Raw genomic sequence first — 50,707 nt, 5'->3', positions numbered from 1 at the left:
GCGCCGGTCAGCGCGCCCAGCCACAGCGGCGCGACCGTCGCGAACCGGTACGTCAGCGACCGCCCCTGGTGCACGGGAGCGCCGTCGGCGGCGAAGAAGTGCTGGTACTGCTCAAGGAAAAGGCGCAGGCGGCCGGCGTAGCGCTCGGCGCGGGCGGTGTCGCCCGCCATCCGCGCCCACAGGGACGGGTAGAGGTGCAGCGCCCAGCCGCAGTAGTAGTCGAAGTTCTTGCCCTTGCCGTCGGTGTACCAGCCGTCGCCGGCGTACCACTCCTCGATGCGCTCCAGGCCGCCGGTGATCTCGCCCGGCTCGTACGGCCCGCCCACCTCGGCCAGGAACTGCTCGACGATCACCCGGAACAGCACCCAGTTGTTGTCGGGCGTTCTCCTGCCGATGAACCCGGCAAGCCAGCTCACCACCCGCTCCCGCTGCTCCGGTGAGAGCCGGTCGAAGATCCACGGCCGGGTCTCGTGCAGCGCCAGCGCGATCGAGGCGGCCTCGACCAGCGGCTGCGCCATGTCGGTCAGCGGCGGCCAGGCGTAGGGGTGGCGGGGGTCGGTGCCGGCGATCAGGCCGCTCGCGTACCGCTCGATCAGTTCCGGCTCCACGTCGCCTTGAGCGCCGGCGATCCTGAAGGCGGCCAGCAGGAACGTGCGGGCGTAGCCCTCCAGCCCGTCGCTGACCGTGCCGGAGATGCTGGGCTCGCCGGGCAGCCGGTACTGCGAGAAGCCCTCGGTGGCGTACGGCGCCACCGACGCCAGCAGGTGGTCGGCCAGCGCCTCCCAGTGGGCCCGGGTGTAGCCGGTGTGTCCGGACAGCCGGTCGTCGGGCGGAGGGAGGTGCAGCGGCATGAACGGCATCCTAAGCGGATCAACCACTCAGCTTCGAGAGCGGGGCCGGATCGGGAGGGGGTGGACGGCGGTGATCAGCGGCCAGGTCAGGGCGGCCATCTCGGCCGGGGTGCGGGGGCAGCCGCGGTGCAGCCAGTCGGAGGCGACCCCGATGAGGGCTCCCGCGGTGAACGCGGCGCTCACGTCGTGCGGGTCGCCGTCCTGCGCGGATGGCTCCTCGCTGAGGCGGGCGTGGATGGCGGCGGCGGTGCGGCGGCGGATGTGGTCGGCGACGCGGGCGCTGCCCTGGGGCCCGAGCAGCGCGCGGTAGAGCCCCGCGTGCTCGGCGAGGCTGGCGAAGAACGCCTCCAGGGACGCGGCGGCCTCGGCCAGCGGGTCTTCGGCGTCGACGGCCGGCATGGGCAGGGATTCGACAAGCCGGTCGATCATCGCGGTGCAGGCGGCCTCGGCCAGCTCGTGCACGTCGCGGTAGTGGTCGTAGAAGGTCGAGCGGCTGACTCCGGCGAGCTCGGCGACGTCGGCGACGGCGATGCGGGACAGGTCGCGTTCTTCGACGAGCCGCAGCAGTGCTCGGGCCAGGGCGGCCTGGGTGCGGCGGACGCGCCGGTCACCCGACGGCGTGTTGCTTGCTCGTGTGGTCGCCACACGCTTCACCCTACCTTCTGACTACAGGTGAAGGTTTTCCTACATGTGTAGGGTAATGTTCAGGGCGAGATGCCGGAAAGGACCAGGACATATGCGCATACACGCAGCCGGGCACGGGAGGAAGGCGGAGTGACACCGCCAGAGAGCATCCTGATCGTCGGCGCCTCCGCCGCGGGCCTGAGCACCGCCGAGGCGCTGCGCCGCCAGGGCTACACCGGCCGCCTGACGCTGCTCGACGCCGAGCCGCACCTGCCCTACGACCGGCCGCCGCTGTCGAAGCAGGTGCTGGCCGGGGCGTGGGAGCCGGCCCGTGCGCAACTGCGTACGCAGGAGCAGCTCGACGCGCTGGGCGCCGCCTTCGTCCGCGGCGAGCCCGCCACGGCACTGGACGCGCGGGAGCGGGCGGTCACCACGGCGTCGGGCCGCGTGGTGCGGGCCGACGCCGTCGTCATCGCGACGGGCCTGGTCCCGTGCCGGCTGCCGGGACAGGACGGCCTGGCGGGCGTCCACGTGCTGCGCGGCCTGGACGACTCGCTCGCCCTGCGCCTCGGCCTGACCGCGGCCCGGCGGCTGGTGGTCGTCGGCGAGGGCGTGCTGGGCGCGGAGATCGCGGCGACGGCCAGGGGCATGGGCCTCGGCGTGACGCTCGTGGGCATGGGCCGGGCGATCCTGGCCGACCAGCTCGGCGACGTCATCGCCGGGCACCTCACCCGTACGCACGAGGAACGCGGCGTGCGACTGCGGCTCGGCGTCACCGTCGAGGCGCTGACCGGCGCGGCGGGCAGGGTCAGGGGCGTGCGCCTGGCCACCGGCGAGACCCTGGACGCCGACGCCGTCGTGGTGGCCATCGGCTCCCGCCCGGCGACCGGCTGGCTGGCGGGCAGCGGGCTGCGGCTGGGCGACGGAGTGGAGTGCGACGCGCGCTGCCGGGCGGGCGGCGGCGTCTACGCGGTCGGCGACGTGGCGTCCTTCCACCACGAGGTCATGGGCCGCAGGCTGCGGCTGGAGAACCGGACGAACGCCACCGAGCAGGCCCAGGTCGTGGCGGCGAACCTGCTGGGCGCGGACCGGCCGTACACGCCCATCCCCTACTTCTGGACCGACCAGTACGACGTCAAGATCCAGGCGCACGGCCTGCCGTCGCAGGAGGCCGTGGCGAGCGTCACCGACGGCGACCCCGAGCAGCACCGCTTCGCCGCCGTCTACCGCGAGGAAGGCCGGGTCACCGGCGTGCTCGGCTGGAACATGGCCAAGCAGGCCCGCGTGCTCCGCCAGCAGCACCTCACCCGGGCATAGAAGCCGATCCGTTCACGAGAAGAGGCCGCATGAGTGTCAATGAGCAGGTCCTGACCTACCCGATCCCCAACGACGCGGCGCTGGACCCGCCCGCGGAGTGGGCGCGGCTGCGCGGCGAGTGCCCGGTGGCGCACGTGAAGCTGCCGAGCGGCGACGGCGCGCGGCTCATCACCCGGTACGAGGACGTCAAAGCGGTGCTCGCCGACCCGCGCTTCACCCGCCAGCTCACCGCCCCCGACGCGGCGCGGCTGTCGGCGGACGGCGGCGGGGTGTTCAACAGCGAGGTCGCCCAGATCATCCCTGATGGCGGCGAGGGCCATCAGCACTGGCGGCGGCTGGTCGGCCGGTGGTTCACCGCCAAGCGGATGGCGGCGCTGCGGCCCGCGATGGCGCAGATCGCCGACGACCTCATCGACGACATGGTCGAACGGGGTGCGCCCGCCGACCTCAAGGCGTCGCTCGGCTTCCCGCTGCCGGTGTACGTGATCTGCGACATGCTCGGGGTGCCCGCCGAGGACCGGGACCGGTTCTCGTACTGGTCGGACACGTTCCTCAACCTGACCCGCTACACCAAGGAGGAGATCGACGCCGCGCAGGCGGAGTTCTTCCAGTACATGTCCGACCATGTCGAGGCCAGGCGCGCGCAGCCGGGCGACGACCTGCTCAGCGAGCTGCTGGCGGCCGGCGGCCCCGAGCAGGGCGGGCTGTCGGACCTGCAGATCCTGGTGACCGGCATGGGGCTGCTGGTGGCCGGGCACGAGACCACCGCCAACATGATCGGCAAGATGGTCGCGATGCTGCTGGCCGACCGGGGCCGGTGGGAGCGGCTGCTGGACGAGCCCGCGCTGATCCGTACGACGGTCGAGGAGTCGCTGCGCATGGACGCGAACTCCGGCTTCGGCCTGCCCCGCTACCTGCCCGTCGAGAGCGAGGTCGGCGGGGAGGTGCTGCCCAAGGGCACCACGGTGATCTGCAGCATGGCCGCGGCCAACCGGGACGAGAGCGCGTTCGAACGCGCCGGCGAGATGGACCTGACCCGCAGCCCCAACCCGCACCTCGCCTTCGGCTCCGGCGCGCACTCGTGCCTGGGGCAGTCGCTGGCGCGCACCGAGCTGCAGGTCGTGCTGGAGGTGCTGCTGCGCAGGCTGCCCTCGCTCGAACTGGCGGTGCCGGTGGCGGAGCTGGAGCGGGTGGAGGGGCTGGCGGTCGGCGGCCTGCGTACGCTTCCCGTCCGCTGGTGACCCCGCTGATCTGAGAAGGAGACGACATCGTGAAAGTCATCGTCGACGAGGACAAGTGCTGCGGCGCGGGGCAGTGCGTGCTGCTCGCGCCCGAGGTGTTCGACCAGCGTGAGGACGACGGCATCGTGATCCTGCTGGACGACTCGCCCGGCCCCGGCCAGCACGCCGTGGTGCGCGAGGCGGCCGCGGTGTGCCCGGGGGCCGCCATCGAGCTCGCGGACTGAGGCGGACTGGATACCGGGCCCGCCCGGCGGTCGTGGCGACCGGGCGGGCTCCCGCACGACGGGGCGCCCAGCTGACCGACGTCAGCGGGGCGCCCTCGGCGTTCCCGCGATGATCGACCGGGTGCGCGCCGGGATGGTGTCGGGCAGGCCGGCGAGGATGTCGGCCAGCGTGACCCCCGCCAGGCTGCGCCGCCACGCCTCGTGGGCCTCGTACATCTTGGCCGCGAGCACGCACGTCTCCTGGCAGTCCTCCTCCGGCAGCGCGCCGCGCCCCCGCATGCGGATCTCGCGGCACTCGTACGGCGACGCCGCCCCATCGACCGCCTCCACGATCTGCAGCAGCGTGACCTCCCCCGGCGGCCGCCCGAGCCTGAACCCTCCCCTCGGCCCCGTCGTGGCGGCCAGCACCCCGGCTCTGACCAGCGCCTGAAGCTGCTTGGCCAGGTAAGGAGCGGGAAGGTCGTAGTAGTCGGCGAGCTGTGCGGCCGACGCGGTCGCTCCGGGGTCGAGTTGCGCCAGCGTCGACGCGCAGTGCAACAACCATTCGGTGCTCACAGGCAGCTTCACGCCGACCATCATATCGGGGAGATTGAGGATCCATTTAGTCCGAGATATGGTGACGCCGTAGCACGAGGAGAGGAAAGTCATCATGCGTATCGCAGTCGCCGGGGCCACCGGCAACATCGGCTCCCGTACGGTCGCCTTCCTGGAGGGCGACGGGCACGAGGTCGTCCGCGTCAGCCGGTCGCTGGGCGTGGACCTGGTGACGGGCGAGGGCCTCGACCAGGCGCTGACCGGCGTGGACGCGGTCGTCGACGCCATCAGCGCCCCGCCGGTCAGCAGGGAGCAGACCGTCGAGCTCTTCGGCACCACCACGGCCAACCTGCTGGCCGCCGAGCAGCGCGCCGGCGTGCGGCACCACGTGCTGCTGTCGATCGTCGGCGTGCACCGCGTGCCGGGCAACGCGCACTACGCGGGCAAGCGGGAGCAGGAGCGGCTGGTGGAGGCCGGTCCCGTGCCATGGACGATCGTGCCGGCCACGCAGTTCCACGACTTCGCCGAGATGGTCGCGAGCTGGACCGAGCAGGACGGCGTCGCCACCCTCGCGCCGCTGCTCGTCCAGCCGATCGCGCCGTCCGACATAGCGGCCGTGCTGGCCGAGGTCGCGGCCGGCGAGCCGCAGGGCCGCCACGCCGACGTCGCGGGCCCCGACCCGCAGGACCTCGTGGACATGGCCAGGCGCACGCACCAGGCGCGGGGGCGCGAGGTGAAGCTGGTGCCGACGTGGCACGGGGTCTTCGACGCGTCCATGGCGGGCGACGTGATGCTGCCGGGCGAGCGTGTGCGCATCGCGCCGACCACGTTCGAGCAGTGGCTGGCCGAGCAGGCTCAGAAATACTGACGGATGCGGAAGGGACGGACGAACAGCGACGCGGACGCGCGGCTGATCAGCTTGACTTTCCTGATCCTCGTCTTCTTGTCGATGCGCACCTTGACGCACTTCATATACACGTCGTGATGGCCGGGCGGCGCGTAGCGGGAGATGATGACCCCGCGCCGGCCGAAGTTCCGCCCGGTCAGGCCCACGCCCACCTCCCGGAAGGTGCGCCACGAGCCCTTCAGGGGGAAGGCGGTGGAGCCGGCGATCGCGTGGTTGGCGGCGTCCGGGCAGTGCAGGAGGACGCGGATGACGTCGTTCTGGTGGGGCGACTCGGGCGAGACGAAGAAGGACGTGAGCTTGCGCCACTTGGGCGTCTTGTCATCGTTGTCGTCGTTGTCGTCGTCCTTGCCTGCCTGCGCAGGGGTGGCGGTGAGCACGACCGTCACCACCATCGCCGCGATCGCCCGCATCCGTCCCCCTCACTTCCTGTGACTCCCCCCATGCTGACGAACGCCTCCATCACACCGGAAGCGCCACGCCGAACCGGCGGTGCACGTGCCGCATAAGCTGCCGGTCATGCGGCGTTTGAGCAGTACGGTGGTCATGGTGACCGGAGACGGGGCCGCGCGGCCTGCCCCAAGGTGGTGCCTGATCAGCTGCTCACGGGCTCGACACCGTCGTAGTCGACGAGCAGGTGGCGCGGGCCGCGCAGGATCGGGCTCGGCCGGTACGGCGGCGGATCGGCGACCAGCCGGGGCGCGCGCAGCCTGCGGATGAGCTCGGTCAGCACGATCTGCGCCTCCAGCCTGGCCAGCGGCGCACCGAAGCAGTAGTGCACGCCGCCGCCGAAGCCCAGGTGCTCGTTGCCGGACCTGCAGGGGTCGAAGGTCTGCGGGTCAGGCACGTGAGCGGGGTCGCGGCTGCCCGCCGCCAGCGCGAGCACGATCGGTGACCCGGCCGGGATGGTGACGCCGGCCACCTCGATGTCCTCCAGCGCCACCCGCGACGAGATGAGCTGCACCGGCGGCTCGTACCGCAGCAGCTCCTCCACCGCTGGCACGATCAGGCCAGGATCGGTGCGCAGGCGTTCGAGCAGGGCCGGGTCGCGCAGGAACGTCAGCATGCCGTTGGCGATGAGGTTGATCGTCGTCTCGTGCCCGGCGATCAGCAGCAGCACCGCGGTGGCGACCACCTCGCGCTGCTCCATGCCGCCTTGGGTGATCAGCCCGGACAGCAGGTCGTCCCCCGGTTGCGCGCGGCGCTCCTCGACCAGCTCCCCGAGATAGCCACGGAGCTGATCGGCGACCGCCTGCCGCTCGCGCTCCCGCTCGGCCCTGTCATGCTCGCCAGGGCCCAGCGTGTCGATGATCCGGTCGGCCCAGGCGTGGAAGCGCGGCTCGTCCGCCTCCGGCACGCCCAGGATCCGGCAGATCATCGCGACCGGCAGCGGATAGGCCACCTCGTCCACGAGGTCCGCCTGCCGCCGGTCCGCCAGGCCGTCGATCAGCCGGGTCGTCACCTCCAGCATGGCGGGCCGCAGCCCGTCGATGAGCCGCGGCGAATGCGGCGGCCCGAAGTGGCGCATGGTCAGGGCACGCAGCCGGTCGTGCTCGGGCGGGTCCAGCCCGATGAACGACGGCGCCGGGTCCGGCGACGCGTCGGGGACGCGCAGGTTGCGGCGGTCGGAGCTGACCCGCGGGTCGTGCAGCAGCTCGACGATCTCCCGGTACGTGCTCACCACGTACGTGCCGTCCTCCTGCCGCGCCACCGGAGTCCTGCGCAGCTCGTCGAAGAGCGGGTAGGGGTCGGCCCTGTTCGCCGGGTCGAGAATGCGGTCGAAGACGCTCATGACGCTCCCTGGGGTGGATGCAGCAGCGTGGCGCGGCGTTCCGCCGGGTCGTGCCCGGTCACCACGACGGTCGCGCCCGCCGTGGCCACCACCCGGTCGGGCACCCCCGCCGGCACGGGCCCCGCCTCCTCCCGCCGGTCCACGTGCCGGAAGTCCGGCGGGAACGGCGCGGCCCGCTCGATCAACCGCTGGTAGAACTCCAGCCAGATCCCCTGGTCGAAGGTGACGGCGGCGGTGACGCGGCCCTGGTAGCCGTACACGGCGGCGAAGCGCCGCCCGGCCGTCGAGCCCTGCGTGATGACGACCTGGTCGGCGAACGTGGGCACGCCGACCGACTTGATGTTGACGCCGAACTGGCTCGACCAGAACACCGGCACCGACAGGTGCGGCCAGCGGTGCGCCTGGTCGCTGACCATGTTGTGGGCGGCGATCTCGGCCTGGGCGACCGCGTTGCCCCAGTGCTCCAGCGTCATGAACTGGTACTGGTAGAGCGGGTGCGGGAAGCGCGCGATGTCGCCGGCCACGAAGACGTCGTCCATGACCAGGCCGTTGGTGTCCACCGCGCGGCAGCCCGCGTCGCAGGTCACGCCCCACACGCCGGCGGCCAGCCCGGAGTCGTGCAGCCACTCGACGTTGCGGATCGAGCCGAGCGCGACGACCGCCACCTCGGCCGCCACCGTGGTGCCGTCCGACAGCCGGGCGCCGCGCAGCCGGCCGTTCCCGTCGTCCTCCAGGGCGGTGACGGTCGTGTCGCAACGCAGGTCCACGCCGTGGTCGCGGTGCAGCCGCGCCGCCACGTCGCCGATCACCCGGCCCAGCGCGTTGACCAGGGGGGCGGGGCCGCGTTCGACGACCGTCACCGGTAGATCCAGCTCGCGGCAGACCGAGGCGATCTCGCTGCCGGTGAACCCGGCGCCGAGGATCAGCACCCGGTTCGGGCGGGCGGCCAGCGCCTGGCGCAGGCCGGCCGCGTCCTGCTGGGTGCGCAGGGTGTGGACGCCCTGGAGGGCGGCCTCCCTCTCATTGGGCCAGGGCCTGGCGCGGGTGCCGGTGGCCAGCAGGACCCGGTCGAACGGCAGCTCACGGCCATCGGCCAGGCGTACCCGCTTGGCCGCGATGTCGAGGCCGGTCGCCTCCGTGCCCCACAACCACTCGGCCTCCACCTCGCGCACGCTGGGCAGCAGCGTGTGACCTGGCGGGATCTGGCCGGTCAGCACCTGCTTCGACAGCGGCGGCCGGTCATAGGGGGCGTCGCGTTCCGCGCCGACCACGGTCAGCTCGCCCGCGAAGCCGTCGCGCCGCAGCACACCCGCCGCCCGCGCGCCGGCCAATGAGGCGCCCACGATGACGATGCGCTCGCCGTGGCCCTTCGGCTGGGCGCTCTGGCGGGGGACGTACGGGCTCTCGGCCGCGTCGAGGTGGATGGCCTGCACCGGGCAGGCCGCGGCGGCCCGCAGCACCTGCTCGCGCTGCTCGTCGGCCGGGTCGAGGTCGTACAGGAGCGCCTCGTCGCGGATGGTGAAGACGTCGGGCGCGAGGAACGCGCACTGCCCGTATCCCTGGCAGCGCGTCAGGTCGACGACGACTTTCACGAAGGCCACTCCCCCGTCGAGCGAGCACGCGCCTGGCTCGCTCGGCGGTGGCGGGCCCGGCCCGCGGTGACCTACCCGGGGCGGGCGCGCCGTAGCCTGCCCGAGCTGATCCTGCCCGGGTTTTTGCCCAGGTCGAAGGGCCCTCTGCGGATGGCTCTCCTGCTGCAAGCTCTCCTGCGGATGGCTCTCCTGCTGCAAGCTCTCCTGCGGATGGCTCTCCTGCCGAAGGCGGCGAAGCGGACGCCTCCGGCACGCGGGATCAGCCCACCGGCTCTGCCGGACCGACTCTGGCCGGACCGGCGGGAAACGCGCCCCCCTGCCGGTCGGTCAGGTGGTGCTCAGTGAGCGGCCTCGTACTGCTCGACGACGGAGGAGGCGATGCGGCCCCGCTCGCTCACCGGCAGACCCTGTGCCTTGGCCCACTTGCGGATCTCGGTGGCCTTCTCGCGGCTCACCGCGCGCGAAGAACCGCCGCGGCGGCCGCGGGCGCCCCTGTCGGCGCGGACGGCGCGGGCTTTGGTGATAAACGGCGCCAGCGCCTTCTCCAGCTTGTCTCTGTTGGCTCCGGAGAGGTCGATCTCGTAGTTCGTGCCGTCGAGCGCGAACCTCGTGGTGCCCTCGGCGTCACTGCCGTCGATGTCATCGATAAAGGATTCAACAATGCGCTTCGCCATTAGGGTGCTCCAAATACGTTCACGTTGCAGGTACTGTAACGCTCTTCAGCAGGAAGTGCATCTTAGGGGCGTGGCGTGGCTCCGGCCGCCCGTCACTCCGGCGCTTGCCCTGGTCATCCCCCTTCACTCCGCCCACCTCCCGATTCCGGGCCCGGCACGGCACCGCCGCCCTGACGGCCTTCAATGGCGCGGAATCGGCGGTGTTGAAGAGCAATTCAAAGGATACGGTTCGGCCTCGCACATAGGCGAACTCGTCACATCGGCCCGTAGCCGGCGGCGCGGACTCAACCGTTCCTCAAGACCTGCGGGCGCCGGACGGCGCCATTGACGGGCGCCGGACTTGGGAGCGTTCCACCTTTCGGGGGATGTCCGAAGCGCTTGCGCCTGAATGATCACTCCCCTAACTTATGGTCCATAACTTTCGGGGGTGATCAGGTGCGCACGGGCGGCCGCCCGGCCAGCTTCACCGTCGCCGACGTGATCGCGGCCGGGAAGCGGATCGGGCTCAACGAGCTGACCATGCAGCGCGTCGCCGACGCGCTCGGCGTCACCACGGCCGCGATCTACCGCCACGTGCCCAGCAGGTCGGCCCTGGAGACGCTGGTCGGCGAGGCCATACTCGACGAGCTGCGGCTGACCGACGACCCCGCGCAGCCGCTCGTCCCCCACCTGGTGAGCTTCGCCGGGCAACTGCGCCGCTTCACGCTCGACCATCCCGGCACCGCCGGCTACATGCTGCGCCTGTTCCCGCGCGGAGCCTCCGGCATCCGGCTCATGGAGCAGGAGCTCCATGCCCTGGGCGAGCGCGGCTACGACCCCGCCGCCGCAACCGTGGTCGCCTCCGGCATCGCCACCATCGCGCTCGGCGTCAGCGTGGCCGAGCAGGAGCAGGCCGCCGTCGCCGGGTCGGAGGTCGTCGAGCACGCGCTCACCGCGATCGCCGGCTCGACCCTGCTGCGGCAGGCCCAGGCCGGCATCCCCGAGCACACCTTCGAGGACTACTTCCTGCTGCTGCTCACCTCCGCCGCCGAGGGGCTGGTCGCCCGGCTCCCGCCCGGCGCGCCCATCCCGGCGCCCGAACCCGCCGTGAGCCCCACGACGACCCCGATCACGGAGAAGACGCCCTGAACACCGACGACCACCTCTTCCCCGACGACCCCGCCACAGTCGGGCCGTACCGGATCGAGAAGCGGCTCGGCAGCGGGGGTCAGGGCGTCGTCTACGCGGGCCGGGCTCACGACGGGCCGCTCGTCGCCATCAAACTGCTGCATCCGCACCTGGTCGCCGACGGCCTCGCCCGCGAGCGGTTCCTGCGCGAGGTGGAGACGGCCAAGCGGGTGGCGCCGTTCTGCACGGCACAACTGCTCGACTCCGGGTTCGCCTGGACGCGGCCGTACATCGTCAGCGAGTACGTGCCGGGGCCGTCGCTGCAGAGTTCCGTACGCGACGACGGGCCGCGCGGCGCGGCGGCGCTGCACCGGCTGGCCATCAACACCGCGACGGCCCTGGCCGCCATCCACGCCGCCGGGGTGGTGCACCGCGACTTCAAGCCGGCCAACGTGCTGCTCGGGCCCGACGGTCCCGTGGTGATCGACTTCGGCATCGCCAAGGCGCTCGACCAGAGCCAGTCGGTGATCTCCAGCCAGCCGTTCGGCAGCCCGGCGTACATGGCGCCCGAGCAGATCTCCAACGGGGACGTGGGGCCGCCCGCCGACTTGTTCGCCTGGGCCGCCACCATGTACTACGCGGCCACCGGCCGGCGCGCCTTCCTCGGCGACGGGATCCCCGCGACGCTGCACGCGGTGCTGTCGAGCGAGCCCGACCTGTCGCCGGTGGACGAGCGGCTGCGGTGGCTGCTGCGGGACTGCCTGGCCAAGGACCCGTCCCGCCGGCCGACGTCGGGGCAGGTGGTCGATCGCTTGAGAGCTTTGACGGGCGTGACGGACCGCCCCTCCCCCACCACACCGCCACCGGCCCCGGCAACATCCGCCGGCCCCCTGACCCCGCCCCAGGGCTTCCTAGCGACCTCACCTCCGAGCGGCCCCCCGACCCCAGCCCACGGCTTCCCGGCGACCTCGTCTCCGAGCGGCCCACTGACACCACCCCACGGCTTACCGGCGGCTTCACCCCCGAACGGCCCGCTGACCCCGCCTCACGGGTTCCCCGCCACCTCTTCGGGGCCGGGCGTTGTGCCTGGCGCGCGGTCCGATGACACCGCGCCGCGCGCGGAGGCGCGGGGGGCCGCGCTCGGCACCGGGCCCGTCACGGGTGGAGGCCGGATGCGGGTGCTCAAGGTGGGGGTGCCGGTCGGAGCGGTGGCGCTGATCGCGGCGGCCGGGATCGGCTGGCACACCTTGTCGCCCGCCGTCTCCCGGCCGGAGGCGGTGGCCCGCGTCCCCGTCCCGGCCGCCACCGAGCGTACGCCAGAACCCACCCCCACCACTTCCCAGCAGGCCCAGGAGGCGAAGGACCTGGCCAGCGCCACCTCCCGGCCGAAGACGGCCACGCCCACCACCTCCCGCCGCCGGCCCACGTCCACCTCGCCGTCCACCTCGCCGTCCACCGTGCCGGCCACCACCGCCGAGCGCACCCCCTCGCCATCCGCGACGACCACCACCCGCAGGCCCGCGACCCGTACGCCCAAGCCCACCCCCAAACCCACCAGGTCGCCCACCGCGAAGCGTTCGACCAGCGCGCCCGCCCCCGAGCCCAGCACGGGCACGATCACGTGGACGGACGTCAACGCCTACTGCAAGGCCAAGGGGTACAAGCCGTCGTACAGCGCGGGCTGGGGCTACACGCGGTGCAACGGCTCCGACTCGGCGGTGGACCCGGCCTCGGTGTGCCGGTGGAAGTACCCGGACTACCCCAACGCGACCGCCGAGACCCCGGCCAACCCGTGGATGCCGACGGCCACGTGCCAGTTGTCCTGACATCCCCTAAGCGGGTCTCGGGGGCGAATCCAGGGATGACCCCGAAGCCGGGCACGAGGGGGTTCGCCGACAATTGCCACATGACGATGAGGAAAGTGGCACTGATCGCAGGTCTCGCCGGGGTCGCGGCGTTGACGACGGCCTGCGGCGTGGCGGACGCACTGAACGAGGACTCGGCCGCGTACGACGTGACCGGCCAGGTGGCGGCGCTGCAGGTCACGACCGACGCGGGCACGATCGAGGTGATCGGGTCCGACCGCCGGGACATCCGCGTGACCGAGCTGCTGAGCTGGCGCAAGAGCAAGCCGACCACCAAGCACCAGGTACGCGGCGACACGCTCGAACTGTCCTTCACCTGCCCCACGACCTGGGGGTTCGGCTCGATCGGCGTCAACTGCGACGTCGCCTACCGGGTCGAGGTGCCCAAGGCGACCCGCGTCCGGCTGGCCTCCGACTCGGGCGACATGACGCTGACCGGCCTGTCGGGCGACGTGGAGGCGACCAGCGACTCCGGCGTGATCAAGGGCGACGGGCTCACGGGCAAGCGGGTCGTCACGAAGACCGACTCGGGCGACATGAACCTGGCCTTCGCCGGCCCGCCGGACGTGCTCACCACCGACACCGACTCGGGCGACACCGTCGTGCGGGTCCCTGAGGGGCCGTACCGGGTGAAGACCACGTCGGACTCCGGCGACGAGAACATCAAGACCGCCCACGACCCCGCGGCCCAGCGTTCGATCAACCTGTCCACCGACTCGGGCAGGCTCGAGCTGGCGCCCGCCTGACCGCCAGGACGTAGGGTCGGGATCACCACCACACCGGTCCTTCCGTGGAGCGCCCATGACCGTCACTCCCGCGCAGCTGCGGGCCCTCGCGAGCCGGGCGGAGGCACTCGCCGCCGAGGTCCGCGCCGCGTGCGCCATCACCCCCGACGTGCACCCGGGCGAAGCCGACCCCTTCGTGGCGGCCCGCCAGGCCGCCGACTGGCTGACCAGGGCCACCGACGACCTGCGCCACGCGGCGACGGACCTGGCCCGCACCCAGGTGGAGCCCTGCGCCATGGCCTGGGCGGTCTGCCCGGAACACGGCAACACCCTGACCTCCATGGCCGGCGTCTCAACCTGCCGGGTCTGCGGCCACAGCACACCGACCCCGAGACCGGGCGAGCCCTGCGGCGCACCGGTGACCTGGAAGGTCATCGACCCCGCGGGCACCGAGACCAGGATGTGCGCCGGCCACGTCCTGGGCGCCCGCGCCGTCTCCCAGGGCGCCACCTTCATCCACCTCGACCAGGCCCTCACCTGAAGCGCTCACCCTCACCCACCCTCTAGCTAGGAAACGGCCTCGATGTCGGTCATCGCCGTGATCTGGTACCAGTCGAAGCCCATCCAGGTCTCCTGATAGCCGTGGACGGCAAAATAGCCGCGCATGTACCACATACCGACCCGTTCGGCGAAGGGCCTGGCCTCCTTGGAGCTGTGCTTCACAGTGACGCGGACAATCGTGCAATCGGTCACGGTGATCCTGGTGAATGGCTTCTTCGGACACCGCGCGGAAGGTAGAGAGAAGCCGTCCTCCCCAGGACCGCGGGGGCCTTCGCCGACGAAGAGGCCGTCCCCGGAATCTGGTAGGTGAGTGCCGAAGTAGTCGGCGTCGAAGTACGCCAGGATGCGGATCTTCATTCCCTCGTGTTCTTCGAGGAACTGCAGCAGCCTGAGCGAGCTGTCCAAATCGTGAATGGTGACGTACTCATCTGCGTTGCCGTCCTTGTCGCTGTCTTCGGCGAACGTCGGAATGTTCCGCGGGTCGGGCGGATACGGCTTTCTCCAGGCCTTATCGGCCAGGTCAAGGGCTTGTTGCGACACCTGCAACGCCTGCCGTGACAGGTCCAGAGCGACGATGGCGACCACGAGGGATGCGGCGGATAACAAAGCCGCGATCACGTCGATGACGGAGGCCCTGCCGGTCTTCCGCTCTCTTTGCATAAGCTCTCCCTGGTCAGCGGGCATTCGGCGGACACCTCCCTTCGTACGGCACGCGCCGCCGCATGGGGAGAAATACTTCCGTTCTCCTTCGCATGGCAGATGTCGGTCACATCTGACACTTAGACCAATTCCGGCATTTCGGTTGATGGCGCTGATGGTGCGCAGTCCAATGGCTCCCGTCTCAGGTCGACGCGCCCTGAGGAGTGCCTATGACCCGGGAGCAAGTGGAACAGGCCCCGCGCCGCGCAGAGCAACTCACGATCAGGCAAGACCCGCGCTGGACCGCGCGGCCGCCCTCATGGGCCAGAACGTCTGGACGGGACCCGCCGCCCAGCGCTTCGCCGACGAGCCGGCCAGCCAGCGCCAGGCCCTCAGCGCGGGATGCGCAGGCGTGGTGGACGAGTTGCGGGCGCCGGAGCGCCTCTGCCCACGGCAGGCAATCCGTGGAACCGCATCGGCCAGCAGCGCCAGGACGTCTTCGACCCGAACCTGGTTTCCGCCAACCCGATAGCCGAGCAGGCCAAGGACGCTGTGGAGAGCGTCGCGGGGCCGGGTGAGATAGTGATCGACTACTCCCCCGCCCGCGCCGCCATCGGGCCCGACTTCGAGCTGCAACGAATGCCATGAAAGGAGGGGACGCGCCGTGGTGGCGCACCCCCTCCCGGACGCTTTACTCGACTTCCACCACGGCCTGAGCGAACTGGGCCTCATGCAGCCGGGCGTACGCGCCGCCCGCCGCCACCAGCGACTCGTGCGTGCCCTGTTCCACGATCTGCCCGTCCTCCATGACAAGGATCAGGCTGGCGTCGCGGATCGTGGACAGGCGGTGGGCGATGACGAAGCTGGTACGCCCCTCGCGCAGCGAGCTCATCGCCCGCTGGATGAGCACCTCGGTGCGCGTGTCGACCGAGCTGGTGGCCTCGTCCAGGATGAGGATGGCCGGCTCGGCCAGGAACGCCCTGGCGATGGTGATGAGCTGCTTCTCGCCGGCGCTGACCGCGGCGCCCTCCTCGTCGATGACGGTGTCGTAGCCGTCGGGCAGGGTGTGGGCGATGCGGTCGACGTGGGCGGCCTCGGCGGCGGCCTCGATGCGTTCGCGGGTGGCGTTCTCGGCGCCGTAGCCGATGTTCTCGGCGATCGTGCCGCCGAACAGCCAGGTGTCCTGCAGCACCATGCCGATGTTGGAGCGCAGCTCCTCGCGGGACATCTCGGAGATGTCCACCCCGTCGAGCGTGATGCGGCCGCCGGTCACCTCGTAGAAGCGCATGATGAGGTTGACCAGCGTCGTCTTGCCCGCTCCCGTGGGGCCGACGATGGCCACGGTCTGGCCGGGTTCGACGGTCAGCGACAGGTTCTCGATCAGCGGGCGGTCGGGGCTGTAGGAGAACGACACGTTCTCGAACGCCACCCGGCCCCTGACCTGCTCGGGCCGCGCGGGCTCGGCGGGCTCGGCCGACTGCTCGGGAGCCTCCAGCAGCTCGAAGACCCGCTCGGCGGAGGCGACCCCCGACTGGACGAGGTTCGCCATGCCGGCCACCTGGGTGAGCGGCTGGCTGAACTGCCGGGAGTATTGGATGAACGCCTGCACGTCGCCCAGCGAGATCGAGCCCGACGCCACCTTGAGCCCGCCCACCACGGCGACCAGCACGTAGTTGAGGTTGCCGATGAACATCATGGCAGGCTGGATCACGCCGGAGATGAACTGGGCGCGGAAGCTGGAGCCGAACAGGGCCTGGTTGTGCTCGGTGAAGGTGTCCTCGGCCTCCTTCTGCCGGCCGAAGACCTTGACCAGCGTGTGGCCGCCGTACATCTCCTCGATGTGGCCGTTGAGCTTTCCGGTCGAGGACCACTGCGCGATGAACTGCGGCTGCGACCGCTTGCCGATGAGCGCGGTGACCCAGACCGTCACCGGCACCGTGACGAGCGCGATCAGCGCGAGGACCGGCGAGATCACGAACATCATGACCAGCACCGCCACGACCGTCAGCAGCGAGGTGATGAGCTGGCTCATCGTCTGCTGCAGGCTCTGGGCGATGTTGTCGGTGTCGTTGGTGGCGCGGCTGAGGATCTCGCCGCGCGGCTGGGAGTCGAAGTAGCTGAGCGGCAGCCGGCCCAGCTTGGCCTCGATGCGCTCGCGCAGCCGGGCGGCGGCCCGCTGCACGACGGTCGTGGTCATGCGGAACTGCACGATGCCGAGCGCCGCCGCCAGCAGGTAGACGGCCAGCACCCAGCCGAGCACCTGGGCGAGCCCGGTGAAGTCGATGCCCTGGCCCGGCACGACGTGCATCGAGGAGACCATGTCGGCGAAGGTGTCCTGGCCCTGGGCGCGCAGCCCGGCGACCGCCTGCTCCTTGGTGGCGCCCGGCGGGAGCTGGGCGCCGATGACGCCGGAGAAGATCAGGTCGGTGGCGTGGCCGAGGATCTTGGGGCCGATCACGGTGAGCGCGACGCTGGTGGCGCCGAGCGCGAGGATGACGATCAGCAGCGTGCGCTCGGGCCGCAGCAGCCGCATCAGGCTGCGCAGCGTGCCGCGGAAGTCGAGCGCCTTCTCCGCGGGCCCGCCCATCATGCGGCCGGGCCCGAAGCCGGGCTGGGGTCGGCGCGCGGGCGCCTGGGCCGTCATGCTGCGGCCTCCTGTTCGGTGAGCTGGGACAGGACGATCTCCCTGTACGTCGGGCAGCTCGTCATGAGGTCGGCGTGGGTGCCGCTGCCGACCAGGCGGCCGTCGTCGAGGACGAGGATGAGGTCGGCGTCGCGGATCGTGTTGACCCGCTGGGCCACGATGACGATGGTCGCGTCGGTGATCTCCTCGGCCAGCGCGGCCCGCAGCCGGGCGTCGGTGGCGTAGTCGAGCGCCGAGAACGAGTCGTCGAAGAGGTAGATCTCCGGCCGGTGCACCAGGGCCCTGGCGATGGCCAGGCGCTGGCGCTGGCCGCCGGAGACGTTGGTGCCGCCCTGGGCGATGGGCTCTTCGAGCTGTCCTGGCATCGCCTCGACGAACTCGCGGGCCTGCGCGATCTCCAGCGCGCGCCACAGCTCCTCGTCGGTTGCGTCGGGGCGGCCGTACCTGAGGTTGGAGGCCACGGTGCCGGAGAAGAGGTAGGGCGCCTGCGGGACGAGGCCGACCGCGCGGGACAGCGCGGCGGGGTCGAGGTCGCGGACGTCGACGCCGTCGACCAGCACCTCGCCCTCGGTGGCGTCGAACAGCCGCGGCACCAGGTTGAGCAGCGTCGTCTTGCCGCTGCCCGTACTGCCGATGATCGCGGTCGTACGCCCTGGCCTGGCGGTGAAGGTGAGGCCGGACAGCACCGGCTCCTCGGCGCCCGGGTAGCGGAAGCCGACCGAGCGCAGCTCCAGCTCGCCGTCGTGGCGGCCGGGGGTGACGGGGTTCGCCGGCGGGTGAACGGTCGGCTCGGTGTCGAGCACCTCCTTGATGCGCTCGGCGCAGACCTCGGCGCGCGGGATCATCATGAACATGAACATCGCCATCATCACCGACATGAGGATCTGCATGAGGTAGGAGATGACCGCGGTCAGCGCGCCCACCTGCATGGTGCCGTCGGCGATGCGGTGGCCGCCGAACCAGATGACGGCGACGCTGGAGACGTTCACGACCAGCATGACCGAGGGGAACATCAGCGCCATCAGCCGCCCGACCTTGAGCGAGACGTCGGTGAGCCGGTCGTTGGCCACGCCGAAGCGCTCGCGCTCGTGCGTGTCGCGGACGAAGGCCCTGATCACGCGGATGCCGGTGATCTGCTCGCGCAGCACCTGGTTGATCCGGTCGATGCGCTCCTGCATCGTACGGAACAGCGGCCGCATCAGCACGACGATCGTGCCCACGATGACGATCATCAGCGGCAGCACCACGAGCAGCAGCGACGACAGCGCGGTGTCCTGGCGCAGCGCCAGCACGATGCCTCCGACGCACATGATCGGCGCGGCCACCATCATCGTGAACGTCATCAGCACCAGCAGCTGGACCTGCTGCACGTCGTTGGTGGTGCGGGTGATCAGCGAGGGCGGGCCGAACCTGTTGACCTCCTGCACGGAGAAGGCCTGGGTGCGGTGGAAGACGGCGGCCCGCAGGTCTCTGCCCAGGGCCATGGAGATGTAGGCGCCGTAGTAGACGGCCACGATCGAGCAGACGATCTGGATGAGCGTCACACCCAGCATCAGCAGCCCGATGCGCATGATCGTGCCGGTGTCGCCCTTGACGACCCCGTCGTCGATGATGTCGGCGTTGAGCGTCGGGAGATAGAGCGTGGCCAGTGTCTGGACGAACTGGAAGAGGACGACGAGCGTGATCTCTTTCCCGTACGGCCTGAGCTGGACGCGCAGGAGACGGAACAGCATCAACTGGTGCTTTCTGTGAATGGAGTGGGGGAAGGCCGTACGAGCAGCCCGTCGAGCAGCACGGAGACGATCTCGTCGTCGTCCATGTCGCTGAACTCGTCGCCGGCGGGACCGAACTTGGCCTGGGTGCTGACCGCGATCAGCATGAGCAGCAGGTGCGCCGCGGCCTTGGGCGAGCGGCGCAGCCGGTCACGGTCGGGCTCCATGAGGCCGGCCACCGCGTCGGCGATGTGGCGGCGGCTGCTGAGCAGGTGCTCGGCGAACTCCTTGTCCCGCATCGCCACTTCCCCGACGCCGGCGTGGAGCCTCTCGTTGGTCTTCATGCCGGCGCGCACCAGCTTCACCACCTGGCTCAGCCGGGTGCGCAGGTCGGTCTCGGTGCCGACGGCCTGGATGCGTTCGACGGCCGGTCGCGGGTCGAACGCGTGCATGAGCGTCGCCCGTACGAGTGACGCCTTGTCGGGGAAGACGCCGAAGATCGTGCCCTCGGCCACGCCCGCGGCTTCGGCGATCTTCCTGGTGCTCACCGCGGTGCCGTGTTCGCGCAGCAGCGGGAGCGTGGCGGCGATGAGCGCGGCCCTCCGGTCTTCCGGGGCCATGGCCGGCACCCGTCGCCTCTTCCTCATGCGAAAGAGGCTAATGAGTGAGTACTCGCTCGTTCAACGGGTTTATCCGGAAAAAGCCACCGTCGAGCGCTAAATGCCCTGGTCGGGGGACAGACGGGAGGTCACCAAAATGCCGCGAACCGTCTCCTCCAGCGAACTCTCCGGCCCCACCACCACCACGGCGAGGCCGCGGCGGGCGTCTGTCTGTCTGAGGGCGTGGGCGACGGTGGATTCGCCGGAGCCGGAGTTGCCGCGGATGACGACGAGGACGGTGTCGGGCGAGCCACACAGCACGTCCGACACCGTACCTCCGGGATCAGGCGGCGGCGCCGAGGTAGCCGTTCGGGTCGAGGACGTACTTGCGGGCCGCGCCCTCGTCGAACTCCTGGTAGCCGCGCGGCGCCTCGTCCAGCGGGATCGGCGTCGCGTTGACGGCCTTGGCGATCTGGACGCGGTCGTGCAGGATCGCCTGCATGAGCCGGCGGTTGTAGCGCATGACCGGGCACTGTCCCGTGGTGAAGCTGTGCGACTTGGCCCAGCCGAGCCCGATCCTGATCGACAGCGACCCCTGCTTGGCGGCCTCGTCTGCGGCGCCCGGGTCGCCGGTCACGTACAGGCCGGGGATGCCGAGCGCGCCACCCGCCCTGGTGATGTCCATCAGCGTGTTGAGCACGGTCGCCGGATGCTCCGTCTGCGCCTCGCGGCCGTGACCGCGCGCCTCGAAGCCGACCGCGTCCACGGCGCAGTCCACCTCGGGCTCGCCGATGATCTGCTCGATCTGGTCCTTGGGCTCGCCCTGCGAGACGTCCACGGTCTCGCAACCGAAGCTGCGCGCCTGCTCCAGTCGCTGCTCGTTGAGGTCGCCGACGACGACGACGGCTGCTCCGAGCAGCAGCGCGGACGCGGCGGCGGCCAGTCCGACCGGGCCGGCGCCGGCGATGTAGACGGTCGAGCCGGGCTGCACGCCGGCGGTCACGCAGCCGTGGTAGCCGGTCGGGAAGATGTCCGAGAGCATGGCCAGGTCGAGGATCTTCTCCATCGCCCGGTCCTTGTCGGGGAACTTCAGCAGGTTCCAGTCCGCGTACGGCACCAGCGCGTACTGCGCCTGCCCGCCGATCCAGCCGCCCATGTCGACGTACCCGTACGCCGAACCGGGCCGGTCGGGGTTCACGTGCTCGCAGATGCCGGTCTTGCCCTCCTTGCAGTTACGGCACCGGCCGCAGGAGATGTTGAACGGCACGGACACGAGGTCACCGGCCTTGATGAACTCCACACCGGGGCCCGTCTCGACGACCTCGCCGGTGATCTCGTGGCCGAGCACGAGGCCCTGGGGCGCGGTCGTACGGCCCCTGACCATGTGCTGGTCGCTGCCGCAGATGTTGGTGGCGACGGTCTTGACGACGGCGGCGTGGGGCAGCTTGCGCCCGACGTTGCCCGGGTTGACGCCGGGACCGTCCTTCAGCTCGAAGTCGGGATAGTCGAGCTCGTGGACCTCGACCTTTCCTGGGCCTTCGTACACGACTCCCTTGTTGCCGGGCATGGGGAACTCCCCCCTTCAGAAGGTGACGGGCGTACGGTTCTCGACGGCCTTCCTGATCACCCCCCTGCCCGCGACATTGCGACAGAAGTTGAAAAAGACGTATAAACCGCCCTCTCCTGCCGAATATACCCACCGCTTTCTGCCCGCTTCCGACTGTGACCGACTAGGGGCCCGCCGTTGACCGAGACCTGCCGTAGCCATGGAAGAAGCTTTCATGGATCCGAAAACTATCGGTCGCCATAGAAGCATGTGAGATCCATTGTTTCCCGCCTCATTACTCATGCCTGTCCGAAACATTTCTGTCAGGCGTTGACACATTTCGGTGCCGTTCTCACAATGACCGCAGGTGCAGCCCCCTAAGACGATCAAAGGGATCAGCATGATCGACCGGAGACGCCGCAGCGCGCTCGTCACCGCGCTCTTAGGCGCGATCCTCGCCACCTGCCTCGCCGTCACCGCCACCTCAGCCGTCGCGGCCCAACGCCACGCCGCCGCAGCGGACTGCAGCGCCGGGTACGTCGGGCTGACGTTCGACGACGGGCCCAATCCCGGCAACACGCTCAACCTGCTCAACGCCCTGACCTCGAACGGCCTGCGCGCCACCATGTTCAACACCGGCCAGAACGCCCAGAACAACCAGAGCCTGGTCAGGGCGCAGCGCGACGCGGGCATGTGGATCGGCAACCACAGCTGGTCGCACCCCCACCTGACGCAGCTCGGCAGCGCGCAGATCACCTCCGAGCTGCAGCGCACCCAGCAGATCATCCAGCAGGTCACGGGGAGCGCGCCGCGGCTGTTCCGGCCGCCGTACGGGGAGACCAACGGCACGGTCAGGGCCATCGAGCAGCAGCTCGGCCTCACCGAGGTGCTGTGGGACGTCGACTCCCAGGACTGGAACGGCGCGAGCACCGCCCAGATCGTCCAGGCCGCGGGCCGCCTGCAGAACGGCCAGGTCATCCTCATGCACGACCAGTACGCCGCCACCCTGGCCGCCATCCCCCAGATCGCCGCGAACCTGCGCAGCCGCAACCTGTGCGCCGGCATGATCTCCCCCAGCACCGGCCGCGCCGTCGCCCCCGACGGCGGCGGGGGCCCCACCACCCCGCCGCCCGGCGACTCCTGCACCGCCGCCATCACGCCGGGCCAGCAGTGGGGCGACCGGTTCAACCTGTCGGTGACGGCGTCGGGGTCGAACTCGTGGATCGTCACGGTGACGCTGAATTCGCCGCAGCGGGTCATCGCCACGTGGAACGGCAGCCCGTCCTGGGACTCCAGCGGGCGCGTGATGACGATGCGGCCGAACGGCAACGGCAACACCTTCGGCTTCACCGTCCAGCACGGCGGCAACTGGACCTGGCCCTCGGTCTCCTGCCGCACCGCCTGACGACCGCCTGACGACTGCCCGACGACTGCCCGACGTCCCGTCCGGCCGCGCCGCCTGGTGCCCTTTCCGCCGCGGCCGGACGGGGGGAGGCGGCGGGTCCTTGAGCCGGGGCCCGCCGCCGGCCGCTCAGCGCGGGGCCGCCAGGGGGAGCAGGATCTCCTCCACGAGCGTGACAACGTCCTCGGCGGTCGCGGTCCTGGCCGGCTCCGACGCCAATGAGGAGCTGGGCGACGCGCTCGCCGTCCCGTACGGGGAGAGCCTGCACGACGAGCTCATCGACGGCGACCCGCTCGCGGACATCACCGCCACGCGCAACGTGCTGCGGGTGTGGTGCGCCGGGGTCGAGCGGTCATGACCGTGCCGGGACCCCCAGGCCCGGGACGATCATGATCGTTCGTACGGTCAGGAGCCGTCACCAGCCCCAGCCGTCTCCCCAGGGGCCGCCCCAGCCCCACCAGCGCCTTCTCCTCCAGCGCCAGCGGCGCCTCCGCCAGCGGCATCGCCAGCCGTGTCGGCCGCAGCCGCCCCCTTGCTCGAATCCGGGACCTCCAGCCATGGTCGTTCCTCCCCCGTAGCTTTGCTCCCTTCGTGTTCAGGCTAGGCCAGCAATCACCACAAACTGGGGCATATTTCGCGATTTCACGGTGCCTTGACGGCGATATCACTACGTAAAGCGGCTACCGGACCGCGCCCGCCTCCGCCTCCATCCAGGCCGCGATGTGCCGGGCGTAACTGTCCGGGAGGGGCAGCGGGTCACCGCCGATGGTGAACACCGCGCACAGGATGTTCACCCCGAACAACCGGTCCCAGACCCTGGCCCGGCGATAGGTGTCGGCGTCCACGGCCGCCCGCACGTTCTCCCAGCCGTGCCAGCCCATGAACGCGGCGTCGATCGCCGGGTCGAACAGCTGCGCCCGGTCCCAGTCGAGCACCCCGACCAGCGTGCCGTCCTGCGCCCAGTGCACGTTGTCGCCGGCCAGGTCGCCGTGCACCAGCACGTCGGGCACCGTCTCCAGCTCCAGCGCCGCGGCCAGCCTGCGCTCCGCCTCGGGCCGCAGCCCTTCCGGCAGCCGGGGCAGCACCTCGTGCTCCAGCACGCGCGCCCAGTGCCCGTCGTGCGCCCTGGGCGCGGGCAGCAGCCCGCGCAGCTCCTCCGTCACCGGCAGCTCGCGCAGCGCCGCCAGCAGCCCGGCGATCTGCCCGGGATCGCCCTGGCCCTCCGGCAGCCCCGTACCGTCGAGCCAGGAGACCGCCACGGCCCTGCGCTCGCCGAAGTCGGTCACCGGCGTCAGCGGCTCAGGCACCTCGAAGGGCGGCCCGGCCGCCCGGACCGCGCGCAGGATCTCGACCCCGCGCGGCATCTGCGCCGCGCCGAGCGGGCGGCGGGAGACGCGTACCGCCGCCACGCCCGGCAGCAGCACCACGTCGTGCACCCCGCCGGGACCGCGCCGCGCCCGGTCCAGCGGCGCGCCTGGCACCAGCGCGTCGGCGATCTCCAGCAGGTCGTCGGTCAAAGGTTCTGGCTCGTTCACCGCGCGAGCCTATCCGCCGCCGAAGGATCAAACCTGCCCAAGGGGCGCGTGTCACCGCCGGGGCGGCGGACCGCGCATGCCTAGCGTGAGGGCATGCACGAACGGTTGCGCCACCGCTGGGCGGCTCTCAAGGAGTCGCCGTACGGGCCGGCCACCGTGCTCATCCTCATCGTCTCGGCCGGAGCCGGGCTGTTCGCGGGCTCCTACACGTACGCCATGGCCAACCCCACCCCGCATCGGATCCCGGTCGCGGTGGTCGGGGTGAGCCACGAGACCGTGCGCGGCAGGGCGTTCGCCGCCGGCCTCGAACGGCAGCTCAACGCCTCGCTCGCGCTGATCTACCAGCCGTCACCGGCGCACGCCCGGCAGCTGGTCGAGGAGCAGCGGGTCTTCGGGATCCTCGTGGTGCGCGGCTCGGACGTCAGGCTCGACGTCTCCGGCGCCGCGGGCGCGTCGGTCGCGCAGGTGCTCACCCAGGCCGCGCCCGTGGCGGCGGCGCGCATCGGGGTCCGGCTGACCGTGCGCGACATCAAGCCGCTGCAGCGCGGCGACCCGCGCGGGCTGGCGCTGTTCTACATCACGCTGGCCGCGGTGGTCATGGGGTTCATCGGCGCCGTCCAGCTCAACGTGCACGCGGGCGGGCTGACGCCCTGGCAGCGCATCGCGGCCGTCCTCACGTACTCGGCGCTCGGCGCGCTGGCCATCGTCGCCGTCGTCGACTGGGTGCTCGGCGCGCTCAACCTGCCGATCATGGAGTCGTGGTTCATCCTGGCGCTGACCATGTTCGCGTCGGGGATGGTGTTCACCATGTTCAACACCCTCGTCGGACGCTGGGCCATGCTGCCGACCTGGGGACTGATGGTGCTGCTCGGCAACCCGTCGTCGGGCGGCGCGGTGTCGTGGCCGCTGCTGCCCTCGCCGCTCGGCGCCATCGGCCGCTGGCTGCCGCCCGGCGCCTCGGTCAACGCCCAGCACACCGCCGTCTACTTCGGCGGCCACCAGCGGCTGATGCCGTTCCTCGTCCTCGCTGTGTGGGCGCTGGGCTCGATGGCGGTCTTCCTCATCCTGCGCGAGCGCCGTCCCGGCTCATGACCGCAGGGCCGCGGGCGCGGCCACCCGCATGGCGAGCAGGGCGACGTCGTCGCAGAACCGCTCGCCGCGGTGCGCGAGCAGCCGGTCGCACATCTCCTCCAGCGGCACGTCGCGCAGTTCGGCGGCGGCGCGCGCGAGGTCGGCCATGCCCGCGTCGATCCCCTCAGGCGGCTCCTCCACCAGGCCGTCGGTGTAGAAGATCAGGTTCGAGCCGGCCGGGACCACCTGCTCGTGGTCGGGACGCGGCAGATCGGGGGCGACGCCGAGCGGGTGGCCGGCCTCCGCCCGCAGGTAGAAGGCCGCGCCGTCGTCGGTGACCAGCAGCGGCGGCGGATGGCCCGCGCTGGACCAGCGCAGCAGCCACTCCGTGTCGCCGCGCTCCTCGAGGCGGGCCACCAGCACCGTCGCCATCGGCCCGCCGTGCAGGCCGTGCAGCACCTCGTCCAGGCGGGCGAGGATGCGGGACGGCGGCCGGCACAGCTCGTACGCGATCACCCGGAGCATGTTGCTGATCTGGCTCATGACGACCGCCGAGCGCACGTCGTGACCCATCACGTCGCCCACCACCAGGCAGGCCACGCCGTCGGGCAGCATGACGACGTCGTACCAGTCGCCGCCGACCGGCGGGATCGCGGTGGAGGGGCGGTAGCGGGCGCACGCCCGCAGGCCGTTCATGTCGGGCAGCTCGGGGAGCAGGCTGCGCTGGAAGGACTCGGCGCCGCGGCGGATGCGCTCGTACAGGCGGGCGTTCTCGATGGCCACGCCGGCCGCGCTGGCCAGGGCCGCGATGAGCCGCTCGTCGTCGCCGGTGAACGGGCCGCCGCCGCGCTTGTCGGCGAAGTACATGTTGCCGTAGACGGTGCCGCGTACCAGGACGGGCACGCCCAGCAGGGACTTCATCATCGGGTGTGAGGCCGGGTAGCCGCGGAAGGCGGGATGCGTGGTCACGTCGTCGATGCGCATCGGGCGGGGCCGCGAGACCAGCTCGGCCAGCAGGCCGTGGGCGGTGGGCATGCGGCCGATCGCGTCGGCCACCTCGTCGGGCACCCCGTAGGTGACCAGGTCGCTGAACTGCCCCTGCTCGTCCAGCACCCCGAGCGCGCCGTAGCGGGCGTCCACCAGGTCGGCCGAGACCTCCACGACGGTGCGCAGCGCCTGGTTCAGCTCCAGCTCGGAGCTGATCGCCAGGATCGCGTCGAGCAGCCGCTCCATCCGGCCGTGCAGCTCCTGGATCTGACGCAGGCCCGCCCGCATGCGCTGGACGCTCTCGGCACCCAGCGGGCCGAGGTCCGCACCGTACGCGCCGCCGTCGCGCTCCTGCTCGCTCACCTCCACCCCCCGAGATGCCGCCGCCCTCCCCTCATGCCCCGTGCCCCTGGCATGACACCTGGTCACAGGCCCGCTCGATCAGGGGTCCGGTCTTGACTCTCAGCATTCACCCAGCTTGACCCTTTAGCGTTATGGGATGGTTACCAACGTGGCCGCCGAGAAGGGCAGCGGCCTGCAGGGGCACGAACGGCCGGCGGCCCGGCGGCAGACCTGGCTCGACGCGTTGCGCGGTGTGGCCGTGCTGGCCGTGCTCTTCGAGCACCTGCTGGACGCGCTCTTCCCCGAGGTCCGCGCCAACGTCAGCCCGTGGTTCGACTTCGGCCAGTACGGCGTGATGGTGTTCTTCCTCATCAGCGGCTACGTGGTGCCGGCCTCGCTGGAGCGGCGGGGCAGCGTCACCGGGTTCTGGGCGGGCCGGTTGTTCAGGCTCTATCCGCTGTGGATCCTGGTGGCGCTCGCCGGGACGTTGTTCGGGCTGGTGCCGGTCTACTGGGAGCTGCCCGACCAGGTCGCCGACCACCCGCTCACGGGCGCCCTCGCCCACGTGACCATGATGCAGGACTTCCTCCAGGTGCCCGGCGTCGTCAACGTGTTCTGGACGCTGTCGTACGAGATGGTCTTCTACCTGCTGGTGACCGCGCTCTTCCTGCTCGGGCGGGGACGCCCCCGCACCACCGGCGTGCTCGGCGTGGCGGTGACGGGCGTGCTCGTGGGCGGGATGCTGCCCGCGGGCGCGCTGTCGGGCGCGCTCGGCGTCGAGGTGACCGTCGTGGCCGCCACCGGCGTGGGGGTGCTGGGGCTGGCCGCCGTCCTCATGGGCGGTCACCGTCTCCGCCTGGCCGGCGGCGCCGCCGTGGGGGCGCTGGCCATCGTGCTGCTGTGCGTCAACAGCCGGATCGGCGCCTGGCAGAGCGTGGCGATCCTGGGCACGATGTTCGCCGGCACCGCGCTCTACCGGCTCGACCACGGGCAGCTCAGGCGCGGCGTGGGGCGCTGGGTGATCGGGCTGGTGCCGGCCGCGTCCATCGCCGCCGCCTTCTGGTACGGCCCCGGCTGGGGCATGCCGGGCGACGAGGCCATGGCGTTCCGGTGGAGCTGGTCGGCGGCGCTGGCGGCGGCCTGGCTGACGTTCCTGGCCTGCCGCCTGGTGCGCTCGTACGCGATGCCGCACCCCCTCGTCCGCCTCGGGCTGATCAGCTACTCCGTCTACCTGCTGCACCCCCTGTTCATCCAGGTGCTGCGGCGGCTGGTCCCCGACCCCGGCCCGGTGCCGCTGCCCACCCGCATCGGCTATTCGCTGGTGGTGTGCTGCACGGTGGTGGGGTCGGCCGCCCTGTCCTACCGGTACGTCGAGCGGCCGGCCCACGCGTTCGGCCGCCGGCTGACCAGGCCTGCGGTCAGAGCGTCGAGCTGAGCCCCTGCGCGATCTTCCGCAGCTCGGCCTTGACCACCGTGGCGCTCTTGAGGTCCTTGGCGTAGGTCGGGCTGAACGAGATCTCCGCCCACTGCCGCTCCTTCAGCTGCACGAACATCGTCGGCGTGCCCTTCATGCCGTCCTCGCCGACGTTCTGGACGACGAGGTATCCGGCCCGGCCGCCGACGGTGACGTCCTCGCCGTCCCCTTCGCTCCGGTATATCTGGATCCGGTCGGTGAGCTCCAAGGAGGCGTCGTTCTCGTACATGTAGATCTGGACGCAGTAGAAGCCGTTCTTGTCGCCCTTGTAGTCGTAGCCGGCGCTGTAGCTGTCACCGAAGTCGATCGACCAGCGCTGCCACCGCAGGCGCTTGGGCAGGTAGCCCACCTTGACGTGGCCGAACTCCCGGCCGTCGCCCAGGTCACCGAGGTCCGGCGGGTCCGACCGCATCGGCGGGGTGTCGTCGATGGCCGGCGGCTCCACCGTGGCCGTCACCTGGTCGGGGAAGGTCGCCAGCGAGCCGGCGGCCACGTACCCGACCGGCATGGCCGCGATCACCGCCACCGACAGGGCCGCCGCGGTCGCGCTGAGCCTCCTGCGCCGGCTCCTGGTGCGGGCGACCACCCGTTCCAGCAGGTCGGGCGCCGCGTGCAGATCCGCGGTCGCCTCGGCCATGAGCCGGCGCAGCTCGTTCTCAAGCGTGGGCATTGCTGATCACTCCCTCCACGTCCGCGCCGCCGAACGCCGCACGCAGCTTCGCCATCGCCTTCGACGCCTGGCTCTTCACCGTCCCCGTCGAACAGCCCAGCACCTCGGCCGTCTGCTGCTCGCTGAGGTCCTCCCAGTAGCGCAGCACGACCACCGCGCGCTGCCGTGGCGGCAGCCTGCGCAGCGCCTCCATCAGGACATGCCGCAGGTCGGCGTCCGTCGTGCGGGCCGCGCGCTCCGGCGGGGTGTGCACGGGGATGAAGCTGAGGATCGCGCGGCGGCGGGCGCGGCTGATGGAGAGGTTGATGATGGTACGGCGCACGTAGGGCTCGGGGCTGTCGTGGCGGACTCTGTCCCAGTTCCGATAGGTCCGCTCCAGCGCGGTCTGCAGCACGTCCTCGGCCTCGCTCGCGTCACCGCACGCGAGGTACGCCACGCGCAGCAGGCTCGTGCCGCGCGCCGCCACGAACGCGCCGAAGTCGTGTTCCGCGCCGTTCACGATCGTCTGTCCAATGTCACGCCCTCTGATACGCCCGGGCCGGGAGTCGCGTTGCCCGGCGGTCGGCGATTATTTCGCGGGCAACCTCCGGCCGGGCCGGGGCGTATAGGAGGGCGTGACGAGACGTACGAGAATCGCGGGCCTCCTGGCGACCGCCGTCGCCGCCGGACTGGCCCTCGGCGCCGGCATCATGACCGCCTCGACCGCCGCCGTGTCACCCGAGGGCGCCTACTGGCACACCCGGGTCATCCACGCGTCGGAGCATCCGTGGCAGTTCGGCACCAAGGCGGACCCCTACCGGCTGACCGAGCGGCAGATCATAGAGGACTGGGCCACCCGCGACGGCCGGTTCTGGACCGGCAGCAGGGAGCTGGGGGCACGGCCGATCAGCGCCGCCGACGAGCAGGCGTGGCAGCGTGACGGCTCCCCCGGCAAGTGGAGCGAGTCCATCGACGGCAAGACAGTGAAGCTGTCCACCCAGCCCGCCAACGGGCACGTCACGCCGAACCGATCCTCGACGCAGTTCTTCCTGGCGGGGCAGCGGCTGACGTACGAGGAGGTGCAGCGCCTGCCCGCCGACGCCGAGCGCCTGAAGGACTGGCTGCGCCAGGCCGGCCGGGTCCACCGAGTCCCGGAGAACGGCCTGGACTCGTGGGTGACGTCGGCGCTGCCCCTGCTCCTGCACGACCTGCCCGCTCCGAAGGAGGTCCGCACCGCCGCGTACGAGACGCTGCTCACGATGCCGGGCGTGCGCGCCGCCGGCCAGGCCACGGACGCGCTCGGCCGCACCGGCAGCGCCGTCGTGTACATACGCCAGGGGGACAAGAACGCGACCACCCAGCGGTTCATCGTGGACACCGAGCGGATGATGCTGCTGTCGTACGGCTACGCGACCGACAACCCTGACCGGCAGCCGGCCGGCAGGGACGAGACCACGGTGGTGGAGGCCGGCTGGACCGACGCGCCACCGGCGGTCCCCGCCCTCCCCTGACCGGCCGGCGGGCAGGTGAGGGCATGGCGATCTTCCGGGTTCCGCTCTACGCTCCTGACAACGGTCATGTGTCCCGGGGAGCGTTCATGACCGGACCCAGCTCGATGCGCGTGATCATCGCCGGTGCCGGCATCGCCGGGCTCACCGCCGCTGAGCCGGTGACGGCTCGGCGGCCGGCCGCGACTCGTGCCCGCGGCCGAGCCTGCTGGGCCACCAGGCCCGGCCGCCCAGGTCGCGGACGAGCGCCGGCACCAGCAGCGACCGCACCACGAGCGTGTCGAGCAGCACGCCGAACGCGACGATGAACGCGGTCTGCACGAGGAACGTCAGCGGGATCACGACCAGCGCGGCGAACGTGGCCGCGAGCACCACGCCCGCCGAGGTGATCACCCCGCCGGTGCTGACCAGGCCGCGCAGCACGCCCTCGCGGGCACCGTGCGGCTCCGTCTCCTCGCGGACCCTGGACATCAGGAAGATGTTGTAGTCGACGCCCAGGGCCACCAGGAAGACGAACCCGTACAGCGGCACCGACGCGTCGCTGCCGGTGAAGCCGAGCAGGTGCTCGAAGACGAGCATCGAGACGCCGAGCGTGGCCAGGAAGTTCAGCGCCACGGTGGCGACCAGCAGCACGGGCATGGCCAGCGAGCGCAGCAGCACGATGAGGATGAGCAGGATGATCACCAGCACGACCGGGACGATGAGCAGCGTGTCCTTCTTCGCGGTGTCGGTGGTGTCGAGCTGCTGGGCGCTGTAGCCGCCGACCAGCACGCCGCCCTCGGAGTGCAGCGAGTCGCGCAGCCGCTTGACGGTGTCCTTGGCGGCGTCACTGTCGGGCTCGTCGCGCAGCGTGGCCTCGATCAGCACCTTGCCGTCGACCACCTTGGCCGCGCCGCCGGGACGCCCGCTCTCGCTGACCGGCGCGGCCTCGAAGACGCCGTCGACGGCCTTCGCCCTGTCCGTCACGGCGGCGGCGCGCTCCTCCGGCGCGACGATGACGGCGGGCTGGCCGGAGCCGCCGGGGAAGTGCTCGCTGAGCGCCGCCTGGGCGGCCACGGAGGGCGCGTCGTTGACGAACGTCTCCTCCAGCGGCACGCCGCGCGCGTTGAGCTGGGGCGCGAAGAGGGCGAGCGCGGCGAGCGGCAGCACGGACGCGGCCCACACCAGGCGCGGCCTGCGGTCGATGAGCGTGGCCACGCGGCCCCAGATGCCGCTCGCGCCGGCGTCGGCCGGGCGCGGCTTGGCCGGCCACAGGGCGGCACGGCCCAGCAGGACCAGGGTGGCGGGCAGGAAGGTGAGCGCGCTGAGCGCGGCGCAGGCGATGCCGATGGCGCCGACCGGGCCGAGTGCGCGGTTGTTGGTCAGGCTGCTGAGCAGGAGGGCGAGCAGGCCGAGCGCCACGGTGGCGGCGCTGGCCACGATGGGCTCGATCGAGCGGCGCAGCGCGATGCGCCCGGCCGCGAACCTGTCGCGCCCGGCGGCCAGCTCCTCGCGGAAGCGGGCGGTGAGCAGCAGCGCGTAGTCGGTGGCCGCGCCGATGACGAGGATGGACAGGATGCCCTGCACCTGGCCGTCCACGCGGACGATGTCGCGGTCGGCCAGGAAGTAGACCACGGCGCAGGCCAGGCCGAGCGCGAAGACGGCGCCGGAGATGATGATCAGCGGCAGCAGCACGCTGCGGTAGACGGCCAGCAGGATGACCAGGACGGTGACGAGCGCGACGCCGAGCAGCAGGCCGTCGATGCCGGAGAAGGCGTCGCCCAGGTCGGCCCTGGTGGCGGCGGGGCCGCCGAGCTGCGTGGTCAGACCCTCGACGGGGACGGCCCCGCGGATGCGGTCCAGCACGTCGCCGAGGCCGCCGCTGCTGATGTCGGGGCTGAGCTGCACGATGCCCTGCAGCGCCTTCTCGTCGTCGGAGGCGAAGGCGGGGGGAGGGGCGCCGACGACGCCGGACGTGCCGCGCAGCGCGGCGAGCGCCTCGGTGGCCGCCGCGGTCTGCTCGGGAGTGACGGCGGCGCCGTCCGAGGTCCAGATGACGATGACGGGTTGTGTGTCTCCCTGCCGGAACTTCTCCTGCACCTGCAGAACCCGCGTGGATTCGGCGCTCTCGGGCAGGAAGGCCGCCTGGTCGTTCGTGGAGACCTCGGAGAGCTTGCCGGCGAACGGTCCGAGACCGCCGCCCACGGCCAGCCAGGCCAGCACCAGCAGTGCCGGGACGAGCCGGCGGATCGATCGCCGCGCCATGCGGGGTCACCCTTTCGCCATGCTCAGTAGCTCGACTAGTGAGATTCTCAATTATCAAGCTAATGTAGCATGGTCCGCATGAACGGCGGCGAGGGGGACGGCGAGCCTGAGATCGACCTGCGGTCCTTCGCGACCCGGCTGCGCCGGATGACCGCCGAGTTCAACCGCATCGCCCACGAGTTCGCCCAGGCACAGGGCCTGCACACCACCGATGTGCAGGCGCTCATCATGATTTTCGACTCGCCCGGCCCGATCACGCCCGGCAGGCTGCGCGAGGAGCTCAATCTCACCTCGGGCGCGGTCACCGCCTGCCTCGACCGGCTGGAGCGGGCGGGGCACATCCGCCGGGTCCGCGACGCGCACGACCGGCGGGTGGTCCACCTGCACTATCGCGAGGCCGCCCAAGAGCTGGCCGGCGCGTTCTTCCGCCCGCTGGGCCGGGGCACCGAGCGGGTGCTGAGCCGGTTCAGCCCGGGCGAGCTGCGCACGGTCGCCGCCTTCTTCGACACGATGAACGAGGAACTCGCCGTCCTCCGCTCGACCCCCCGCTGACGCGAACCGCCCCCCGCCCCGCCCGCGCTGCGGTCGGCCGCCGCCCCTGGAAGCGGCGCTGGGGGCGGCGCTGGGCTTGGGGGCCGGCCCCGGGCACGCACGAGGTCCCGGGCACGAGGGTCAGGGCGTGAGGGTCAGGGCGCGAGGGTCAGGGCACGAGGGTCAGGGCACGAGGGTCAGGGCACGAGGGTCAGGGCACGAGGGTCAGGGCGCGAGGGTCAGGGCGCGAGGGTCAGGGCGCGAGGGTCAGGTCGTCGTTGAGACGACGACGCGGCGGTTCTTCGCGCGGCCCGCGGGGTCGTCCGAGCCGCCGGGCTTGGTGTTCGGGACCACCGGCTTGGTCTCGCCGTAGCCCCGCGCCTTCAGGCGCGACCGATCCAGGCCGCCCTCGGTGGCCAGCCACTCCACCACCGCCTGTGCCCGCCGTTCGGACAGTGGCTGGTTGTGGGCGTCGGTGCCCTTGGCGTCGGTGTGGCCGTCCACGGTGACCGTCGCGTCGCCGCCCGCCTTCTTCTCGATCTCGCCGGCCACCCGCCGCAGCTCGGCCGCCGCCGCGGGCTTGATCGTGGCGCTGTCGAAGTCGAAGAGCACGTCCGCCTTGATGCTGAACGCGATCGAGTCCTCCCCTTCGTACACCTCGCTCTTGCCCACCTCGTACGCCTTCAGCTCGGCCGCGGGAATCTCCACGGCCGGCACCTCCACCGCGGGCACCTCGACAGCGGGCACCTCGACCGCCGGGATGCACTCGTTCTGCTCGTTGCACGCGCTCGGCCGGATGATGAACGGCCGGATCACGAAGGGCCTGATCACGAACGGCCGGATGATGAAAGGCCGGATCACGAACGGCACGATGCCGCCGTCCTTCGGCTTGACCTGGCACACCTCGGGGGTGGACACGCCCTTCGCGCCGACGGCCTTGGCCTGCCGCCCCTCGGCGCGTACCGGGTCGAGCTTGATGCCGCCGGCGTCCACGCCGGGGATCTCGACCGGCGGGATCTCCACGGCCGGAATCTGCACCGGCGGGATCGACGCCGCGCCGAGGCAGCCGCCGGGCGCCGGCGCGATCTCGGTGCACTGGGCGGGGATGTGCAGGGCGGGGATGTCGACGCCGGGGATGGTGTGCTCGGGCACGGTGACGCCGCCGACCGTGGCGGCCGGGATGACCACGGGGTCGCTGTGCACGGCGGGGCTGTCGACGGCGGGGATCAGCGTCCCGTTCGGGCAGCTCTTCGGCTCGTCGGCGGGCATGGCGGGTGTGGTGGGTGTGGCGGGTGTGGTGGGTGTGGCGGGCGGCTGCGGGTCCCCCGGCGGGGTCGCGCTCGCGCTCGTGGCGCCCGCCGCCGTCTGGCGTTCCTCGCCGCCTCCCCCGGTCACGGGCGCGCCGCACGCCGCCAGCACCATCACGAGCAATGACGTCACGAGCAGGACCCTGGTCATGCCGCATCTCCCCATAGGACTTCAAGGTGATCCACGACAGTAGGGCATCGGCCTTCAGGATCCGCATAGCGGCCGCATCGAGGAGGCGGCAGCCCGTCCCTCTGCCCGGCGCGGACGCGGGTAGGCCGTGATGCTTGACCTTGGGCGATCAGGTGAATTTGCCCTTTCTGTGGGGAGAGGAGAGGTTCACCGGATTCCACTGAACAAGGGGTGATGGTCGTGGAGGGAGACGAGGAAGCGATTCGGGTGGGGGTGGAGGAGGAGTTCCACGTCGTCGACCTCTCCACCCGCCGCCTGGCCGCGCGAGCCGAGCTCCTGCTGGAGTCGCTGCCTCCGGAGAGCTACGCGCGTGAGCTGCAACGTTCGACGGTGGAGTCCAACAGCGCGCCGTTCTTGAAGCTGGATGACCTGGCACGCGACCTCGGGGAGCTGCGCCGGCGGCTGGTCGAGCAGGCCGACGCGGTGGAGCTGGGCATCGTCGCGGCCGGCAGCGCGCCGCTGGTCGAAAGACACGAGCAGAAGGTGTCGCAGGAGCCCCGCTATGAGCAGATGCTCAGCGACTACCAGCAGCTCACCAGGGACCAGCTCATCTGCGGCACACACGTGCACGCCCAGGTGCGCGACCCTGATCTGGCCGTCGCGGTGGCGCACCGGCTGACGCCGTGGGTGCCGCCGCTGCTGGCGCTGTCGGCCAGCTCGCCGTACTGGGACGGCGAGGACACCGGGTACGCCAGCTACCGCAGCCTGATCTGGCAGCGCTGGCCCACGGCGGGCCCGATCGACAAGTACGACTCCGCCGCCGAGTACGACGAGATGATCAAGGAGCTCATCCGCACCGGCGTCATCACCGACCCCGGGATGATCTACTCCGACATCCGTCCCTCACAGCACGTGCCCACGGTCGAGCTGCGCATCTGCGACTCCTGCCCGCGCGTCGAGGACATCGTGCTGATCACCGGCCTGTTCCGCGCGATGGTGGCGAGGGAGCTGCAGGAGATCCGCCAGGGCGTGGAGCGTACCGTGCAGCTCGCCGCCGTACGCGCGGCCTCCTGGCAGGCGGCCCGCTCGGGGCTGGAGGGCGAGCTGATCGACCCGGTGAGCGGCGTGCCCCGCCCGGCGCCGGTCGTGATCAGGCGGCTGGTCGAGGGCCTGCGGCCGCAGCTGGAGGAGACGGGCGACGCGGAGCTCGTATCCGTGCTGGTCAAGGAGGCGCTGGCCAGGGGGACGTCGGCGGAGCGGCAGCGGCGCGCGTTCGCCAGGCGGGGGCGGCTGACCGACGTGGTGGACCTGCTGCTGGCCGAGACCAGGGCGTACGGGTGGGATCGTCCAGGCGATCCGCCCGCGTACCGGTCGGCGTCGTGAGCGTGCCATGTGCGGATTGAGCGGAGAGCTGCGCTTCGACGGTGAAGAGGCCGACATCGGGGCCGTCGGGCGGATGACGGAGACGATGCACGCGCGCGGCCCCGACGGCTCCGGCCTGTGGTCGCGCGGCCCCGTCGCGCTGGGCCACCGGCGGCTGAAGATCATCGACCTGTCGGACAAGGGCGCCCAGCCGATGGTGGACGTCGAGCTTGGGCTGGCCGTGGTGTTCAACGGCTGCCTGTACAACTACGCCGAGCTGCGGCACGAGCTGCGCGGCGCCGGTTACCGCTTCTCCTCCACCTCCGACACGGAGGTGCTGATGAAGGCGTTCCACCGGTGGGGGCCGCGCTGCGTCGAACGGTTCAAGGGCATGTTCGCCTTCGCCCTGTACGAACGCGCCACCGGCCGGCTGATCCTGGGCCGCGACCGGCTCGGCATCAAGCCGATGTACCTCGCCGAGGACGGCCGCCGGCTGCGCTTCGCCTCGTCGCTGCCGGCCCTGCTGGCGTCGGGCGGGGTGGACACCGGCATCGACCCGGTGGCGCTGCACCACTACATGACCTTCCACGCGCTGGTGCCCGGCGAGCGCACGATCCTCGCGGGGGTGCGCAAGCTGCCGGCGGCGACCGTACGGGTGATCGAGGCGGACGGCACCCGCACCGACCACCGCTACTGGGACCCGCCCCACACCCGCGGCGCGCTCCCGGAGGCGGCCGGGCTGAACGGCCGCGAGTGGCAGGACGCCGTCATGGACGGGCTGCGCGCCGCCGTACGCAGGAGGACGGTCGCGGACGTGCCCGTCGGCGTGCTGCTCTCCGGCGGCCTGGACTCCAGCCTCATCGTGGCGCTGCTGGCCGAGGAGCACGAGCCGCCGGTCACGTTCAGCATCGGCTTCGAGGCGGCGGGCGGCGAGCGGGGCGACGAGTTCGGGTACTCCGACCTGGTCGCCCGCCACTTCGGCACCGATCACCACCGCATCCGCATCCCGGACGAGCGGCTGCTCGACGGGCTGCACGGCGCGGTGCGGGCGATGAGCGAGCCGATGGTCAGCCACGACTGCGTCGCCTTCTACCTGCTGTCGCAGGAGGTCGCCGAGCACGTCAAAGTGGTGCAGTCGGGACAGGGGGCCGACGAGGTGTTCGCCGGTTACCGCTGGTTCCCGCCGCTGGCCGGGGTGCCCCGCGAGCAGGCCGCCGACGTCTACGCGCGCGCGTTCTTCGACCGGCCGCACGACGAGCTGGCCGCGATCCTGCCCGAGGAACGCCTGCTCGACCACGACGCCAGCGGCGACTTCGTGCGCGAGCACCTGGCCCGGCCCGGGGCGGACACCGCGCTGGACGCCGTGCTGCGCCTGGAGACCACCGCCATGCTGGTGGACGACCCGGTCAAACGGGTGGACAACATGACGATGGCGCACGGGCTGGAGGCGCGTACCCCGTTCCTCGACCACGAGCTGGTGGAGCTGGCCGCGGCCTGCCCCGCCGAGCTGAAGCTGGCCCACGGCGGCAAGGGCGTGCTCAAGGACGCCGCCCGGCGGCTGCTGCCCGCCGAGGTCATCGACCGGCCGAAGGGGTACTTTCCCGTACCGGCGATCAGGCACGTGGACGGGGCGCTGCTCGGCCTCGTGCGTGACGTGCTGACCAGCCGGGCGGCGCGCGAGCGTGAGCTGTTCCGCCGCGACTACGTGGACCGGCTGCTCGCCGACCCGGACAGGGACAGGACGCCGACGGGCGTGAACACGTTGTGGCAGCTCGGCCTGCTGGAGCTGTGGCTGCAGACGCACGGGCTGTGATGACACGTCCCGCCGGCGAACCCCGCTCGCCCCTGCCCGTGGGCGGAGCCGGGCCGGTGTACCCGTTCGCGCTCCCCCGCCTGGACCACCTGGCTCGGCGAGAGCATCCGCATCCGGACGGGTGCCTGCTCGGCGGGCTGTCGTACCTGCCAGGGGTGGCCGGGCTGACCGCGTGGAGCTGCCTGGCGCCCGCTCTGGCGCCCGACAACAGTGCGGTCGCCTTCGTCAGCGACCACGACGGGTCGCCGCGCGTGTGGATCAGGCCGCTGCTCGGGACGGGCGAGGCGTGGGTCGTGGACACGGGGCCGCAGCCGGTGGTGGACGTGAGCTGGGCGCCGACCGGGGCACATCTCGCCGTGCTCGTCGCGCCGGGTGGCGGCGAGCACACGCAGGTGTGGACCGTTCAGCCGCACGGCGGTGACCTGCGGCTGCTCGCCGCGCCCGACGGCGGGTCGGCGGCGCTGGTGCGCTGGACCGGGCGCGGGGAGACGGTCCTCGTCACCGAGACGTCGGCGGACGGCGTGTCGAGGGCCGTGCTCGTGGACGCCGTCACCGGCGGGCGGCAGGTCATCGCCGCCGGTCCGTTGCTGCGGCCGGTGGCGGTCAGCCGCGACCACGCCAGGATGCTGCTGCGGCGCGGGCCGCGGGGCCGCCGCCGGATGTACGTGGTGGACCTGCGATCGGAGGCGCTCGGCGGGCACGAACCGAGCGGTGAGCGGCTCCTGCTGCCCGGTCTGCCCGGCTCCACCGACGACGGGGCGCTCTCCCCCGACGGCAGGACCGCGTACCTGGTGTCGGACGCCGGCCGCGACCGGGCCGCGCTGCTCGCCGTGCACCAGGGGGCCGAGGCCGTGGTGCTGGCCGAGCGGCGGGACGCCGAGCTGGACCGGTTCGCGCTGAGCGCCGACGGGCGCCGCGCGCTGCTCGTGTGGAACGCGCACGGCCGTTCCGAGCTGGACGTCATGGACTTCGAACGCGGCCGGCTCCGGCACCTCCCGCCCCCGCCCGCGGACGTGGTCACCTCCGCCCGCATCGGCTGGGACGGCACGCTGGCCGCGCTCGCCGCCGAGAGCCCGCAGGAGCCGTCGCACGTCGTGCTCTGCGACCTCGACCAGGGCCAGTACCGCTACGCGGCCGGTGCGGGGCGGCTGCCCACGGCGGCCGGCGCCGAGCTGGTGCGCTTCCCCGCGCGCGACGGGCTGGAGCTCGCCGCCTGGCTCTACCGGCCGCCGCACGCGCAGGGGCCCGCGCCGTACGTGCTGTTCCTGCACGGCGGGCCCGAGGACCAGGAGCGGCCCGCCTTCAACCCGCTCTACCAGAGCCTGCTGGCCGCCGGGATCGGGGTGTTCGCCCCGAACGTGCGCGGCTCCGGCGGGTACGGGCGGGCCTTCCGCCAGGCCGACGACCGCGAGCTGCGCTTCCGTGCCATCGACGACGTCGCCGACTGCGCGGCGGAGCTGGCCCGCATCGGCGCCGGTGACCCGTCGAGGCTGGCCTGCATGGGCTGGTCGTACGGCGGCTACCTGACGCTGGCCACGCTCGTCACCCATCCCGGCCTGTTCCGGGCCGGCGTCACCGTGAGCGGCATCGCCGACTTCGAGACCTTCTACGCCCGCACCGAACCGTGGATCGCCGCGGCGGCGGTCGGCGAGTACGGCCACCCGGACACCGACCGCCACCTGCTGCGCGCCCTGTCACCCCTGCGCGCCCTCGACCGCCTCACCGCTCCCCTGCTGGTGGTGCACGGGGCCCAGGACACCAACGTCCCGCTGTACGAGGCCGAGCAGGTGATCGCCGCGGCCGCCGCACTCGGCCTGCCCTGCGAGTCGTTGCTCTTCGACGACGAGGGCCACGAGATCCGCCGCATCGCCAACCGCGTCAGCTACGTCTCCAGGGTCACGGACTGGCTCTCCGCCCACCTGCACCCCCACCGCTGAACGCGCGCACCACCCGGCTCGGGGAGGCAGGCCACCCGAGCACGGCGGAGGAGGTGGGCCGGGCGCGGCGGAGGAGGTAACCCAGGCGCGGCGGGGCAGGTCGCCCGCGCCTCGGCCGGTGCCGTCACGGCGCGTCAGTAGGGGCGGCCGGTGCCTTCGCCGGGGAGGTAGCCGCCGTCGTCGGCGCCCGTGCGGCCGGAGCCGCCGTCCGGGTCGTCCTCCTCGTCCGAGGCCACCCAGTCGACGTCGGCGCTGATGTGTTCGCCGCCGCGCAGCGCCCCTTCCGGCTCTGACGGTGGTTCGCCCTCGTCGTCCACGATGAGGCCGTGTTCCGACTCGTCCACCGGGCCTTGCACGCGGAAACCCGGGTCGCCCGGTTCGCCCCGCTGCTCGCGCTGGTCCTCCGGCATGGGGTGCGGGCTCGGGCCGTAGGTGGCGACGTGGTCCTCTATCTCGTCCGTACGGGAGGCGACGGCCTTCTCGTCCGACCCCGCCGTCACCGACCATTCGTCGTCGCGGCCCGTGACGTATCCCATGGGCTCGGCGTACCCGGAGTCGTCGGAGCCGGTGATGCCGGCGGGCCCCACGTCGCCGCCCATGTTGTGCAGGTCGGGGTCGAACGTCGTGCCTTTGTCCTGCTCCCTGCGCTTGTCGTCGTCGTCCTTGCTCGCCATGGTCCTCCCCTCACTCCGGCTCTATGTGCATGGCGGCCTCCTCGGCGGTGAAGCCGCCGCCGTCTGGGCCGACCTCGGTGGCGATCTCGTCGGGCTCGTCGTCCCCGTGCGCGCCCTCGTCGGAGGCGACGAGGCGACCGGCGGGCCGCGGCTCGTCCCACACCTGCCCGGACGGCTCCTCGGGTTGCGCGCCGGGCACGGGGTCGACGCCGCTGTCCCGCTCGCGGCGGGTGTCGAGGTCGGAGCCGACGCCGAGGCCGCCCTCCTCGGTCACCCGATCCACGGCGGGGGCGCCGGAGTCGTCACCGGCCCGGGGCCCGGCGGTCGCCCCCTCCTCCACCCCGAACTGGGGCTTGTCCTCGGGCACCTCCCGATCCAGCCGCCCGGACAGCGACTCGCCCTGGATCTGCTCGTCGTCGGTGGTGCCGAACTCCTCCACGGCCACCGGCTCGTCGGCGGGCAGGGGCGCCTCCTGTGGATCGACCGCCCACTGCTGCTGCGGCGTGCCGTCCTGGAGATCCGGTATGCCTTCGTCCTCGAACCGCGAACGAGGATCGTGCTCTGGTACGTGATGACTCATCTCAACTCCCTCAATTCGCCCGCTGCCCCCAAGGTCTCCGCAGTAACGCGGCCCGCGCCCCGCCAGGCGAAGCGCGGGGGGCCAGGAAGTGCGGGTGGCCAGGAAGTGCGGGCCGCCAGGGAGTGCGGGGCCCCTCACTCCGCCGGCTCGCCGTCCTCCGTGCCGGAGGTGAGGTCCTCGGCCGTCTGGCCGGACTGGCGCAGGGCCTCCTCCATCGCCGCCTGGCCGGCGTGCCTGGGCTCGTCCGCGGGCTCGCGGGCGTTCCGCTCGTCTTCCTGGGCCGCGTCCAGCAGCCGCTCGGTGTCGGTTTTCGCCGCGTTCTCATCAGGAGTGGTCATGCGGCTACGGCTACCCCCCGCGTCGAGCAGCGAACGCCCAGGTGGGGGCGGACGGCAGCCTGGACGCGCTGGAGCTGACGGCGGGCAGCTCGCTGCTCAACCCCATGTACCTGTTCCGCGGGGACGCGCCGGTCAAGGAGTTCGCCGCGGCGTTCCGGCCGCCGCAGCGGTGGGGCGTCCGCGCCATGGCCGAGGGCTTCGACATCGTGGCCATGGGCCGGGCCCTGCTCAAGGAGCCCGGCCTCATCGAGCCCGATCGCTCAGGCGGGCTCGTGACGCCAGCCCGAGGGGGCCGTGGAGGTGACCGTGACCTCGCCGCCTGACCGGGTGACCGTGAAGCGGGCCGGAGTGCCGGTCGCGGGGTCGGTGACGGTGAGCGTGGTCTCGCCGTCGGGCCCGGGGTAGACGCGCAGGGTGAGGCCGTCGAGGTAGGCGTAGTCGGGCCGGTCGTCCCTGGCGCCGACGGGCAGCACGGCGCCCTCGCGTACGTAGATCGGCATCGAGGTGAAGCCGTGCCGCTCGGTACGCCAGCGCCCGCCCTGCACCCGCTCCCCCGTCAGGTAGTTCGTCCACGTGCCGTCGGGCAGGTAGAACTCCACCGTCCCGTCGGGGGTGAAGACGGGCGCGACGAGCAGGTCGGGGCCCAGCATGTACTGGGTGTCGAGGTGGGCGGCGTTGCGGTCGCCGGGGAACTCCATCGCCATCGGCCGCATCACCGGCGTGCCGCTCTCGTGCGCCTCCACGCCCGCCTGGTACAGGTACGGCATCAGGCGCAGCTTGAGCTTGGTGAACAGCCGGGTGACCTCGACCGCCTCCTCGTCGAACGCCCACGGCACCCGGTAGGACGACGAGCCGTGCAGCCGCGAGTGCGAGGACATCAGCCCGAAGGCCGCCCACCGCTTGAACACGCCGGGGTCGGGCGTGCCCTCGAAGCCGCCGATGTCGTGGCTCCAGAACGAGAAGCCGGAGAAGGCCAGTGACAGGCCGCCGCGCAGGCTCTCGGCCATCGACTCGTAGGAGGAGCCGGAGTCGCCGCCCCAGTGGACGGGCAGCCGCTGCCCGCCGGCCGTGGCCGAGCGGGCGAACAGCACCGCCTCGCCCCGCCCGCGCCGCTCCTCCAGCACCTCGAACACGGCCTCGTTGTAGAGCTGGGTGTAGAGATTGTGCATGCGCTCGGGGGCGGAGCCGTCGTGGTAGACGACGTCGAGCGGGATGCGCTCGCCGAAGTCGGTCTTGAACGCGTCCACGCCCTGGTCGAGCAGGCCGCGCAGCTTCGACTGGAACCACCGCGTCGCGTCGGGGTCGGTGAAGTCGACCAGCCCCATGCCGGCCTGCCACATGTCCCACTGCCAGACGCCCCCGTCCGGCCGCCGCAGGAGGTAACCGCGCTCGGCGGCCTCGGCGAACAGCGGCGAGCGCTGCCCGATGTACGGGTTGATCCACACGCAGACCCGCAGGTCCTTGGCGTGCAGCCGGGCCAGCATGCCCTCGGGGTCGGGGAAGACGCGCGGGTCCCAGGCGAAGTCGCACCAGTTGAACTCGCGCATCCAGAAGCAGTCGAAGTGGAAGACCGACAGCGGCAGGTCACGCTCGGCCATGCCGTCGATGAAGGAGGTGACGGTCCGCTCGTCGTAGTCGGTGGTGAACGAGGTGGACAGCCACAGCCCGTACGACCAGGCGGGCAGCCGGGCGGGGCGGCCGGTGAGCGCGGTGTAGCGTTCGATGATCTGCTTGGGGGTGGGCCCGTAGATGACGAAGTACTCCAGGCTCTCGTCCTCGACGGAGAACTGCACCCGCTGCACCACCTCCGACCCCACCTCGTACGACACGTGCCCCGGGTGGTTGACGAAGACGCCGTAGCCGCGGTTGGTGAGGTAGAACGGCACGTTCTTGTACGCCTGCTCGGAGGAGGTGCCCCCGTCGGCGTTCCAGATGTCGACCGTCTGCCCGTTCTTGGCCAGCGGCCCGAAGCGCTCGCCGAGCCCGTAGACCACCTCGCCGACGCCGAGCGAGAGCTGCTGGGCGAGGTGGGCGGACGGCCCCGTCCTGGGCTTGCCGACCGGCCCCGGGTCGGTCTGGGCGTCGGCGGCGAGCTGGAAGTAGCCGATCGACTTGTGCCCGCTCGTGGTGAGCGGCCGGTCGTCGGCGTGGAAGGCCAGGTTCCAGGGGGCGCCGGGCGTCACGGTGGCGCTGAGCGCGCCGCTGGTGAGCGTCGTGCCGTCGGCCTTGGCCGGGCCATCGCCCGGCAGGTCGAAGCCGCGCTGCTCGCCGCCGCCCCTGTGGTGGTCGATGCGGACGCGGATCACGTTCTCCAGCGGTGACGACAGCCGCAGGGTCAGCACCGGGCGGTTGAGGGTGTCGCCGCGCCGGGTGATGACGGTGGTGGGCGCGGTCACGGTGATCGCGTCGGCGCCGGCGTCGATGTCGTAGGCCTCGGCCGCGTACAGCGCGGTGACGCCTGGACGTAGCTGCCAGAGCCCGTCGGTGAACTTCATGCCCATCAACCTTTCAGGCCGCCGGCGAGCAGGTCCGCGCGCCAGAAGCGCTGCAGGACCAGCAGGAGGATGATCAGCGGGATGACCGCGACGGCGGAGCCGGTGATGACCAGCGAGTAGAGGTCGCCGTCGCCCGCGCCCTTGCCGAGGAACGTGTACAGGCCCAGCGTGATCGGGTATTTGTCCTGGTCGGAGAGCATGATGAAGGGCAGCAGGAAGTTGTTCCAGATGCCGACGAACTGCAGCAGGAACACCGTCACCAGGCCCTGGATCATCATCGGCAGCACGATCGTGACGAAGATCCGCAGCTCGCCGGCGCCGTCCAGGCGGGCCGCCTCCAGCGTGCTCTCCGGCACCGACGCCACCGCGAACACCCGGCACAGGAAGATCCCGAACGGGTTGATGATCACCGGCAGCAGCACCGACCAGTGCGTCCCGGCCAGGCCCACGGCGGCCAGCAGCAGATACTGCGGCACCGCCAGCACCACGCCGGGCACCAGCACGCCGGCCAGGATCGCCGAGAACAGCACCTGCCGGCCGCGGAAGCGGAACTTCGCCAGGGCGTAACCGGCCATCGCCGCCACCAGGGTCGACAGCACCGCGCCGAGCCCCGCGTAGATGAGCGAGTTGAGGCCCCACTTCCAGAACTGGCCGCCCCCGTACGTGCTGAGGTCGATCAGGTTGTCGATCAGCCCGGTGCCCGGCGCGAACGAGAACGTGGTGAACAGCTCGCGCGAGGTCTTCGACGCGGCCAGCACCACCCAGGCGACGGGCGTCAGGCAGTAGAGCGCACCGAGCAGCAGCACGACCAGCGCCAGCCGCGGCCTGCGCCGCTTCACCCCGCGCCGCCGGCCGAACTGGCGGTCGCCGGTGCTCGTGACGGCGGTCATGCGTTGTCTCCGAAGGTCCGGCGCTGGAAGAAGCGCAGCAACAGCAGCGAGATGGCGAGGATCCCGACGGCCAGCACCACGGACGCGGCAGCGGCCCCGCCCAGGTTGTCGTTCGAGAACGCCTCTTGGTAGATCTTCATCAGCGGCACCCACGTCCAGCTGATCGTGGTCGTCATCGGCCGCAGCGTGGCCGGCTCGCTGTAGAGCTGGAGCGTGCCGATCACCGAGAACAGGCCGGTGAGCACGAGCGCGGGCGCCACCAGCGGGATCTTGATTCGCCAGGCGATCTGCAGCTCACTGGCGCCGTCGATGCGGGCCGCCTCGTAGACCGAGGTGGGGATGGCGCGCAGCGACGTGAAGATGATGATCATGTTGAAGCCGACGCCCGACCAGAGCGCGATGTTGGCCAGCGAGAAGTAGAGGGCGGGGAAGCCGAAGAAGTCCAGCGGCCCCGCGTTCAGCTCGCGGGCGATGTAGGTGATCGGGCTCGTGCTGGGCAGGTACAGGAAGCCCCACAGCAGGCTGGCGATGACGCCGGGCACCGCGTACGGCAGGAAGATCGCCGTACGCGCGAAGCCGCGCGCCCGCACCCTCGGGGTGTCGAGCAGCAGCGCGAACAGCAGGGCCAGGCCGAGCACGCTCGGGATGGAGATCACCCCGTACAGCAGCACGCGGCCGAGCCCAGCGGCGTACTCGGGGTCGCTCAGCGCGGCGGTGTAGTTGTCCAGCCCGACGAAGGTCTGCACGCGCCGCCCGAACGCCCCGCCGCCTTCGACGCGGAAGCCGCGGAAGCTCAGGTAGATCGCGTAACCGATCGGGATGACCATGAACAGCGTGAACAGCACGATCGCCGGCGAGGCGAACAGCCATGGGGTGGCGACGGCGCGCAGGCGGGTGCGGCGGCCGGCGGAGGAGGCGGGCATGAGACGTCCAGGATGGGTCGAGCCGGGGGCCCTGGCGGGCCCCCGCGCTTCTTACTGGGTGACGGTGTAACCGGACTTCTGCAGGTCGGCGACCACCGCCTGCTGCGTGGCCTGGTACACCTCCCGGAAGGAGGACTTGGCCAGCGCGGCCTTGTTGAGCGCGTCGCCGAAGGCGCTCTGCGCCACGTTGACGTTCGGCCCCCAGGTGACCGGGATGGTGGTGTTCTTGATCACCTGGTCGGTGACCTGGTAGAAGTCCTTCTGCTGCGGCATCAGCTTAGGCGGCTCGTGCGCGAGCGTGGCCTGCCGGCCGGCGTTGCCGCCGGGGAAGAGGTCGAGGCCGAGCAGCAGCTTCGAGCCCTCCTCCGAGGCGCCCAGCCAGGCCGCGAACTTCGCCGCCTCGGCGGCGTGCTTCGACTTCTCCGGCACCAGGAACGCCGACCCGCCGAGGAACGGCACGGCCGGGTCGCCCTTCGTCCACTGCGGCAGCGGCGCCGACTCCCACTTGCCCGCGGTGTCGGGCGCGACCGTGTAGAGCACGCTCGGCGCCCAGGCCGCGGCCGCCCAGCTGAGGATCTTGCCCTTGTTGACCTGGGCGTTCCACTCCGGCGTGAGCAGCGGCTCCACCTTGACCAGGTCGCGCTCGACGAGGTCCTGCCAGAAGTCGGCGGTCTTCAGCGACGGCTCGCTCGCGATGCCGACCTTCCAGCTGTTGCCGTCGGTGCTCCACCACTGCGCGCCGGCCTGGGCGGCCTGCGCGGCGAAGAACTCGAGCTGGCTGGCGGCGAAGCTGGCGATGTAGGCCTCGGGGTCCTTCTTGTGGATCTTCTCGGCGGCGTCGGCGTACTCGGCCCACGTGGTGGGGACCTTCACGCCGAACTTGTCGAACAGGTCCTTGCGATAGGTGAGCACCATCGGGCCGATGTCCTGGGGGACGCCGTACACCTGGTTGTTGAAGGTGGTCTGGGCCCAGATGTTCGGGTCGACGTTCGCCTTGACGGGCGCCACGTCGGCGGTGATGTCCTTGACGGCGCCCGCCACGACCAGCGCGGGCACCCCGCGGTACTCGATCTGCACCACGTCAGGGGTGTCGCCGGCCTGGTCGGCGGCCAGCAGCTTGGCGGCGGTGTCGGACGTGCCGCCCACCTCCGAGAGCTTGACCGTGACGTTGGGGTTGAGCTCGTGGTACCTGTCCACGATCGCCTGCGCGCCGGGGTCGCTGCCCTTGAGGCTCCAGGTCCAGAACTGCAGCGTGACCGGACCGTCCGCGCTCGCCGTGCCCGAGGATTCCGGCTCGCTCGAACCGCATGCGGCCAGCGACGCCGTCAGGGCCGCGACCAGTGCGGCGGCGCCCAGGAGCGTCCTGCGCCTGCGGCGCGGGGGCAGGGAGGGTGGGGTCATGGCGGTCTCCTCGGACAGCTGCTCTCCGGCGGGGGGCCGGGTCTTGCGTGGGGTTCCTAACCTGATGTTAACGTTGTCATTCTGTCAAGCCCCTTCTTGTAACATGCCACCGGAGCCCGCCCCCGTGCCTGCCTTCCGCAACCCCGTCCTGCCCGGCTGCCATCCGGACCCGTCGATCTGCCGGGTCGGGGCCGACTTCTACCTGGTCACCTCGTCGTTCGCGTACTTCCCTGGACTGCCCGTCTTCCACAGCCGTGACCTGGTGCGATGGCGGCAGCTCGGCCACGTGGTGGACCGGCCGGGCCTGCTGCCGCTGGAGGGGCTCGACGTCTCCGACGGGCTGTGGGCGCCGACCATCCGCCACCACGAGGGCCGGTTCTACGTCGTGTCCACGCTCGCCGTGGAGCGGCGCGGCCGGATCACCTTCGTCGCCACCGCCGACGACCCGGCCGGGCCGTGGTCGGACCCGGTGCCGCTGGAGGCCGAGGGCATCGACCCCTCGCTGTTCTTCGACGACGACGGCCGCTGCTGGTTCACCGCCTGCCGGGACGCCGCAGGCGACGTCGGGCCGGGCGAGTTGTGGATGCGGGAGCTGGATCTCGAGCGGCTGAAGCTCGTGGGGCCGACCCACGTGCTGTGGCACGGCGCCGTACGAGGGGCGTGGGTGGAGGCGCCGCACCTGTACAAGCGGGACGGGACGTACCATCTGATCGCGGCCGAGGGCGGCACCGAGCGCAACCACAGCGTCACCGCCGCCCGCTCGGAAACCGTCACCGGCCCGTACGTCACCGACCCGCGCAGCCCCCTGCTCACCCACCGGCACCGGGACCCCGGCGAGCCGGTGCACAACGTGGGCCACGCCGACCTGGTGGACACGCCCGACGGCGAGACGTGGGCGGTGACGCTGGGCGTCCGCCCCATCGACGGCACCCACACGCTGGGCCGCGAGACCTTCCTGGTGCCCGTCACCTGGACGCCCGCCGGGCCGGTCTTCGCCCCTGAGTCAGGCGGCGTCCGCCTGGACGAACGCCTCCCCTCGATCGCCGCCGCCCTCCCCGAGGACGAGCCGCCGGCCGGGCGGGAGCACTTCGACGGGCCGGTGCTCGGGCCGGAGTGGAACAGCCTGCGCGGCCCGGTGGACGACCGGGTCAGGCCGGGCGGCGGGCTGGAGATCGAGGCCGGTCCCGAGCCGCTCGCGTCCCTGGGGGTGCCGGCGTTCGTCGGGCGGCGGCAGCAGCACGTCCGTTTCCGTGCCCGTACCAGCCTCGCCTTCACGGGCGCGCGACCGGGCGCGGAGGCGGGGCTGGCGGTCTTCCAGAACCAGGACCAGCACGCGACGCTCGCCCTCATCGACGGCGAGGCGGTGCTGTCCGTACGGGAGTCGGGCGTCCCCACCCGCCTGGCCACCGCGCCGGTGCACGGGGAGGCGTTGCTGGAGGTGGAGGGCGACGAGACCGGCTACACCTTCCGCGCCGGCTGCGCCACCACCACCTGCGCCACCAACTGCGCCACCAACTGGGCCACCAACTGGGCCACCCTCGGCACGGTCGAGCGCGCCGTACTCAGCACCGAGCGCGCCGGCGGGTTCGTCGGCGTCTACCTGGGCCTTTATGCCTCCGGCGGCGGGCGGGCCAGGTTCGGCTGGTTCGACTACGAGCCGGCCTGATCCCTGGGCGGGGCGGTGCTGCGGCGGACCACCAGCTCGGGCGGGATGCGCTCGGTCGCGGGCGCGTCGCCCTTGATCCGCCCCAGCAGCTGCTCGACGCAGCGCTCGCCGAGCCCGAGGAAGTCCTGACGGACGGTGGTCAGCGCGGGCACCAGGTACGCGGCTCCTGGTATGTCGTCGAATCCGACGAGCGAGACGTCCTGTGGCACCCGCACGCCCAGCTCGGCGAAGGCCGCCAGCACCCCCATGGCCATCTGGTCGTTGCCGGTGAAGATCGCGGTCGGCGGCTCGGCATCGTGCCGCGTCACGAGGTAGGTGGCCAGCCGGTAGCCGCTGTTGCCGGTGAAGTCGCCCTCAAGCAGCTCGCCCTGGGCCTCGGGCACCTCCGCCAGCGCGGCCCGCCAGCCGTCCACCCGGGCCCGCGCGTCGTAGGTGCGCAGCGCGCCCGTGAGGTAGGCGATGCGGCGATGCCCCAGCTGCAGCAGGTGGCGTACGGCCATTCGCGCCCCCAGCTCCTGGTCCAGCTCGACGAAACCGAGGTCGGGGTTGGGCACCGTGCCGGACACGATGACCGTCACCGGCACGTCGGTGGCGATCTCGGCCAGCGCGTCCACCACCATCGGCCGGTCGCCGATCACCGCGACCGCCTCCACCGCCTGGTCGGTGAGCCGCCGCAGCGTCTCGGCGAAGTCGCGGGTGCTGCCGCCCTGCCAGCTCGCCAGGTTCACCCAGTAGCCGGCGCGCTGGGCCGCGCTCTGCACGCCGCGCAGCATCCTGGGCAGCTCGTACAGCTCGGCGCCCGCCAGCACCACGCCGATCGTGGAGGAGCGGCGGCTCTTGAGCGCGCGGGCGACGCTGTTGCGCCGGTAGCCGAGCTTCTCGATGGCGGCCTCGACCCTGGCCCGGGTCTCGGGGCGTACGGAGGGGTGGTCGTTGAGCACACGGGATACGGTGACGTGGGACACGCCTGCCTCGCGTGCCACGTCCACCATGCCCGGTGCCCGATTCATGTTCGTACTCCCGCCTCCGCAGAAGACGGATCATATAGGGCATGCCACGGTCGCAGGGGTACGCCTTTGCGGCGTACGCGACGCGCTGTCCGGCGAATGCCCGGTTTTCGTCCTGGTGACCGGCCGCTTTCACCCGCGAAGATGAAGGGCCGATGACGCCATTCTCGCCGGCGCGGGGCCCGCCTGCCGCACGTGCGGCTCCGGGCGATGATCCACCGCGACGACATTTTCTGCTTTTCGCACGATCACGCGATCAATGCCCAGCTCAGAACATTTATACCGCCATTTCGGACACACCTCCGAAATAAACAGACATGACACCCCTAGGTGTTACGGATGGTCTCGTAGACTCCACCCCGGTGGGGGGCACGGGGTATGGGCGATGCGCATGGATCGAGGGGTCACCATGTCTGCTGGAATTGTTCAGGAGGGTCAGAGTCTGGGAGCGCTCATCCGGGCGTGGCGCAACAGGGCGCTGCTGACCCAGGAGGAGCTGGCGAGCAAGACCGGGGTCAATGTCCGGACGATCCGCCGGCTGGAGGGCGACGCGGTGGAGCGGCCCCGCAGCAGGTCGCTCCGGCTGCTGGCCGAGGCGCTCCAGCTCGACCCGCTCGAACAGGCCGCCTTCGCCGCCGCCGCCCAGGCGGGCCCTCCTCCCCCGCCCGCCGAGCAGGCTGCCGGCGCCGAGGCCGAAGGCGGGCGGCGCGTGCCGCGGCAGCTGCCCGTCGGGGTGTCCAGGTTCGCGGCCAGGACGGAAGAGCTGGCGGAGCTGGACCAGCTGCTGAGGCCGCAGGCGGACGGCGCGGCCACCCGGATCTGCGTCGTCTCCGGCATGGCCGGGGTCGGCAAGACGTGCCTGGCGCTGCACTGGGCGCACCGGGCCCGCGGCCGGTTCCCCGACGGCCAGCTCTACGTGAACCTCAAGGGCTTCTGCCCGTCGGGCGACGCCGTGGACCCGCGCGACGCCCTGGGCACGTTCCTTGAGGCGCTGGGCGTACCGCCCCGGCAGATCCCCGACGACCTCGCCGCACGTTCCGCCCTCTACCGCACGACGCTGTCCGACAGGCGGGTCCTCATCGTGCTCGACAACGCCCTGGAGGCCGAGCAGGTCAAGCCGCTGCTGCCCGCGACCCCGTCCTGCGCGGTGGTGGTGACCAGCCGCAACACGCTGACCGGCCTGGTCGCGACGGAGGCGGCCGCCGCGCTGACCCTCGACCTGCTGCGCGACGACGAGGCCAGGGAGCTGCTGGCCGGCCGTCTGGGCGCGGCCCGCGTCGCCGCCGAGCC

Annotated in this window: 48 protein-coding genes; 21 read left to right on the top strand and 27 right to left on the bottom strand. The window is 71.8% G+C overall.

The window, feature by feature from the left end:
- Together ABZW11_RS38400 and ABZW11_RS38395 are read right to left on the bottom strand one after the other, a co-directional pair.
- A partial coding sequence (locus ABZW11_RS38400; RefSeq protein WP_355428676.1) for a DUF2264 domain-containing protein occupies positions 1–851 on the bottom strand: 851 nt, incomplete at its 3' end.
- 27 nt (positions 852–878) lie between these two features.
- Complete coding sequence (locus tag ABZW11_RS38395; protein WP_355428673.1) at positions 879–1,496, bottom strand: TetR-like C-terminal domain-containing protein; 618 nt, start codon at positions 1,494–1,496, stop codon at positions 879–881.
- 129 nt (positions 1,497–1,625) lie between these two features.
- Between ABZW11_RS38395 and ABZW11_RS38390 the strand changes: the two genes are divergently transcribed.
- The 3 genes from ABZW11_RS38390 to ABZW11_RS38380 are packed head-to-tail and all read left to right on the top strand — an operon-like array spanning position 1,626 to position 4,257.
- Complete coding sequence (locus ABZW11_RS38390) at positions 1,626–2,792, top strand: FAD-dependent oxidoreductase (RefSeq protein ID WP_355428671.1); 1,167 nt, start codon at positions 1,626–1,628, stop codon at positions 2,790–2,792.
- A gap of 29 nt (positions 2,793–2,821) precedes the next feature.
- Positions 2,822–4,033 carry a cytochrome P450 gene (locus tag ABZW11_RS38385; RefSeq protein ID WP_355428668.1) on the top strand — a complete coding sequence of 404 codons (1,212 nt, stop codon included), beginning with the start codon at positions 2,822–2,824 and terminating at the stop codon, positions 4,031–4,033.
- A gap of 29 nt (positions 4,034–4,062) precedes the next feature.
- A complete protein-coding gene (locus ABZW11_RS38380) occupies positions 4,063–4,257 on the top strand; it encodes a ferredoxin (RefSeq protein WP_355428665.1) in 195 nt (64 codons plus the stop codon).
- Positions 4,258–4,338: 81 nt separating this feature from the next.
- On the opposite strand, the gene ABZW11_RS38375 is transcribed toward ABZW11_RS38380, so the two are convergent.
- Entirely contained in the window at positions 4,339–4,824 is a 486-nt protein-coding gene (locus ABZW11_RS38375) for an Rrf2 family transcriptional regulator (RefSeq protein WP_355428662.1), read from the bottom strand.
- Positions 4,825–4,906: 82 nt separating this feature from the next.
- Here ABZW11_RS38375 and ABZW11_RS38370 point away from each other — a divergent pair, with 82 nt between their 5' ends.
- A complete protein-coding gene (locus tag ABZW11_RS38370; protein WP_355428659.1) occupies positions 4,907–5,659 on the top strand; it encodes an SDR family oxidoreductase in 753 nt (250 codons plus the stop codon).
- Here the strand turns inward: ABZW11_RS38370 and ABZW11_RS38365 are convergent.
- The 4 genes from ABZW11_RS38365 to ABZW11_RS38350 form a co-directional block, all read right to left on the bottom strand.
- A complete protein-coding gene (locus ABZW11_RS38365) occupies positions 5,647–6,108 on the bottom strand; it encodes a hypothetical protein (protein WP_355428656.1) in 462 nt (153 codons plus the stop codon). The two genes, ABZW11_RS38370 and ABZW11_RS38365, sit on opposite strands and share 13 nt — an antisense overlap.
- Before the next feature lie 182 nt (positions 6,109–6,290).
- Positions 6,291–7,487, bottom strand: a complete 1,197-nt coding sequence (locus tag ABZW11_RS38360; protein ID WP_355428653.1) for a cytochrome P450 — start codon at positions 7,485–7,487, stop codon at positions 6,291–6,293.
- The gene (locus tag ABZW11_RS38355) at positions 7,484–9,079 is read right to left on the bottom strand and encodes an FAD-dependent oxidoreductase (RefSeq protein WP_355428650.1); all 1,596 of its coding nucleotides are present in this window, start codon (positions 9,077–9,079) and stop codon (positions 7,484–7,486) included. Before ABZW11_RS38355 ends, ABZW11_RS38360 begins: the two co-directional genes overlap by 4 nt.
- Positions 9,080–9,417: 338 nt before the next feature.
- Positions 9,418–9,753 carry an Lsr2 family protein gene (locus ABZW11_RS38350; RefSeq protein WP_355428647.1) on the bottom strand — a complete coding sequence of 112 codons (336 nt, stop codon included), beginning with the start codon at positions 9,751–9,753 and terminating at the stop codon, positions 9,418–9,420.
- A gap of 435 nt (positions 9,754–10,188) precedes the next feature.
- Here ABZW11_RS38350 and ABZW11_RS38345 point away from each other — a divergent pair, with 435 nt between their 5' ends.
- The 4 genes from ABZW11_RS38345 to ABZW11_RS38330 all read left to right on the top strand — a co-directional run bounded on the left by ABZW11_RS38345 (position 10,189) and on the right by ABZW11_RS38330 (position 13,991).
- Positions 10,189–10,881, top strand: coding sequence for a TetR family transcriptional regulator (locus ABZW11_RS38345; protein WP_355428644.1), 693 nt, complete (start codon positions 10,189–10,191; stop codon positions 10,879–10,881).
- Positions 10,878–12,686, top strand: coding sequence for a protein kinase (locus tag ABZW11_RS38340; protein WP_355428680.1), 1,809 nt, complete (start codon positions 10,878–10,880; stop codon positions 12,684–12,686). The genes ABZW11_RS38345 and ABZW11_RS38340 overlap by 4 nt, the downstream gene beginning before the upstream one ends.
- 80 nt (positions 12,687–12,766) lie before the next feature.
- A complete protein-coding gene (locus ABZW11_RS38335) occupies positions 12,767–13,471 on the top strand; it encodes a DUF4097 family beta strand repeat-containing protein (RefSeq protein WP_355428641.1) in 705 nt (234 codons plus the stop codon).
- Between the two features lie 55 nt (positions 13,472–13,526).
- A complete protein-coding gene (locus ABZW11_RS38330; RefSeq protein ID WP_355428639.1) occupies positions 13,527–13,991 on the top strand; it encodes a hypothetical protein in 465 nt (154 codons plus the stop codon).
- Positions 13,992–14,017: 26 nt separating this feature from the next.
- Here ABZW11_RS38330 and ABZW11_RS38325 read toward each other — a convergent pair whose 3' ends face one another.
- Positions 14,018–14,695, bottom strand: a complete 678-nt coding sequence (locus ABZW11_RS38325) for a hypothetical protein (protein ID WP_355428636.1) — start codon at positions 14,693–14,695, stop codon at positions 14,018–14,020.
- 357 nt (positions 14,696–15,052) lie between these two features.
- Here ABZW11_RS38325 and ABZW11_RS38320 point away from each other — a divergent pair, with 357 nt between their 5' ends.
- Positions 15,053–15,298: a hypothetical protein gene (locus ABZW11_RS38320; protein ID WP_355428634.1), complete on the top strand. Its 246-nt coding sequence runs from the start codon at positions 15,053–15,055 to the stop codon at positions 15,296–15,298.
- Positions 15,299–15,341: 43 nt separating this feature from the next.
- Here the strand turns inward: ABZW11_RS38320 and ABZW11_RS38315 are convergent, their stop codons facing one another.
- The 5 genes from ABZW11_RS38315 to fdhA all read right to left on the bottom strand — a co-directional run bounded on the left by ABZW11_RS38315 (position 15,342) and on the right by fdhA (position 21,172).
- The gene (locus ABZW11_RS38315; RefSeq protein ID WP_355428631.1) at positions 15,342–17,294 is read right to left on the bottom strand and encodes an ABC transporter ATP-binding protein; all 1,953 of its coding nucleotides are present in this window, start codon (positions 17,292–17,294) and stop codon (positions 15,342–15,344) included.
- Positions 17,291–19,027: an ABC transporter ATP-binding protein gene (locus ABZW11_RS38310; RefSeq protein ID WP_355428628.1), complete on the bottom strand. Its 1,737-nt coding sequence runs from the start codon at positions 19,025–19,027 to the stop codon at positions 17,291–17,293. Before ABZW11_RS38310 ends, ABZW11_RS38315 begins: the two co-directional genes overlap by 4 nt.
- On the bottom strand, positions 19,027–19,653 hold the full coding sequence (locus tag ABZW11_RS38305; protein ID WP_355428625.1) for a helix-turn-helix domain-containing protein: 627 nt from the start codon (positions 19,651–19,653) through the stop codon (positions 19,027–19,029). The genes ABZW11_RS38310 and ABZW11_RS38305 overlap by 1 nt, the downstream gene beginning before the upstream one ends.
- A 69-nt stretch (positions 19,654–19,722) precedes the next feature.
- A complete protein-coding gene (locus ABZW11_RS38300; RefSeq protein WP_355428622.1) occupies positions 19,723–19,935 on the bottom strand; it encodes a hypothetical protein in 213 nt (70 codons plus the stop codon).
- A gap of 13 nt (positions 19,936–19,948) precedes the next feature.
- Positions 19,949–21,172, bottom strand: a complete 1,224-nt coding sequence (gene fdhA / locus ABZW11_RS38295; protein WP_355428619.1) for a formaldehyde dehydrogenase, glutathione-independent — start codon at positions 21,170–21,172, stop codon at positions 19,949–19,951.
- Positions 21,173–21,551: 379 nt separating this feature from the next.
- Between fdhA and ABZW11_RS38290 the strand changes: the two genes are divergently transcribed.
- Both ABZW11_RS38290 and ABZW11_RS38285 read left to right on the top strand, forming a co-directional pair.
- Positions 21,552–22,556, top strand: a complete 1,005-nt coding sequence (locus ABZW11_RS38290) for a polysaccharide deacetylase family protein (protein WP_355428617.1) — start codon at positions 21,552–21,554, stop codon at positions 22,554–22,556.
- A 169-nt stretch (positions 22,557–22,725) separates the two neighbouring features.
- Positions 22,726–22,911: a hypothetical protein gene (locus tag ABZW11_RS38285; RefSeq protein WP_355428614.1), complete on the top strand. Its 186-nt coding sequence runs from the start codon at positions 22,726–22,728 to the stop codon at positions 22,909–22,911.
- Positions 22,912–23,233: 322 nt separating this feature from the next.
- Here the strand turns inward: ABZW11_RS38285 and ABZW11_RS38280 are convergent, their stop codons facing one another.
- On the bottom strand, positions 23,234–24,088 hold the full coding sequence (locus ABZW11_RS38280) for a phosphotransferase (protein WP_355428611.1): 855 nt from the start codon (positions 24,086–24,088) through the stop codon (positions 23,234–23,236).
- 93 nt (positions 24,089–24,181) lie between these two features.
- Between ABZW11_RS38280 and ABZW11_RS38275 the strand changes: the two genes are divergently transcribed.
- Positions 24,182–25,180, top strand: a complete 999-nt coding sequence (locus ABZW11_RS38275) for an ABC transporter permease (RefSeq protein ID WP_355428608.1) — start codon at positions 24,182–24,184, stop codon at positions 25,178–25,180.
- Here ABZW11_RS38275 and ABZW11_RS38270 read toward each other — a convergent pair.
- Positions 25,175–26,509 carry a GAF domain-containing SpoIIE family protein phosphatase gene (locus tag ABZW11_RS38270; protein WP_355428605.1) on the bottom strand — a complete coding sequence of 445 codons (1,335 nt, stop codon included), beginning with the start codon at positions 26,507–26,509 and terminating at the stop codon, positions 25,175–25,177. The genes ABZW11_RS38275 and ABZW11_RS38270 overlap by 6 nt on opposite strands.
- Before the next feature lie 136 nt (positions 26,510–26,645).
- Here ABZW11_RS38270 and ABZW11_RS38265 point away from each other — a divergent pair, with 136 nt between their 5' ends.
- A complete protein-coding gene (locus tag ABZW11_RS38265; RefSeq protein ID WP_355428603.1) occupies positions 26,646–27,923 on the top strand; it encodes an acyltransferase in 1,278 nt (425 codons plus the stop codon).
- Here the strand turns inward: ABZW11_RS38265 and ABZW11_RS38260 are convergent.
- The gene (locus tag ABZW11_RS38260) at positions 27,907–28,632 is read right to left on the bottom strand and encodes a hypothetical protein (protein WP_355428600.1); all 726 of its coding nucleotides are present in this window, start codon (positions 28,630–28,632) and stop codon (positions 27,907–27,909) included. The genes ABZW11_RS38265 and ABZW11_RS38260 overlap by 17 nt on opposite strands.
- The gene (locus ABZW11_RS38255; protein WP_355428597.1) at positions 28,619–29,131 is read right to left on the bottom strand and encodes a SigE family RNA polymerase sigma factor; all 513 of its coding nucleotides are present in this window, start codon (positions 29,129–29,131) and stop codon (positions 28,619–28,621) included. The genes ABZW11_RS38260 and ABZW11_RS38255 overlap by 14 nt, the downstream gene beginning before the upstream one ends.
- 115 nt (positions 29,132–29,246) lie before the next feature.
- Between ABZW11_RS38255 and ABZW11_RS38250 the strand changes: the two genes are divergently transcribed.
- The gene (locus tag ABZW11_RS38250) at positions 29,247–30,122 is read left to right on the top strand and encodes a hypothetical protein (protein WP_355428595.1); all 876 of its coding nucleotides are present in this window, start codon (positions 29,247–29,249) and stop codon (positions 30,120–30,122) included.
- 141 nt (positions 30,123–30,263) lie between these two features.
- On the opposite strand, the gene ABZW11_RS38245 is transcribed toward ABZW11_RS38250, so the two are convergent.
- Positions 30,264–32,363, bottom strand: a complete 2,100-nt coding sequence (locus tag ABZW11_RS38245; protein ID WP_355428592.1) for an MMPL family transporter — start codon at positions 32,361–32,363, stop codon at positions 30,264–30,266.
- A 78-nt stretch (positions 32,364–32,441) separates the two neighbouring features.
- Here ABZW11_RS38245 and ABZW11_RS38240 point away from each other — a divergent pair, with 78 nt between their 5' ends.
- Positions 32,442–32,915 (top strand): MarR family transcriptional regulator, encoded by a 474-nt coding sequence (locus tag ABZW11_RS38240; protein WP_355428589.1) that lies wholly within the window; start codon positions 32,442–32,444, stop codon positions 32,913–32,915.
- 246 nt (positions 32,916–33,161) lie between these two features.
- Here ABZW11_RS38240 and ABZW11_RS38235 read toward each other — a convergent pair whose 3' ends face one another.
- Positions 33,162–34,352 carry an OmpA family protein gene (locus ABZW11_RS38235; protein WP_355428586.1) on the bottom strand — a complete coding sequence of 397 codons (1,191 nt, stop codon included), beginning with the start codon at positions 34,350–34,352 and terminating at the stop codon, positions 33,162–33,164.
- 219 nt (positions 34,353–34,571) lie between these two features.
- Between ABZW11_RS38235 and ABZW11_RS38230 the strand changes: the two genes are divergently transcribed.
- The 3 genes from ABZW11_RS38230 to ABZW11_RS38220 are packed head-to-tail and all read left to right on the top strand — an operon-like array spanning position 34,572 to position 39,443.
- Complete coding sequence (locus ABZW11_RS38230) at positions 34,572–35,714, top strand: glutamate--cysteine ligase (protein WP_355428583.1); 1,143 nt, start codon at positions 34,572–34,574, stop codon at positions 35,712–35,714.
- 7 nt (positions 35,715–35,721) lie between these two features.
- Entirely contained in the window at positions 35,722–37,506 is a 1,785-nt protein-coding gene (locus tag ABZW11_RS38225) for an N-acetylglutaminylglutamine amidotransferase (protein WP_355428580.1), read from the top strand.
- Positions 37,506–39,443 (top strand): alpha/beta fold hydrolase, encoded by a 1,938-nt coding sequence (locus ABZW11_RS38220; RefSeq protein ID WP_355428678.1) that lies wholly within the window; start codon positions 37,506–37,508, stop codon positions 39,441–39,443. Before ABZW11_RS38225 ends, ABZW11_RS38220 begins: the two co-directional genes overlap by 1 nt.
- Before the next feature lie 134 nt (positions 39,444–39,577).
- Here the strand turns inward: ABZW11_RS38220 and ABZW11_RS38215 are convergent, their stop codons facing one another.
- The 3 genes from ABZW11_RS38215 to ABZW11_RS38205 form a co-directional block, all read right to left on the bottom strand.
- A complete protein-coding gene (locus ABZW11_RS38215) occupies positions 39,578–40,117 on the bottom strand; it encodes a hypothetical protein (protein ID WP_355428578.1) in 540 nt (179 codons plus the stop codon).
- Positions 40,118–40,127: 10 nt separating this feature from the next.
- A complete protein-coding gene (locus ABZW11_RS38210) occupies positions 40,128–40,697 on the bottom strand; it encodes a DUF5709 domain-containing protein (protein ID WP_355428575.1) in 570 nt (189 codons plus the stop codon).
- Positions 40,698–40,831: 134 nt separating this feature from the next.
- Positions 40,832–41,035: a hypothetical protein gene (locus ABZW11_RS38205; protein ID WP_355428572.1), complete on the bottom strand. Its 204-nt coding sequence runs from the start codon at positions 41,033–41,035 to the stop codon at positions 40,832–40,834.
- Between the two features lie 41 nt (positions 41,036–41,076).
- On the opposite strand from ABZW11_RS38205, the gene ABZW11_RS38200 reads away from it, so the two are divergent.
- A complete protein-coding gene (locus ABZW11_RS38200; protein ID WP_355428569.1) occupies positions 41,077–41,358 on the top strand; it encodes a hypothetical protein in 282 nt (93 codons plus the stop codon).
- Here the strand turns inward: ABZW11_RS38200 and yicI are convergent.
- The 4 genes from yicI to ABZW11_RS38180 are packed head-to-tail and all read right to left on the bottom strand — an operon-like array spanning position 41,296 to position 46,744.
- Positions 41,296–43,530 carry an alpha-xylosidase gene (gene yicI, locus ABZW11_RS38195; protein ID WP_355428566.1) on the bottom strand — a complete coding sequence of 745 codons (2,235 nt, stop codon included), beginning with the start codon at positions 43,528–43,530 and terminating at the stop codon, positions 41,296–41,298. The genes ABZW11_RS38200 and yicI overlap by 63 nt on opposite strands.
- A 5-nt stretch (positions 43,531–43,535) precedes the next feature.
- The gene (locus ABZW11_RS38190) at positions 43,536–44,420 is read right to left on the bottom strand and encodes a carbohydrate ABC transporter permease (RefSeq protein ID WP_355428563.1); all 885 of its coding nucleotides are present in this window, start codon (positions 44,418–44,420) and stop codon (positions 43,536–43,538) included.
- Entirely contained in the window at positions 44,417–45,343 is a 927-nt protein-coding gene (locus ABZW11_RS38185; RefSeq protein WP_355428561.1) for a sugar ABC transporter permease, read from the bottom strand. Before ABZW11_RS38185 ends, ABZW11_RS38190 begins: the two co-directional genes overlap by 4 nt.
- 51 nt (positions 45,344–45,394) lie before the next feature.
- A complete protein-coding gene (locus ABZW11_RS38180) occupies positions 45,395–46,744 on the bottom strand; it encodes an extracellular solute-binding protein (protein WP_355428558.1) in 1,350 nt (449 codons plus the stop codon).
- A gap of 124 nt (positions 46,745–46,868) precedes the next feature.
- Here ABZW11_RS38180 and ABZW11_RS38175 point away from each other — a divergent pair, with 124 nt between their 5' ends.
- Positions 46,869–48,410, top strand: a complete 1,542-nt coding sequence (locus ABZW11_RS38175; protein ID WP_355428555.1) for a glycoside hydrolase family 43 protein — start codon at positions 46,869–46,871, stop codon at positions 48,408–48,410.
- Here the strand turns inward: ABZW11_RS38175 and ABZW11_RS38170 are convergent.
- Positions 48,395–49,420 (bottom strand): LacI family DNA-binding transcriptional regulator, encoded by a 1,026-nt coding sequence (locus ABZW11_RS38170; RefSeq protein ID WP_355428551.1) that lies wholly within the window; start codon positions 49,418–49,420, stop codon positions 48,395–48,397. The two genes, ABZW11_RS38175 and ABZW11_RS38170, sit on opposite strands and share 16 nt — an antisense overlap.
- A 406-nt stretch (positions 49,421–49,826) precedes the next feature.
- On the opposite strand from ABZW11_RS38170, the gene ABZW11_RS38165 reads away from it, so the two are divergent.
- Positions 49,827–50,707, top strand: an 881-nt coding sequence (locus ABZW11_RS38165) for an AAA family ATPase (protein ID WP_355428548.1), incomplete at its 3' end; no start/stop codon positions are given.

It is taken from the genome of Nonomuraea sp. NPDC004580 (assembly GCF_040609855.1).
GTDB lineage: Bacteria > Actinomycetota > Actinomycetes > Streptosporangiales > Streptosporangiaceae > Nonomuraea > Nonomuraea salmonea.
This window is presented reverse-complemented; position numbering and strand designations above follow the sequence as displayed.

Bases quoted from the DNA above. Each gene is read 5' to 3' on its own strand.
- ABZW11_RS38385 (WP_355428668.1), top strand. From the start codon at position 2,822: ATGAGTGTCAATGAGCAGGTCCTGACCTACCCGATCCCCAACGACGCG.
- ABZW11_RS38370 (WP_355428659.1), top strand. From the start codon at position 4,907: ATGCGTATCGCAGTCGCCGGGGCCACCGGCAACATCGGCTCCCGTACG.
- ABZW11_RS38365 (WP_355428656.1), bottom strand. From the start codon at position 6,108: ATGCGGGCGATCGCGGCGATGGTGGTGACGGTCGTGCTCACCGCCACC.
- ABZW11_RS38360 (WP_355428653.1), bottom strand. From the start codon at position 7,487: ATGAGCGTCTTCGACCGCATTCTCGACCCGGCGAACAGGGCCGACCCC.
- ABZW11_RS38350 (WP_355428647.1), bottom strand. From the start codon at position 9,753: ATGGCGAAGCGCATTGTTGAATCCTTTATCGATGACATCGACGGCAGT.
- ABZW11_RS38335 (WP_355428641.1), top strand. From the start codon at position 12,767: ATGACGATGAGGAAAGTGGCACTGATCGCAGGTCTCGCCGGGGTCGCG.
- ABZW11_RS38330 (WP_355428639.1), top strand. From the start codon at position 13,527: ATGACCGTCACTCCCGCGCAGCTGCGGGCCCTCGCGAGCCGGGCGGAG.
- ABZW11_RS38325 (WP_355428636.1), bottom strand. From the start codon at position 14,695: ATGCCCGCTGACCAGGGAGAGCTTATGCAAAGAGAGCGGAAGACCGGC.
- ABZW11_RS38320 (WP_355428634.1), top strand. From the start codon at position 15,053: ATGCGCAGGCGTGGTGGACGAGTTGCGGGCGCCGGAGCGCCTCTGCCC.
- ABZW11_RS38315 (WP_355428631.1), bottom strand. From the start codon at position 17,294: ATGACGGCCCAGGCGCCCGCGCGCCGACCCCAGCCCGGCTTCGGGCCC.
- ABZW11_RS38310 (WP_355428628.1), bottom strand. From the start codon at position 19,027: ATGCTGTTCCGTCTCCTGCGCGTCCAGCTCAGGCCGTACGGGAAAGAG.
- ABZW11_RS38305 (WP_355428625.1), bottom strand. From the start codon at position 19,653: ATGAGGAAGAGGCGACGGGTGCCGGCCATGGCCCCGGAAGACCGGAGG.
- fdhA (WP_355428619.1), bottom strand. From the start codon at position 21,172: ATGCCCGGCAACAAGGGAGTCGTGTACGAAGGCCCAGGAAAGGTCGAG.
- ABZW11_RS38290 (WP_355428617.1), top strand. From the start codon at position 21,552: ATGATCGACCGGAGACGCCGCAGCGCGCTCGTCACCGCGCTCTTAGGC.
- ABZW11_RS38275 (WP_355428608.1), top strand. From the start codon at position 24,182: ATGCACGAACGGTTGCGCCACCGCTGGGCGGCTCTCAAGGAGTCGCCG.
- ABZW11_RS38265 (WP_355428603.1), top strand. From the start codon at position 26,646: ATGGTTACCAACGTGGCCGCCGAGAAGGGCAGCGGCCTGCAGGGGCAC.
- ABZW11_RS38260 (WP_355428600.1), bottom strand. From the start codon at position 28,632: ATGCCCACGCTTGAGAACGAGCTGCGCCGGCTCATGGCCGAGGCGACC.
- ABZW11_RS38245 (WP_355428592.1), bottom strand. From the start codon at position 32,363: ATGGCGCGGCGATCGATCCGCCGGCTCGTCCCGGCACTGCTGGTGCTG.
- ABZW11_RS38240 (WP_355428589.1), top strand. From the start codon at position 32,442: ATGAACGGCGGCGAGGGGGACGGCGAGCCTGAGATCGACCTGCGGTCC.
- ABZW11_RS38235 (WP_355428586.1), bottom strand. From the start codon at position 34,352: ATGACCAGGGTCCTGCTCGTGACGTCATTGCTCGTGATGGTGCTGGCG.
- ABZW11_RS38225 (WP_355428580.1), top strand. From the start codon at position 35,722: ATGTGCGGATTGAGCGGAGAGCTGCGCTTCGACGGTGAAGAGGCCGAC.
- ABZW11_RS38220 (WP_355428678.1), top strand. From the start codon at position 37,506: ATGACACGTCCCGCCGGCGAACCCCGCTCGCCCCTGCCCGTGGGCGGA.
- ABZW11_RS38215 (WP_355428578.1), bottom strand. From the start codon at position 40,117: ATGGCGAGCAAGGACGACGACGACAAGCGCAGGGAGCAGGACAAAGGC.
- ABZW11_RS38210 (WP_355428575.1), bottom strand. From the start codon at position 40,697: ATGAGTCATCACGTACCAGAGCACGATCCTCGTTCGCGGTTCGAGGAC.
- ABZW11_RS38205 (WP_355428572.1), bottom strand. From the start codon at position 41,035: ATGACCACTCCTGATGAGAACGCGGCGAAAACCGACACCGAGCGGCTG.
- yicI (WP_355428566.1), bottom strand. From the start codon at position 43,530: ATGAAGTTCACCGACGGGCTCTGGCAGCTACGTCCAGGCGTCACCGCG.
- ABZW11_RS38190 (WP_355428563.1), bottom strand. From the start codon at position 44,420: ATGACCGCCGTCACGAGCACCGGCGACCGCCAGTTCGGCCGGCGGCGC.
- ABZW11_RS38185 (WP_355428561.1), bottom strand. From the start codon at position 45,343: ATGCCCGCCTCCTCCGCCGGCCGCCGCACCCGCCTGCGCGCCGTCGCC.
- ABZW11_RS38180 (WP_355428558.1), bottom strand. From the start codon at position 46,744: ATGACCCCACCCTCCCTGCCCCCGCGCCGCAGGCGCAGGACGCTCCTG.
- ABZW11_RS38170 (WP_355428551.1), bottom strand. From the start codon at position 49,420: ATGAATCGGGCACCGGGCATGGTGGACGTGGCACGCGAGGCAGGCGTG.